This is a genomic window from Pedobacter steynii (genome assembly GCF_001721645.1).
In the GTDB taxonomy this organism is placed as follows: domain Bacteria; phylum Bacteroidota; class Bacteroidia; order Sphingobacteriales; family Sphingobacteriaceae; genus Pedobacter; species Pedobacter steynii_A.
The window spans coordinates 5,017,415-5,075,085 of record NZ_CP017141.1; the positions used below are offsets into that span (position 1 = coordinate 5,017,415).

A 57,671-nucleotide genomic window follows, 5' to 3' on the forward strand; every position below is an offset into this window, starting at 1 on the left:
TCATCGTTAACTGTTGCGCGGATATCCAGAATTGCATCATATTGGCAGGGCAGAATATAACTTTCATTTTTTCTGCTGATGACGCCATGTTTCTTGTCTTTTCGAATAACCAGTATGTCTTTGAAATTTGTTTGCCTGTTGATCTTTTCAAAGCCGCTATCCAACAGCGTTCCATCTTTTTTGTATAGTAGGCTGGAATTAAGTCCTTTATGTGGTTTAATTAATAGCAAGCCCTTATCCAGATTTTCTATGGAGTCAATTGGGAATTCGCCCAGGTATTTAAAAAATTCATTGTAAATCTTTTGGTTTTTCTGTCCACTAATTTGGATGTGATAAAAACCATATCCTGCATCAATTACATCCTGGTGCTCAAAATCAACAACAACCTGGCCGGAGGTGTCGATGAGGCCCCAGAAAGCTTCTTTTTTTGCATTGAAAGCGCTTCCATCTCCAACAACTTCCAGTTCGTCATAAATAAGCGGTGTGATCCGATCGCCTTTTGTGTTGATCAATCCGGATTTTTCCTGCGATATAACTACTGCGACACCTGAATACTCGAAATCATAGGCATCGTCCCAGACCAATGGAATTGCTATCCTTCCGGCGGTGTCTACGTATCCATATTTATTGTTTTGCGATACTACTGCAAGATTATGGGGACCAAAGGCGTAAAATTCATCAAACTGAGGATTTAATAAAACTTGGCCGTCTTTACTCCTTAATCCCCAAAGTTTATTCTCTTCAAATATTTCATAAGAAAGCTGTTCTTCAGCGGATACCCAGATACAGGACCAGCCATAATCATAGTCTTCATAATTTAACAGTTCAGGAAAAGAGCGGAAAGCGGGACTAACATCTTTAAGATTTTTATAATTAAGCAAGCTGATATCTCCAGCGTCCATTGCTGCCGTAATTGCCTGATTGTTGTAAGCAATGTTAGCCAACCACATTCTGGCCTGTTCTGCATGAGGGGTATCGTCCATATTCAAAACATCCCAGATGTCCAGGTGAAAGTAATTTCCTGTAAGCTTATCCAGGTAATTGAAAAGCTTATCGCGGGCATCTTTAAACTTTTCAGTATTTACAATCAGGTCGGGCTGTTCTTCGAGAAATTTATAAAACCGTTTCAGGTTTTCAATTCCAGGTTTGGAGTCATAGAATAAGCCGGAATCGTTAAATTCCACGTGATTGTTGTAATTGTTGCCTGAAATGAAGCCTCCTGCTACTAATAATGGCTGAAGCATAAGTGGCATTTCGTAACCCCATTCCATCATCATCTTATCCGCATTTTCGGCAACTGATGGGGTATTGATATTGTATAAATAGGTACGGTGTGACATTTAGTTTATATTATTATTACAACTTCCGTGCAAATTTGGTTTTTGAACCATATTTCAATCGGGAACTTTTCTAATCTCCAATTACCGGCCTCAATCCCGTAATCAAAACTAGCGAAGCTTTTCGGTAAACCTATCATCTGTTCTATTTCTGCTAAAGAAAGGCCTTTAAAAAGCCTGTTGGTTAAATCCAGATCAATATTCTGCTGATCTGCTTTTAGTGAGGCTGAAAGATCATCCGCCAGTTTATTTGCCTGTAGAATCCTGCTTTCGAATGTGCCCAGGTTATCTAAATATTCTTCTGCAGCTATGTAATTGTTAAAGCATCCGATGCAGGCAGCTTGTTTGTTGTTCAGGTAAATGCCGTAGGGGTTAAGCGGCAGGTTACAAAGTTCACAATCTTTTCCAGCCCATTCCTTCAAATAGGTATGGTAAGTGTACTGCTCTTTTATTAATCTTATCGCCTCAATTTTTTTCAGTAGGAGGGAGAAGTTTATTGCTCTTTTATTTAAAACCATGTTTACTGTCCAAATTTCCCTGCTGATCTGTGAAGACTACCAGTAGCCAAAGTGTATTCCACGGTAGGTATAGATTCTTTTACAATATGTGTCAAATTTTTGGTAAATAAAAAATCAAAGCACAATGATAAATTATTGCGCTTCGATTTTTTTTATAAGAGGAATGAGGTATGCTGTTAAACTTCATTTTATAAGTGGGCTTTAAGTAGGAGTGTGCTCAGTTTTGTTTTTATTTTCCATATATGCCTTTAACTTTTCACGATTTACGGTAACTATAATTCCATTTTTTACTTTGCATTTTTTTAGGGAACACAGAGGGAGAGCGGTAATTATTCCTGCACTCAGCATTTCCTCCAAAGGCTTTAACGAAATATCGAGGCATTTTCGAACGACATGGCTCAATTTAAGATCAAGGTTGAAACTTGATTTCAGTTCAAATTCAATCAGATCTTCTTCCAGGTTACAGATGTCTTCCAGCGTAAGGCCGTTATGGGTTATGTCGTATGTTACCTCGCTGTAATCGAACTCCATTCTATTTCGCCTTATGGTATCTGCGTCGAATACGTATTTCCAGGCTGTTTTTTCATCATTATCACTAAACTTTTGGAATAGGTCTTTATCTATTAATCCGGTTTTGGTACGGGAAAAGATGGTAATATTAGTGGTGTCATCACAGTTCACACATCTATAAATCAACCATACATCAATGTTCTTTTTTTGTGAGTTTAGTCTGAATTTATTGCTACAATAATAGAGTTTACTATTTCTGCATTTACTGCATTTTTTTTTAAATAAGGGGGTATTGACTGGAGTAACTTCCCAGGTAAATTTCTTAACAACTTGCATGTTTCTAATCAAAAAATGATTTGACGATAAGCTGTGGAATACCCTGCAATCAGGGCATCACGAGCCGACCATAAATAAATTAAGGGTATAAAAAACCGATTTAGGCGGAGCGCCTAAATGAATAGAAATAATAACCTGCGGTTATAACGGTTATTATTAAGCTGCTAAGTAAAAAGGGCGTTTTCTCAAAACACAGATATTAATAAGTAATTATACAAATGTATTACTTTTTTTTAAATCTGCCTGAACCAGAATTTAAGCGCTGCTAACTGATGCGCAAACGATTGCGCTTTAAAATGTTTGCAATCGCAGTTATTTGTAATTAGAATTGTCATAGAGAAGTGAAAGCAACTTAAACCAACCAAAATCGTATGAAAGAGAATTTATTAAAGGGAAACAGAAGAAACTTTCTGAAGGGAGGGCTTGTCCTTGGTGGGCTGGCCGTGTTAAAACCTGAGCAGGTGATTTCTAGCCCCCTTAATGATCGTTATGAGGATTTTCGAATTATCACAGGACCTTATTTACAAACAAATTTTGGCAATAGCATCTCCATTTTATGGATTACCAGTAAAGATAGTTCCAGTTGGGTGGAATATGGCGAGTCGCCGGATCAACTGGATAAAAAGGCGTATGGCAAAAGCGATCTGGGACTGAAACCTGCGGGTCGTCTGAACTGTGTTAAACTGGAGCGTTTGAAGACTGGTGTGACCTATCATTATAAGATTGTCTCAAAGGAAATCAAAGATTTTCAACCTTATAAACTGACCTATGGAGATACCATTTCCGGCAATATTGAAAGTTTCTTAAATGCTGACGTGGCAAAGGATGAGGTTTCTTTCGTTATGTTAAACGATATTCATGACAGACCAAAATCTATCGCTCACCTTTTGGACCTCGATAAAGGGAATAAACGTGATTTCATTTTCTTCAATGGTGATATTTTTGATTATCAGACTGATGAAAGGCAAATTATAGAACATATGTTGCAGCCCTGCGTAGACTATTTTGCAAAGAGTACGCCTTTTATATATGTCAGGGGAAATCATGAAACCCGGGGTAAATTTGCGCGGGATTTTGCAGACTATTATGATCATGTCGGGTATACTGCATTTACACTTGGCCCGGTTCGTTTTGTAATTCTGGATTCAGGTGAGGATAAGCTGGATTCACATCCTGTATATGCGGGGATTGTAGATTTTGATCGATATCGAGAAGAACAGGCTGCCTGGCTTGAAAATGAAATTAACCGCAAGGAATTTAAAAAAGCGGCTTTCCGTGTGGTATTGATGCATATACCTCCCCGTTATTCGGGAGATGAACATGGAGCTGTTCATTGTACAGAATTATTTGAACCGATCATGAACCGTGGAAAGGTTGATTTGGTTTTAAGCGGACATACCCATCGGTACAAAATTCATCCGCCGGATAAAAAGTTAAATAACTATCCGATTATTATTGGAGGCGGGCCTCGTGATGGTTCCAGAACCCTGACAAAAATCAACGCAACTAACAAGCAAATACAAGTGAGTATGGTAGATGATTCGGGGAAAGAAGTGGGCAATTATCTGGTGGAAAAGCGTTGAGCAAACTTTGTCTCTTTTACCCCCATAAGTTGTCGTTTATGCGGCCTGTAATATGTTAATAATCTTTAGAAGTTTGTGATCAGCAACATCCTGATTACTATGAGCAAACTAAGTGTATTTAACTTTATAAGCCTGGATGGCTATTATAAGGATCTTAATAATGGTATAGACTGGCACCAACACGGCCAGGAAGAAGCTGGGTTCAGCGCCAAAAGTTTAGGGAGTGATCATATGTTGCTGTTTGGCCGGGTAACTTACCAGATAATGGCTTCATGGTGGCCAATGCAAAATGCTATCGATGCGATGCCCGAAGTGGCCAGGGGGATGAATAATGCCGAAAAGATAGTATGCTCCAATACCCTGCAAACTGTAGACTGGCAAAATACCCGCATAATGAGCGGTGATATATTCACACAGCTGGCGGAGGTAAAAAAAACATCGGCCAGGGATATCACCATTTTAGGTAGTGGTAACCTGACTACGCAACTGGCCCAGGCTGGCTTGATTGATAACTACCAGATCATGATAGACCCAATAGCTATTGGCAATGGTACTGCTATTTTTAAAGGCTTGCAGCGCGTGTTAAAGTTAAAACTAACCGATATCCAATCATTTAAAAGCGGAACGGTATTGCTAAGTTATGAGGCTGTCTAAATTAATCATCAATATACTAAACACCTATTCATTATGAAAGTACAGATATGGGCCAATCTAGGCGTTAAAGATGTAGCGCGAACTGAGGCATTTTACACTAAACTGGGTTTTGAGCAAACCCCAGGACAAAAGAGTGAGGAGTTAACCAGCTTTTTATTTGGCAATGATGGTTTTATGATCCACTTTTTTAAAGAGGAAAGTTTAAAAAACGGAATGAAGGGGGAGTTAGCCGATTTGAGCAAGGGAAACGAAGTTATCTTTTCTATCTCGGCTGAAACAGAGGAAGAGGTTAATGACTGGGCGGTAAAAGTGAAAGATGCGGGAGGTCATGTGTTTAGCCCGCCCGAAGCCTTTCAAGGCATGTATGGTTGTGCTTTTGCCGATCCCGACGGGCATAAGTTTAACATTTTAAAATGGAAATAGGGAGCTATGATTTCACTTCTTTCTTAAGTCAGTCATGATGTAGTTGATCCATTGTTTTGGTGGTATACTTAACTTCCGGTCAGGACTGAAGCCTGTTTCATCAATTGGATGTTTATCAGTCCAACTGGATTTTGAGACTGGTATCATCAAAATGAATTCCTTGAAGGGAAGCGGGGTTGCAACTAAAAACTGATGCTCAGGCTGAAGCTTATAAGGGACTGGGTCAGCTTTATCTAACTGATCCAAGATTTACCGATGAATATGGTTCGTCAGATCAGGATTTTCATTTGTGAAACAATCGTTGCCTACGCGGATAGAAATCTTAGTATATGAACTGTCGTGTCATTTCGTAATGAAATGACACGATTTTTATGGTGTGATTGTAATCACACTTATTTTGTGATTTCCTTCCTTTCTGGTTTTTCTGCGTTAACCCAACTTTGTGTGATCAACACATAAACAATAATAAGCGATGAAATTTTTTTTAACCGGAGCCAATGGATACATCGGGGGTTCAATAGGTAAAGTATTTGTTCATACCTCAGGGTCAAGCGTAGTAGCGGATGATGTTTTGGGTGACATTGAAAATCCCGAGATTTTTGAGGAAGCTACTTCTTTTGTACCCTTGGAGGTACGTGAACGGGGGGGAGCTATCAATCAAATGGTGATAGATGCAGGAGTTCACCGAAACGTGCGGGCTATTGTCATTGTACCCTCTATGATTTACGGTGATAGCCTCGGATTGGATGTGGAGAGTGTTCAATTACCTCCGATATATCGAAAATCAATTGAGGTTGGTAAAGGGGTTTACCTTGGAAAAGGGATCAACCGCTGGTCAAATGTAAATATTTCTGATGTCATCGACCTGTACCTGCTTGCTTTGGAAAATGCACCTGCAGCTAGTTACTTATATATAGAGAGCGGAGAAGAATCCTACAGGGATCTTGCGGGTTACATTAGCCATGCTTTAGGCTTTGGTGGAGAAACAGAGAGTTGGAAAGCGGAAGAGGCTTTAGCAGAAATTGGTGGGCTTGCCCGGTATGGGCTCGGGTCTAACAGTAGGGTAAAAGCGGTAAATGTACGTAAGGTACTGGGCTGGAAACCTAAGGGTGGGAGTATATTTGAATGGATTTCATCAAATAAATATTCCAGATGAAAAAAATACTGTTAGTGATTGTAATCAGCTTGTTTCAAGCCTTAATGTTTTCGCTTTTTGCCCAGTCAAAAGCAGCTCTGGAGGTTGTTTCTTCATTTTCTGTGGAACGTCCCAGTAATATTGCCGTTTCTCCTGAAGGGAGGGTTTTCATCACGATGAGCGCTGAGGGAGAAACCAAACATCTGGTACGAGAAATTTTGTCAGATGGAAAAGTAGTTGGTTTCCCGGATACTTCGTGGATCACGAAACCCCGGGCTGGTTCTATTAAAGGAATTAACTCAGCTATCGGTATTCAGGTTTCTGCTGATCATCTGCTTTGGGTATTGGATATGGGTAATAAGAAGACTGAACCTATACAGGGACCGAAGCTTATTGCCTGGGATATTAAGACCCGTAAACTGGTTCATATATATCCTTTGCCAGACGCGGTACTACGCCCAACATCTTTTCTCCAGGATTTCGTCATTGACGAAAAGCGACAGATAGCTATACTTGCAGATATGACTATGGCTGGGATGGTGTTGCCGGCATTTCCTGCTTTTGTGGTTATTGATCTGAAAACAGGTTATAGTAGAAGAGTACTGGAAAATCATTCCTCCTTTCAGCCGGTTGATGAATCCCTGGTCGTTAACGGCCGGCCTGTCAGCCACCGTTATCCTGATGGAAGAGAATACCATCCGAAATATCCGCTCAATCCGATTTCTATTGATCAGGAAATGAATTGGGTTTATTTCGGCGCTTTAGGAGGGAATAAGATCTACCGCATTTCTGCAGCTGCAATTGCTGACGAAGTGCTGACTCATGAAGAACTGGGGGCAAAAATAGAATATTATGCTGCTAAGCCTAAATCAGATGGTTTTAAGGTCGGGAGCAAAGGAGAAATCTATGTAACAGATGTTGAACACAATTCAATTGGGATTGTAAGTCCGGTCGGGTATAGGGTTCTTATCAAAGACAAAGTACTGCTTTCATGGCCGGATGGCCTGGCGTTAGCGCCAGACGGGTACTTGTATATTGTGGCGGATCAACTGCACAACAAACCCTATTGGAACAATAATCAGAATGTGAGCAAGCCTCCATACTATGTGCTGCGTATTAGAATAAAATAATATGAGCAATAACAGCAACTCAGTTACAATCGACTTAAAGCAGTTTTAAGTTGTCATTTCTGTAATTAGCAAGTAGCGGGCTTTCCGGGGATAATTCCGTAATCAGGTAATTGATGTGATTAGGCTCACAGATTCTTATCCTTTGTGCGGTATTCAATTTTTCGGAAATGCTTAATACTGCAGTTTTTTTTGAAGACCGGATGCAGGCTTTTTTTACCTGAACGATATCCCAATCCATATCCGTCAGGCCTTCCTCAGAAGAAAAAGCATTTGCTCCTAAAAGACATAGGTCCACTTTAATATCTATCAGTTGATTAATTACACTAGCACCAACATGCAGGTTTGCATTTTTATTTAATTTACCTCCGATAGTGATGACTTCAAGATTACTATGGTCGGACAAAGTAATCGCTACCTGTGGGCTTATGGTGAAGAAGGTCACCCTTAGGTTCTCGGGGATCATTTTAGCCAATTCTAATATGGTTGTTCCACCTTCTGTAAGAATAACCATTTCGTTCTTTATGAGCTTCAGCGTTTTTTCTGCAATCTTTTTCTTCTCATTTAACGCATAAACTTCATTTTGCGCATTGAAAGGCGATACAAAGGATTTGCTTGCGGCTCCTCCGTGTACTTTTAATAGCATGCCTGTTTCAGCAAGCTCTTTCAGATCACGCCTCACGGTATCATCGGAAATGTTTAATAACGTACTTAAGTCGGTTGATAAAACCTTATTGTGGAGGTTTATCTCTCTCATTATCAGTTTGTGTCTGTCTTCTTTACGCATATGAGATCGTTTTTGCGGTTTAATGCTTTATTTGGGATGATTAAATGCAGTAAATTTAGCTTATTCCCGCATATTTTATACAATGTTTTTAAATAAAGTTATAACTGTGCATTTTTTATGCGGTTTTGTGAGTCTTGGTTTTTGAGGTCAGTTTTGATGCCTGTTTATGCGAAATTGACTTGTCTAGTGCTTTTAGTGGCTGTTTTTTAATAAATATATTTTTTTTTAAAAAAAGCTTGGATGCTATTATATTGCGGTTATATTTGTGTTATAAAACGCATAAAAATCGCAAATAAGTGTTTTTACACTGATTGTTGGGGTTGTAAGGTGGTTGTGCTGCCTGTTTGCGTTTTTGATTTGCTAACCAATCAACCAAACCATATGTATAAAATTCTACAATTTATGTTTTTGCTGTTATTTATAACAGAAACAAAAGCGAGGGACTTCTCTCTTTATCCAGATGTAAAGAGCGGGGTGATAAAAAGCGATATACTGGTAAGTGGTAAGGTCGTGGATGAAAATAATGATCCATTGCCTGGTGTTTCAGTGAAGATTAAAGGAACAGGAATCGGGGTGGTTACTGGTACTAATGGGGAGTTTTCGATAAAAGTCAGGACTGAAAAAGATTCTATTCAGTTCTTCTTTATTGGTTACAGATCTCAGACCATCAGTGGCAACATTAAAACTTTTACAATCATCCGGCTTTTACCGGACGACAATAAAGATTTGAACGAGGTTGCTATAATTGGTTATGGAACTCAGAAAAAGGTCTCAGTTACCGCCTCATTGTCTACAATTTCTGTGAAAGAGTTAGAGCGGGTTTCTACTCCCTCCTTAACTAATGCTATTGCAGGCAAGTTGCCGGGGATAATTACCAGGCAGGAAAGTGGAGAGCCGGGAGGTGACGCGGCTCAGGTATACATCAGAGGCTTATCTACTTTCGGAAGCAACGGACCTCTGGTGCTTATCGATGGGGTGGAGCGAAATATGAATGTGATCAATGCGCAGGAGATTGAAAGCTTTACGATTTTAAAAGATGCTTCGGCAACTGCCATCTATGGGGTTCGTGGAGCAAATGGTGTAATACTAATCAATACAAAACGAGGTGAGCTTGGAAAACCTCGTGTTACTTACAGATCAGAAGCGGCGGCTTTAAAAGCTTTACGACTTCCGGAGTATATTAATGGTGGTCAGTATGCTTCTTTAATGAATGAAGCATTGGTGAATGCAAATCAGTCGCCAAGGTGGAGTGAGGAGGAGATTAAGAAATTCAATGATGGTTCTGATCCTTATTTATACCCCAATTCTAACTGGACCGATGCCGTGCTGAAGCGGGATACCTGGCAGACCATTAATAACCTTAGTGTAACCGGAGGTACAGAAATCATTAAATATTATACGAACGTGGGCTTCACACTCCAGGACGGACTATACAAGCAGGATGCGGCAAACAAGTTTAATACCAACGCGAATATTAAGCGATATAATTTTCGGAGCAACGTAGATCTTAACCTGTCGAAAAGTCTGACCATGCAACTGAGCCTGGGTGGAATCATTCAGAACGGGAATTATCCGGGTTTTGGGGCGGGAGATATATTTCAATCTTTAAAAGTGGTATCTCCAATAGCTTTTCCTGTAACCAATCCTGATGGTAGCCCTGGCGGGGCGCAGACCTATATCGGCTGGAATCCATGGGGCAGGGTAACGCAATCCGGATATTTAACACAGGATAGAAGTACTTTGCAGGGAACTTTTGGAGCCACCTGGGATTTGTCTTCTTTTACCACCAAGGGCTTGTCGGTCAGGGGGATGTTTTCTTATGACCGTATTGCACAAACCAATAACGGAAGGTCTAAACAATTTGAAGTTAAAAGATATTTGGGCAAAGATCCGGTAACTGGCGAAGATTTATATAGCGCAGCCTTTAGGGAAGAACAACCTTTGGCCTATTCTTTCTCCAATGCGAGCGACCGTGCCATATATAGTGAGCTGCAGCTGAATTACAACCGCAGTTTTGGAAAACACGAGGTGACTTCTATGTTGCTGTTTAATCAGCGGGATTTTGTAAGCCTTACCGCAAGTTCCTCGATATTGAACATTCCTTATCGCAGACAGGGGCTGGCGGGCCGTACTACTTATGGCTTTGACAACCGCTACTTTGCCGAAATTAATTTTGGTTACAATGGTTCCGAAAATTTCCCGGCAGGAAAAAGATATGGATTCTTTCCATCGTTCTCTGCCGGCTGGGTCGTATCTAACGAAGGTTTCTGGAAAGTTCCTGCAATTTCTACTTTAAAATTTCGCGCATCTCATGGAAAGGTTGGGAATGATCAGATCGGACAGCGGTTTTTATTCCTGAGCACTATTAGAACAAATGGTCAGTCTTATGCTTTTGGTCCCGGGCAGGAGGTATTATATGGTATGGAGGAGAATGCAATCGGAAATGAGAATGTAACCTGGGAAACCGCTCAAAAAAGCAATATAGGGCTTGATCTTGGGCTTTTTAAAGATCATTTGACACTTCAGGTAGATGTGTACAGTGAAAGGCGTAAAGATATTTTATTGCAAAGGAATACCGTTCCGGCAATAGCCGGCTTTTTTCCATGGTCTATTCCATTTGCAAACCTTGGTAAGGTAAATAATAAAGGTATTGATGGTTTGCTGGAGGTTAAACACACCACCTCCGGAGGCTTTTTCTATTCTGTAAGAGGGAATTTTACGTATGCCAGAAATAAAGTAATTGAAAATGATGAAGCAGCAAAACGATTCTCTTATCTGAGTGGAAAAGGTTTGCGCCTGGGTCAGTCTTTTGCATTTGTAGCTGATGGATTTTTCCAGAGTGAGGCTGAAATAGAAACAAGTCCCTTGCAAACTTTCTCTAACGTTCGTGTTGGAGACGTAAAATATAAAGACATCAATGGAGACGGGCTGATTGATTCTTTTGACCAGATCCCGGTAGGGTATCCTAGATTGCCTGAAATATCATTTGGTTTTGGAGGAACGGTATCCTTTAAAGGTTTTGATGCCAGTTTGTACTTCACAGGGGCGGCGCATACCAGTGTTTTTTTAAGTGGGTTTTCAATGTGGCCATTTTACGATGGACTGGGTGTGAATAATGTATTAACGGAATATTACAACAATAGGTGGACACCTTCAAATCCTAATGCACTTTATCCTGCTATAGATGTCGGTAATAATCCCAATAACTATGTCAATTCTACATTATGGATGCGTAATGGGAATTACCTGAGGTTAAGGAATGCTGAAGTGGGTTACACATTACCTAAAAGAGTGAGTAACAGGTTTGGCATTAGTAACCTCCGTTTTTTTGTAAACGCAGTTAATCTGGTTACCTGGGATCATATAAAAATCATCGATCCTGAATCTAATGATGGAACAGGTGGCTATCCTTTACAGAGATCTCTGAATGCCGGTTTACAGATTGATTTTAAATAAAACTGAACATGAAAAAAAATATACAATACATCATCTGCAGCATATTAATTTTGCAGTTCTTTATGATTTCTGCCTGCCGCAAAGATTTTTTAGATAAAAGTCCGGATGAGGATATTACCATAGAAGAAGCTTTTAAACAGCGTAAGTATGCCGAAGCCTTTTTGGTAGATATCTATGCCGGCCTTCCTAACGAAATCTATTTTACCGATATGGCTGATGTGAACCCATTTATAGTTGCATCGGATGAAATGAATATTCCCTGGCCGGAGAAGTTTCCTAAGCTGATGAACAAAGGAGCCTGGAACTCTTTTAACGTAACTGGTCAGATCTACAAAAACATGTATGAAGGGATTAGAAAGGCAAATATCTTTTTGAAAAATATAGCGCTTACACCTTTATCGGCTGAATTTACGCAAACTACCAAAGACAGGTGGATTGGGGAAGCCGTTTTTCTTCGTGCATTTTATCATTTTCAGCTGATGAGGATTTATGGACCAGTACCCATAATAGATTATACTATTGGTGTTGCAGATGATTTTACTAAAATCAGACGTAAACCTTTGGACTACTGTGTAAACTTTGTGGTTAGTGAGTGTGACAAAGCCATCACGCTGTTGCCAATGAATGTGGTGGGAAGCCGTGATCTTGGACGACCTACCGCGGCTGCATCACTGGCGCTTAAAGCGAGGGTACTGCTATATAACGCCAGTCCTTTATGGAATGGAAATCCAGATTTCAGATCTTTTGCGGATAATGAAGGAACCAGATTGTTTTCGCAGCAATACGACGAGCGCAGATGGCTTGTTGCTGCACAGGCAGCAAAAGACTGTATACAAAAGTGTGAATCTGCGGGGTACCATCTGTTCAGAAGTTATGCTGATCCAGTAAAAAATTATCAGCAGTTGTTTATTGAGAATAATAACCCCGAAGTGTTGTTTGCAAGAAATTCGGGTAGGGATGCCTGGATGGAAAAATCTGCTTTTCCGGGCAGTTTAGGAGGCTGGAATGGTTGGAATCCTACTCAGGGACAAATAGATGCCTATGAAATGGATAATGGCATTGCGCCGATAACCGGTTATAATATAGACGGTTCACCGGTTATTGATCCTGCATCAGGTTATGTGGAAACAGGTTATGCAACCGGAGATGAACCGAAGGGCAGATGGCTGGATGGTACCAGAAATATGTACGCGCACCGTGACCCAAGGTTTTATGCGACCATTAACTTTAACGGGGCCTTTTTTATAGACAGAAGGGTACAGTTCTGGCAAACCGGTGCAGATGGCCGGGGTAATGCAGGCAGGGATTTTAATACTACCGGCTATCTGCTTAAAAAATTTATCGATCCTGGAGTTAGCCTTACACAGCAACGGTACGCACTTAAAACCTGGATATTCTTTCGTTTAGGAGAAATGTATTTGAATTATGCCGAGGCCCTGAACGAAGCACAGGGGCCTGTGGGGGATGTGCATATCTATGTAAATGCCATTCGTAACAGAGCGGGGATGCCGTCTTTACCAAATTCGCTAAGTAAAGACGATATGCGTAAAAGGATAAGGAATGAACGTCGTGTAGAACTGGCATTTGAAACACATCGCTATTTCGATTGCCATAGGTGGAAGACTGCGGAGCAAACTGATAAGGGAAAGGTGTATGGGATGAATATCTCTGCCGGAACCAATCTTAAGGACGATAATTTCTATAAACGAAGCTTAATAGAAACCAGGTTCTTTCAGGCGCCGAAACATTATTTGTTTCCTATTCCGCAGGATGAAATCGACAAGAATTCCAGTATGGTACAGAATCCTGGATGGTAATTGAATTTCTAATATTAAGAAAACAGATCATGAAAAAAATAGTACAGATTTCATCCCTGATTTTAGGCTTCCTGATTGCAGGATGCAGCAAGGAGGTCGACGTTGATTTAAATGTTAAAGGTGCGGAAACATATTCCATGCTCTATATGCCTCAGGCAAATGGTAACCCGGTTGTAAAAAGCCTCAGTATTTCAGAATCAGTTTATAAGTTTAATTACAGTGCCTTTTTAGGTGGGAGTCTAGACAATGGAAGCACTATAAATGTGAAGTTTGGGGTGGTCAGATCGATGGTAGATAGTTTTAATCTGAAAAATGGAACTGACTATAAGATGATGCCCGAGGGAAGTTATACACTTGATAATTCCGAAGTGAAAATAGCGTCTGGGAGTAAAAGCACCGGAGCGCTTAATCTGAGCATTAAAACCCTGGGATTTATTTTGCCTTTCCAGTCTTACCTGCTTCCCGTGAGTATTATTGATGCAGATGCAAAAGTAAATTCTGCACTAAATACAACTTACTTTTTAGTAACCGGATCCTATGCTCCCGGTGAGGTTCCACGTGAGAAAGCATATGCCCTGGGCGCTGATGCGGGGGGAATGTTTTTTGATTTTAACGGTGATATGATCGGCAAAAGCCCCGGAGGTAATTTACTGCTTTATCCGGCGGGTTCAAATGGAACTTTTAACGCTCCCCGTCAGATTGGGGCAGGCTGGGATATCTTTAATACAGTTTTTTATTATGGTGGCGACCGGTTAATAGGAAGGTATGGATCTGGTGGCGGAGATATTGCCCAATATAAAGTTGATGGAAATGGAAATTTCGGCGCCAGCAGGACCATCGGATTTGGCTGGGGTATTTTTGCCAAAATCATACCATTTAAAGGTTTGTTGCTGGGGATTGACGGTGCAGGAAATATGAATATGTATCCTTTAGATGCCGCCGGCGATTTTGATTTCGGCAGAATAAAAACCATAGGAACCGGGTGGGGAGGGTTTATTCATGTCTTCCCTTATGAAAATTCATTGCTTGCAATTGATGCCAGTGGCGATATGTTTCAGTTTCCATTATCGGATGAGGGCGTATTTGGAACCAAAAACAAGGTTGGCAGTGGTTGGGATATGTACACTTTGGTATTCCCGGCCGGTAAAGACCTGCTAGCATTGGACGGTTCGGGAGATCTGTGGAGATATAAATTTAATCCAGTGGGTTTCTGGCCATTAAAAAAATAGTATAGCTGACAACGGACCTCATATTTTCAAAAAAATGATGCGCAAAAACATATTTCTTTATTTAGCTATCCCTTTTCTGTTTGCAGGATGTGGCAAATCCGGTACTTCTGTTAAGGAAGGGGGAGAGGAACCTACTTTGCCGACAAAAAACCTGGAGTTTATTAATCCGGTTTTTGAGCCCATATTAGCTGATCCTTCCATTGTAAAGGGAGAGGATGGTTGGTTTTATGGGTATGGGACAGAGGACAACTGGGGAGACGGGCAGGGGAACCGGCTGGTGCCGGTTGTCAGGTCTCTGGACTTAATTAAATGGACTGTTATTGGCAATGCGTTTACTGCAAAACCCCAATGGAAATCAGACGGAGGTATCTGGGCTCCGGATGTAGTGCTCATCAATAAAAAGTATTACATGTATTATTCTTACTCTGCCTGGGCTGACCCCAATCCCGGAATAGGACTGGCAGTGGCCAGTAATCCCGGTGGACCATTTATTGACCAGGGGAAACTTTTTTTAAGCAGTGAAATTGGTGTGCCCAATACCATAGATCCTTTTTACTTCTCCGAAAACAATAAAAAGTACCTCTTTTTCGGTAGCTACAGCTCTTCGGTAAATCAAGGGACGTATGTAGTAGAATTAGCTGAAGACGGGTTTTCTGTAAAGAATCTAAATGATAAAGTCAAAATTGCAGCGGGTGATTTTGAGGCGGTAATGATTCATAAAAGAAAGGGTTATTACTATTTCTTTGGATCTAAGGGAAGCTGTTGCAGCGGTTCGTCAAGTACTTACCATGTGAGGGTGGCCAGGTCAGCGGCATTGCTGGGTCCCTATCTGGATAAAGATGGGAAAAGCATAGCTGAACGGGGAAGCGGCACCTTGCTGATCTCTGGTAGCGATAAATATGCAGGGCCGGGGCATAATTCAAGAATCATATCAGATCGGACTGGTACCGACTGGTTATTGTATCACGCGATTAATAAAACCAATCCAATAGTTCCGGGGGGTGCGAGCAGGCGAATGCTAATGCTTGATAAAATTAACTGGGTTGACGACTGGCCGGTTATTGAAAATTCTATACCCGGTAACGCCCTGAAGAAAGGACCTGAATTTTAAAAAAAGAAATTAATAGAAGATAGATATAAATTAAAAATAACACTAATGACACCAATTACAGAACAATCATCCTTGTACGATCAATTAGAAAATAAGTCAGTTGAAGAATTAACAAGGTACATCAATCAGGAAGACGCGAAAGTAGCAAAAGTTATAGAAGGAGTTCTTCCAAGTGTAAATAACCTGATTACAGCGATAGTTGATAAATTAAAAGCCGGAGGCCGGATGTTTTACCTCGGTGCAGGAAGTGGTGGCCGCTTATCTGTATTAGATGTCATTGAACTTCCTACAACTTATGGCCTGCCGAAAGGTATTTACAATACCGTTCTGGCAGGTGGTATTGACCGGTTAGCGGATGCACTTGAAGAAAAGGAAGACGATGTGGATGAAGGTTGGAATGCACTGGTAAATGCAGGAATTAATTCGGGCGATATCGTAGTTGGTATCTCAGCAAGCGGTACTACGCCTTTTGTACTGGAGGGCCTGAAAAAATGCAGGTTACTAAATATCACAACGGGTTGTATCGTCAGTAACCCTTCAACACCTATTTCGGCACAATCAGATTACCCTGTTGAAGTCGTAACCGGCCCTGAATTTATTACCGGCAGTACCAGAATGAAGTGTGGAACTGCGCAGAAAATGTTGTTTGACATGATCTCTACCACAGTAATGATCAGAATTGGCAGGATTGAAGGTAACAACATGATCAATGTTAAACTCATCAATGATAAGATCCTGGACCGTGGTGTGAAAATGCTGATGCAAAAAGCAGAGATTGAAAGCTATGACGAAGCAAAATCAATTCTTCTTGAGCATGGAACAGTTAAAAATGCCCTGGATAAGGTAACAAATAGGCATAATTAATAATTTAATTAAATACAGCAATCTTGAAATATTTACTCATTTGTTTTCTGTTTTATACGGTTACAGCTTATTCTCAGACGGCAACTGCCGATCTGGGTATCATACCAGCGCCTGCTGATGTAACTTTAAAGAAGGGTTTTTTTACAATCGGACCAAAAACTCAAATTGCTTATTCAGACGGTAAGTCGAAGAAAACTGCGATGGTGTTAAAGGATTATCTCCAGAAAAGATATGGACTAAAATTGCCCCTGCTTGCTGAAACTACAAATAAGTCAGCTTCTGTTATTGTTTTTACCCATCAGGAGAAATTAGGGAGGGAGGCTTATCAACTTACTGCAGGTACTTCAGTTTTAAAAATATCAGGCGATGAAGCCGGACTGTTTTATGGATTGCAAACACTAATGCAGGTGATTAAGGCAGAAGGGGCGAAATTACAGCTGCCTTGTGTGGAAATCAATGACAGGCCAAGATATCCTTATCGTGGTATCATGCAGGATGTTGGTTACCATATCTATCCGGTATCTTTTATTAAAAGCCAGATAGAAATGCTGGCCAGGTATAAAATGAATGTTTATCACTGGCACCTTACCGAAGATCATGGCTGGCGTATTGAGATTAAAAAGTATCCTAAGCTGACTGCTGTAGGTGCCTACAGGGCAAGTACACAGATCAGCCATTACGTTGATTCTTTAAACGGGCAAGATCACCTTCCTTACGGTGGCTTTTACACGCAGGAGGAGATTAAAGAAGTTGTTGCTTTTGCTGCAGAAAGACAGGTGACGGTGATTCCCGAGATTGAATTGCCCGGGCATTCTGTTGCCGCACTTGCGGCCTATCCCGAGCTGGCTTGCGGTGATCATCCGGGACCTTTTAAAGTAGCGGAGAATTGGGGCATATTTGAGGACGTATATTGTGCCGGCAAGGAAAATACATTTAAATTTCTAGAGGATGTACTCACAGAAGTAATGGCTTTGTTTCCTTCTCAATACATTCACATTGGTGGAGATGAATGCCCCAAAAAAAGATGGGAGGCTTGTAAATATTGTCAGCAGCGAATTAAACAGGAACACCTAAAGAATGAGTTTGAGCTCCAGAGTTATTTTGTGAAGAGAATTGAAAGATTTGTCAACTCAAAAGGAAGAAAAATCATTGGCTGGGATGAGATACTGGAGGGAGGACTGGCCCCGAATGCAACCGTAATGGCCTGGCGCAATATCGATGAGGGCATAAAAGCAGCGCAGCAAAATCACGATGTAGTGATGTCGCCGATGTCGCACGTTTATTTTGACTTTATTCAGGGTAAAAGGGAGCTGGAACCGCTGGCTATTGGCTGGGGTTATAATACTTTGTCTAGGGTGTATGCCTATGATCCTACGCCAGAAGTACTGACCTCAGATCAAAAGAAACATATTATTGGTGTCGAAGCAGCGATCTGGACAGAACATATGGACACTTACCGTAAGGTAGAATATATGCTTTATCCCCGTTTGATGGCGCTTGCCGAGGTTGCCTGGACATTCCCGGAGAAGAAGGATTCTGTTAGCTTTTTTGAGCGTCGCCTGCCTGAACATTTACTTCAGCTGGATCAGACCGATAAGGTATACCGCGTGCCCGGACCTATTGGGGTTTCCGATACTACCTTGACTGGTTCAACCTTTAAAATCACGCTGAAGGTACCTGTAGAGGGTGCAAAGATCTACTATAATTTTGATGGACAGGACGCCAGGGAAACAGATTACCTCTATGAAAAACCTATTGATATTATCCTTCGTAAAGGTGAAAAAAGACAATTGAAATCTGTTGTAATTACCCCTTCAGGAAAACGCAGTGCAAATACAAGTACCTTATTTATCCATCCTTAATCCCATTAGTGCAGTACTATGAAAATTCAATGTCGGCTCATTTTTATCTTGTTTTGCAGTGCGGTTTTTTTTCTAACTCCGGTTCATGCACAGCAGATTTATCTTTCAGGAACAGCAAAGGCCAGTATCGAACCAAAGTCTTATCCGTTTTCTGTTGCCCTTGCCGGTTATGGTTACCCCAGGGGAGGGCGCTTTAGCCTGGACTGGATCAAAATCGACCAGGTGACTGTCCCGGAATTTAAGCCGTGGCAAAAATGGAAGAATCTGGCAGTTGATGCAGTCGCATTTACGGTATTGGATAAAGTGATGTATGCAGCAGATAAGGACGGAACGGTTACCTATGCTGCATTGAAGGATAAAACCAGGAAATGGCAAAAGCTCGGGGAGCTGGAAGGAATAATTAGTCTGACCAGTTACAAGGGGTGTCTGTTTGCACTTACCGCAAATGATGAACTGATGCGATTCGAGCTCAAAAGCAAAAACGGAGACTGGATTAAAATTGCAAAGTTCAATGGGTTATCGTATGATATACATTTAAAAGCGATTGCCATACACGGGGGTAAGCTGTACGGAATGGATAAAAATAATTTTGTTTTTGAAGGCAGGCACAAAACAGATGGTAACCTGTCTGTGAGGGCTGTGGCCATCTCAGCTGAAAAACAAACCGTTCTGATTATAGGTGCTGACGTTTGTGGATTTAACCATGATTTCATCACTTCTGTGAAAGATGAGCTGTCTAAAAAGCATAAAATTAAGCCATCAGCCATATTGATCAATGCTTCACATACCCATTTCGCACCTTCGACGCAGGACTGGAGCACCTGGGGAACCCATCAGTTAGCAGATTCCATTTATTTAAACACGATTGTTAAACCTGCTTTGATTGATGCTGCCGAAAGGGCTATTAAAAACAGGAAACCTTCTGTTTTATCTTTTGGGAGAGGGAAAACCGCAATAGGTAAAAACAGGAGTCTCGAGGGGGCAGCGGTTCCCTATGACAATGATGTGGATGTGCTGCAGATTGAGCGGGAAAAAGACCATCATAAGACTGTTGTCTTTTTAACAGGATGCCATCCTGTGTTTAAAAACGAAGGTATAGAAGGTTTTACCATCAGCCCCAATTATCCTGGAGTCACCAAAAGTCTGCTTGAAAAGGAACCGGGTATCACGGATGCGGTATTTATTCAAGGCTGTGGCGGAGATATCAACCCTGTAGCTTTAGATCACAAGCAAACTGGAAATGATCTTGCTGTGGATGTGAAGAGCATTCTGAACGGCCCCCTGGAACAATTGAACGGTAAGATTACCTTTTATGTGGACTCGCTGAACTTTCCGGTAAACCCATGGAGTACTGAACGTCTTCTTGCCTTTAGAAAGGAGAACGATAATGGTAAAGGAGATGTAAATGCTGAAAAGGATGTGCGTTGGGCAGATCTGATGCTTGGACTGAATAAAGATCACAGCATGCCGGCCAGTATGCCAGTTTACATACAGACCATTAACATTGGCAACTGGAAATTAGTGGGGCTTTCCAGAGAGGCGGTAACTGATTACAGCATTGGTATTAAGAAATTATGGCCGGGGAAACTGGTTAGCGTAGCCGGATACTGCAATGATGTATCCAGTTACCTGCCAACATCCAGACATATACAGGCAGGCAACTATGAAGGACTGGGCTCATTTTTCTGGTACGGACAGCCCTCTGTATTCCCTGTGGATGTCTATGAAAAGATCATAGACAAAATAAAAACTCAAAATCATTAAATCGTATGACCAATAAAGCGGTGTTGAATCCCCTGATTATTATAGGGATATTGTTTTTTGTTTTTGGCTTTGTAACCTGGCTGAGTGCAGTTTTGATCCCTTATTTGCAACTTGCCTGCGAACTGAACAATTTTCAGTCCTACCTGGTCGCTTTTGCCTTTTATATCTCTTATTTTCTGATGGGTATCCCTTCAGGCTGGCTGTTGAAGCGTACCGGTTTTAAAAATGGGCTGTCGGCGGGCCTGATACTGGTTGCTGTTGGTTCTTTATTATTTGTTCCGGCAGCAGTGAACAGATTTTACCCGCTCTTTTTACTGGGTTTGTTCGTACAGGGGGCAGGTCTTACTGTTTTGCAAACGGCATCAAACCCTTATGTCACTATACTTGGGCCAAAAGAAAGTGCCGCCCGGAGAATCAGTTTTATGGGAATCTGCAATGGCATTGCCGGAGCTTTGGCACCGGTTATACTTGGTGCAGCTATTTTAAATGATGCCGATGCGGTAAAGAATAAACTAGGCTTGCTGAACTCTTCTCAAAAGATAATAGAATTGAATGCACTGGCAGCTAAAGTGATTGTGCCTTACCTGATCATTACTGGCATATTGATAATCCTGGCTATTGTGATTCGTTTTTCTGCGCTCCCGGAAGTTAAGGAAGAGAATCTGGATGAAGAAGCGGAACTTTCCGGACAGCAGGCTAAAACTTCCATTTTACAGTTCCCTCATCTGTTGCTTGGTGTGCTGATCTTGTTTTTGTATACCGGTGTTGAGGTCATTGCTGGAAACAGCATTATTGGTTATGGTGCATTTCAGGGAATTCCATTGTCTGTTTCAAAGTTTTTTACCTCGTTTACATTGATGAGCATGTTGGCTGGCTATCTTATCGGAATAGTCTGCATACCGCGGTTCTTTAGCCAGGAAACGGCCTTAAAAAGTTCATCACTACTCGGTATTTTGTTTGCGGTTGCAGCAATCTTCAGTACGGGTTTAATTTCCGTGGTATTTGTAGCCTTGCTTGGGCTGGCTAATTCATTGATGTGGCCTTCTATATGGCCATTGGCGATCAGCGGATTGGGGAGGTTTACAAAAACAGGATCGTCATTGCTGGTGATGGCCATTTCCGGCGCAGCATTGCTCCCCTTGTTATATGGCTATATCACCGATCATATCAATCCGCAACAGGCATACTGGATCGTGGTTCCCTGTTATGTTACCATAGGATACTACGCCGTTTCCGGTCATAAATTGAGAAAAAAATAATTAATAAAGACTGATGATTTTAATTGCAGATAGTGGCTCGACTAAAACCGATTGGTGTCTTCTTCATCCTGAAGGGAAAAGGAGTTATTTTGTAACCGAAGGTTATAATCCTCATTTTTCTGATGAACAACAGATCATCCAATCCATTAAAAATAACCTTTCGGCTGAAATAGACCCGCTGAGGATTAAAGAGATTTATTTTTACGGTGCCGGTTGTCAGGATGACAAAATTGGACTGATGCAAGGCACCCTCCGTTCTATATTTCCTAATTGCCGGCAAGTCACCGCGGAAGTGGACCTTTTAGCTGCAGCAAGAGGCTTGTTGGGTAATAAACCTGGTTTTGCTGCCATTCTTGGTACCGGCACCAATACCTGTATTTACGACGGAAACAGGATCGTTAACAATATTGACTCTTTAGGATTTATTCTGGGTGACGAGGGAAGCGGAGCGGCTATTGGGAAAAAAATACTGAGCGACTATGTGCGCAATAAAATGCCTGAATCTGTAAAGCAGGTGTTTTACCACATTTATCAGCTTAGTCCTGCAGAAATCATAAATCAGATCTACGGGGCGCCAATGGCAAACAGATTTTGTGCAAGTTTTACCAAATTTTTAAAACATCAGGAAGTTGATCCGGATTATAGCCATCAGTTGGTGAGGACTTCGTTTACCGAGTTTTTTAGTCATCTCGTATCCTGCTATCCTGCATATAACAGCTATACGTTTAATTGTATCGGTTCTGTAGGTTATCACTTTAAAGCTATTCTGGAGGAAGTTTTAAATGAATTTGATATGCTGCCAGGCCGGATTTTACCTTCGCTCATCACTGAACTTGCCGGATATCACACCGGTCATGAAAATATTTACAGCTCAAACACATAAAAGAAAATATATGAAATACACACAAAGATTATTAAGTTATAGCCTGGGGATGGTATTGCTATTTACTACAGCCATTTCCAGCGCAAAGGAGGTGGAGCGGAATGCCTCTACGGTCCTAAATAAGGAGGCTAGCTACGCTTTGATCAAACGTATCCTTCCTAAATTTCACGATCGGTTTTTAATAGAATTTGTAGAGAAGGAAAATGATAAAGATGTTTTTGAACTGGAAAGTAAAGGACAGAAGATCATATTAAGAGGGAACCATGGGATTTCCGTGGCAAGTGCATTAAACCATTATCTGAAAAACTACGCACATTGCGATATCAGCTGGAACGGAAATAACCTGAATCTGCTGAATGAGTTACCAGTGGTCCCAGTAAAGGTACATCAGGCTACGCCTTATCAATACAGGCATTATTTCAATTACTGCACCTTCAATTATACCGCTGCCTGGTGGGATTGGGAACGCTGGGAGCAGGAAATTGACTTTATGGCTTTGAATGGGATCAATATGCCGCTGGCGATGACAGGTCAGAATGCCCTTTGGCATAGGGTTTATAAAAGCATGGGTTTTACGGATAAGGATATGGATGCCTTTTTCTCCGGACCGGCATATTTCATGTGGTTCTGGGCTGGAAACCTGGATGGCTGGGGAGGGCCACTACCACAATCCTGGATGAAAAGTCATGAGGGACTGCAAAAAAAGATTCTTGCCCGTGAACGCGAACTCGGAATGACACCAATTTTGCCAGCTTTTACTGGTCATGTACCTCCAGCGTTTAAAGACCGGTTTCCGGAGGCTAAACTGCAAAAAACGAATTGGGAAGGAAGATTTGCAGATACTTATATTCTTGATCCGAAAGACCCGATGTTCCAGATTATTGGTCGCAAATTTATTGAAGAACAGACAAAAACCTTTGGAACAGACCATTTGTATGGTGCTGATACTTTTAATGAGATGTATCCCCCAAGTAATGATGCCTCATATCTGGCTGAGTCCAGTAATGCGGTATACAAATCGATGGCAGCGGCAGATCCTCAGGCAGTATGGGTAATGCAGGGCTGGACCTTCTGGGATAAAAGAGATTTCTGGAAACCTGAGCAGCTGAAAAGCTATCTGAATGCGGTACCAACGGAGAAACTGATCATACTGGATCTGTGGAGTGAGGTACAGCCGATATGGGATAAAACCGATGCCTATTACGGGAAGCAGTGGATATGGTGTATGCTTCACAATTTCGGAGGGAAGATCAACATGTTCGGCCATATGGATAAAATTTCACTGGAGCCTGCCGAAACCCTTCATAATCCTAAAGCAGGGAACATGATTGGGATCGGGGTGGTTCCAGAAGGAATTGAACAGAATCCAGCTATATATTCACTGATGTTGGATAACGTATGGAGAGATAAAGTAATTGATGCCGATGACTGGGTTAAAGATTACGTACACCGCAGGTACGGAAAAAAAAATGAAGATGTAGAAAAGGCCTGGAACATATTGCATTATACCGTTTACAATGTGGATGGCGGACACGAAAGTATCGTTACCGGCAGACCAACTTTCAAAAAGAGCACCGACTGGACGGATACTGAAACGTCTTATCAGCTAATTGATCTGATCCCTGCATGGGATCACCTGATTAAGGCCTCGGGTAACTTTAAAAATGTCGATGGGTTTCAGTACGATCTGGTTGATTTAAGCAGACAGATCATGGCTGATTATGCAAGTATCCTGCAACAGGAGATCGCTGTGGCCTATAAAAATAAAAATCTCAAATCGTTTCAATTAAATAGCAACAGGTTTCTGGAGTTGATCAGAGATATGGACAAGCTGCTTGCTACCAGGAAAGACTTCTTGTTGGGTAAGTGGTTAAACGATGCGAAAAGATGGGGCACGAATGATGCAGAGCGGTCGCTTTATGAAAAAAATGCGAGGAACCTGATTACACTTTGGGGAGATAAGGATGCCTCTTTGCATGAGTATGCTAATAAACAATGGTCGGGCTTGTTAACCGGTTTTTATTTGCCAAGGTGGCAGCAGTTTTTTAAAGATGTAACCACAAAAATGAGCCGCAAACAGAAGTTCAGTCAGGAAGCTTTTGATGAGAAGATCAAAGCATGGGAGTGGGGATGGGTGAATGGCCGGGAGTTATATCGCGAAGAACCGCAGGGAGATCCGGTGATTGTTTCCAAAATGATGCATCAGAAATATGCCGGGGCAATTAAAGAAGCCGGCAAAAAACAATAAGCAGAAGTTTGAGGCTAACCATTTTATTTGCAGTATATTAATGGATTTTTAGAATGAGAATGATCAATACTAAAGAGCGCAGCAACAGCAGGCTTATTGCCTGCTGCCTGGTATTTTTTTCAATTTATAGTTTTAGCGTTTGCCTGGCGCAGGTGAAAAAGAACCTGGTGGAATTTACAAATCCTATTGGAAAGGGGGCGGATCCCTGGGTGATCCGGCATAATGGTTATTATTATGTTTGCCAAAGTAACGGAGATATCAATAGTAAGGGTATTTCTATCAGGAAGTCTGATAAACTGAGCCAGTTGGGAAAGCCGGTAACCGTTTGGAATGCACCAGATGAAGGTTGGAACAGCAGTCAGATCTGGGCGCCGGAGTTACATTATTTTAATAAAAAATGGTATATCTATTATGCAGCCGGGAAAGCGGGCCCTCCCTATATTCACCAGCGATCTGGCGTTCTTGAATCTGTTACCGACGACCCGCAAGGGGAATATGTAGACAAAGGCATTTTAAATACAGGAACTGATACAGTAAATGAAACCGGCACGATCTGGGCTATAGATGTGAATGTTGGGTACATTGGTGGAAAGCTGTATGCCGTATGGTCCGGATGGGAGCAGAATGCTACAACCGATAAAACATCCCAGCATCTCTATATCGCCGAGATGAGTAATCCATGGACGATCAGCTCAGCTCGTGTAAAAATATCAAGTCCTGATCAACCATGGGAGCAGGGCGGTCCACTGGATTTGAATGAGGGCCCTCAGTTTTTAATGAGAGAGGGAAAGGTTTTCATTATTTATTCGACGCGTGAATCTTGGACTCCGGAATACCGGTTGGCCCAATTAAAGCTAAAAGATCCTTCTAAAACGCCTCTTGACGCCGGAAATTGGGAAAAGAGCGGTCCGGTGTTTCAAGGTACAGCCAAGGTGCTAGGCACCGGGCACGCCAGTTTCACCCAGTCGCCAGACGGTAAAGAGTGGTGGATATTTTATCATACCAAAAAAAGCAAAACTCCGGGTTGGGACAGGGATTTACGTTTACAGAAGTTTAACTGGAGGGCCGATGGAAGTCCTGATTTTGGTTTGCCTATTCCCGCAGGGATTTTAATACCAGTTCCCTCAGGAGAGTATTAGCAGTAACTTTAACATTTGATCATCATAGAAATGAACATCAAGAAGATTTTAATATTTCTTTTAGTCCTTATTACAGGCGTTGGAAAGAGTGCCGGACAGCAATCCAAAAAAAGGGAAGTTCAAAGTGCGAAATGGACAATTGAAAAGGTCAATGCCTGGTATAAGCAGCAGCAATGGATAGTTGGGGCCAATTTCCTTCCCAGTACCGCTATTAATCAGCTGGAAATGTGGCAGGCAGAATCATTTGATCCTCAGACGATAGAGCGGGAGCTGGGATGGGCCGCAAAAATTGGCTTAAATACCATGAGGGTGTATCTACATAGTGTGGCATGGAAGCAGGATCCTGATGGGCTAAAAAAGCGTATGGATCAGTATCTGGGGATTGCTGATCAACATGGTATAAAAACAATATTTGTTTTTTTTGACGATTGCTGGAATAAAGAAGCAAAACCGGGTAAACAAGCTGCGCCTAAACCGGGGATCCACAATTCAGGTTGGGTACAGGATCCCGGGCAGCCTGGGTCTGGTGATCCTAAAAATTTTCCGGATCTTGAAAAGTATGTGAAAGATGTGCTGGGCCATTTTGGTAAAGATAAACGCATATTACTATGGGATCTTTATAATGAACCGGGCAATTCTGATAAAGGAAATGAGTCACTTCCCCTTTTAAAGAAAGTGTTTTCCTGGGCCAGATCATCAGGTCCGGAACAGCCGATCACTTCCGGGATTTGGAAGTGGGATCTGGAAGAGCTGAATGCTTTCCAGATCCAAAATTCTGATGTGATTACCTATCATGACTACGAAGAACCGGAATGGCATCTTAGGGTTATACAAATGCTAAAAACCCATGGGCGTCCTTTGATCTGTACGGAATATATGGCAAGAACCCGAAATAGCCGGTTTTCGAATACTTTACCGATGTTAAAGAAGGAAAATATCGGCGCCATCAATTGGGGGTTGGTTGCGGGAAAATCAAATACGATTTATGCATGGGATACTCCATTGCCACAGGGCAATCAGCCGGTAGAGTGGTTTCATGATGTTTTTAAGAATGATGGAACTCCGTATCGTCAGGATGAAACTGACTTAATCAGAAATTTAACAAATCGTGATGGCGGCAAGCAAACTAAAACTTATACCATTAGAAATAATGGTATGGAAGCCCGGTTTTCTGATTGCGGGGCGCGTCTGATGAGTTTATTGGTGCCCGGGAAAAATGGAAAACAAGTGGATGTGGTAATGGGATTTGATGATCCCGCGGCTTATAATAGTTCCACAGAGCCTTATTTCGGCGCTACCATTGGCCGGTATGGAAACCGAATCGCCAGGGGGAAGTTCTCTTTGGAAGGAAAACAGTATCAACTTACCATCAACAATGGTTTGAATACACTTCATGGGGGAATTACCGGTTTTCAGTATAAGGACTGGACTTTGGTAAAACCTGCGGATTCAGTTTTAATCTGTACACTCTTGTCGCCTGATGGGGATAATGGTTTTCCGGGAAATTTATCGGTAACCGTAGTTTATACGCTGACACATAAGCATGAATTACAAATCCAGTATACTGCGGTTTGTGACCAGCCTACAGTAGTGAATTTAACGAACCATGCTTTTTTTAATTTAAATGGGAAAGGTAGCATATTGAACCATTGGATGACCATCAATGCTGATAAATATACTCCGGTTGATAGCGGTCTTATTCCGACGGGTAAGTTGGTTGATGTCAGGGGAACTCCCTTTGATTTTCGCAGCATGAAAACTATCGGCTCGCGGATTGACATGCAGGATGAACAGTTGCGTTTTGGAAAGGGCTATGATCATAACTTCGTTTTGAATAAAAACAAGGGCGCTGTTGCTGAGGTTTATGGTGATTTGTCGCATATTGTGATGAAAATTTACACTTCAGAGCCAGGGCTGCAATTTTACTCAGGAAATTTTATGGAAGGAAAAAATAAGCTGCGTACAGGACCCGATCATTTCAGGACAGCCTTTGCGTTGGAAACCCAGCATTTTCCAGATAGCCCGAATCAGCCCTCATTTCCTTCTACGTTATTAAGGCCATCTGAAACTTATAAGAGCAGTACAACTTATTCTTTTTCAGTAAGAAGGTAAATTTTCAGGTTAGTCGTTGTGCCTTAAGCATGAACTGATGCCATCCGCTTTACATTTGCAGCATGTTGACCATAACCGTAGTTAAAAGAAAAGAAGAATAATAGAAGGAGTTTTTTATTGCGTTAATTTTCAACCAACATCTTGTACCTTTTTGTATCCTCAAACCAGTTTAGATAACCACTAATCCATAAACCCTGACCTTCCAGAAATTTTTTAACTACCGGTGTATATACACCAAAATCCGGGATGTCATGATATAGCGCCATAAAATCCTCTACACGTGAGTTATACATTTGCACTGCTTCATCAAAAGCATCTTCCATTGAGCATTTCCATTCATTTTGAATCACGAGAACCAGATTCAGGCCTTCGTCATCCTGCATTTCCTTTTCTAAGGAAATCAGATCATTACTCCATGCAAATAAGTCTCCTCCCAGGATTCTGGCTTGCTGAACAAAGGGATGAACGACAATATAATCAGGCAAAATACCGGTTACCAGCTCTATTTTATCGTTTACAGTGGCCATGGCTACATTCTTTCTGCGGATTGGGATATACTCCTTAATGGAAGGATAATTAATGTCTTTGCGGTAACTGATGGAGGAATCTATTTCTATGCCTTCAAGATATTGAGATACATCGTATATATATCTTTTCATCCACTCTTCTGTGGCAATAGCCTCGAATTCCCTCATAAAGATTGAAAACTGATGAATAATCGGATTTTCTTCCGGTCCGGGTATTGTACCCCTTGCTACCTCCATCATACGGTGGGTCACCTTTGACAATTCATCTGCCTGGAAGGGGGCATAATAATCATCCTGTGCAATTCCCCAAAGCAGCGCTCTGGTAAACGAGGTTAATAAAGGAAGGGGAGCGTCCGGCCAGGAATGTGCAGCCCAGGAAGCGCCGTCAAGTTTTTTCATCATTTTGATAAAAGGCTGGGGCAGCGTACTGTATTCTTCATCGATCCATTTCTCGCTCTTTTCTCTGAGTAAGGCTTTGTGTGGGCTTACCCGTGGTGGGAATGGATTAAAAAGTATAGTTTTAAGATCTTGTACGGTTATTTTTTTCATTGGTGACTGCGTATAATTTAAGAATATTTTTCCGGCTGATTGGAGGTCTACCGCCTTGCAGACATTGCTATCCAAAGATAATGGAATCATGCAGATTTACTAATCAGCATTCTTCTTGTTTAAGAGGTTATCATATTTACTCAGATTTTCAGGATGAAATAAGTAAGTCTGTTATTGGGTATTTATTGATAATAAAATATTAATTATTGTTTTTCAATAAATATATATTATATTAGCATTGTCATTTAATAAAATAATAACTATGGAAATTAAAATTAGCACTCAGCAAATGCTGAAATTGTTGTACATCATTTCATGGATAATATTTATTGGAGTGTGTATAGAAACCGGAAGCTTTATCTTCAGCACCGTTCTAACTATGGTGCTTAACCCTGAGGATGCAAAACATTTATGGCAGCAAGTTGATTTGTCAAATCTTTATAGATACGACGCCGGCCATTTTTTTGTAGAAGGACTGTATTTGATTATTGTAGGATTAATGAAGGCGTGTCTGTTTTATCTGATTGTAGAAATATTGCATGATAAAAAGCTGAATATGTCTCAACCTTTCAATACAGAAGTAGGTCAATTTATTTCTAAATTATCTTATTTAGCTTTAGGGATTGGGCTATTCTCCCGGGCGGGAATAGAATATGCAGAATGGTTAATTAAACAAGGTGTGGAAATGCCTGACGCAGAATCTTTAAGTATAGGTGGGCCCGATGTATGGCTGTTTATGGGGGTTACTCTTTTAGTGATCGCACAGATTTTTAAAAGAGGAATCGAAATTCAGAGAGAAAACGAACTAACTATTTAAGCTATGGCAATTATTGTAAATCTTGATGTGATGATGGCAAGACGAAAAATGTCATTGAATGAGCTTTCAGAAAAAGTTGATCTGACGCTATCGAATCTTTCCATATTGAAAACAGGTAAAGCAAAAGCCGTTCGTTTTACTACCTTAGAAGCGATTTGTAAAGCCTTAGACTGTCAGCCAGGTGACATTCTGGAATATGTTGAAGAAGGTAAAAAATAAAAAAACAAATAACAGCTATTGTATGGGAGCAAAGTCAGGTATTCCAGTTGATGTAGTTCATCTTTTACCCGTTCTTGATGGAAAATTCATTGATTTAATGAAATCCCTTACAATTGAGGAGTGGCAAAAGCAGACGATTGCAAAGAAATGGGTGGTAAAGGACGTGGTGGCTCATTTACTTGATGGTAACATGCGCATACTTTCTATTCTTCGCGACAATTATCACGGTGAACAATCGAGCATTAATTCGTATCAGGACCTGGTTGGTTTTCTTAACGGACTTAATGCCGATTGGGTAAAAGCAATGAAGCGGGTAAGCCCTGAAATGCTCATTCTTCTTCATCAAATAACCGGGCCACTTTTTTGCGACTATTTTAAATCACTGGATCCCTTTGATCCTGCGCTCTTTGCTGTGAGCTGGGCTGGAGAAGAAGTAAGTCAAAACTGGATGGCAATTGCCCGTGAGTACACTGAGAAATGGTTGCACCAACAGCAAATTAGGGATGCCATAGATAAACCTGGCTTGATGACTTTTGAGCTTTTTTATCCCTTCATAGATATTTTTATGTGCGCATTGCCACATACTTACCGGGAAATTTCAGCCGAAAATGGAACTGTTGTGAAACTTACGGTAACTACAGCCATTGGGGGCTCCTGGTTTCTTATACGGACTGGTGGCATATGGGAGTTGAACAAAGAATATTCGGGCTATCCAACAACAGAAATCATCATTGATCCGGATACCTCCTGGAAATTATTTTCAAAAAGCTTGCGACCTGAACAAATCAAAAGCGAGGTTACAATTACAGGTGACCAGATACTCGGTGAGACCGCGCTAACAATGGTTTCGGTTATGGCCTGATATTTTTTTATCGTATAAATTCCGGCTTTCTGCGAATATTAAATCAAAGCCTGCGAATTATAAACGAGGATTGAACAGTGGCTGTTATGATGTTATATTTGAAAATAAATATCTATGGATAATATGAATAAATACATGCCACATTTAATCTTATCTGTTGTAATTTCTTGTCAGACATTTATGAGTTCCTGCCAAAATCTGAACAAGTCTGATTACCCATATTCGGAAGAGCAGACCAAACAATTTCTCGCCGAAATCACTAAAAACGTCAGTGCCTCTATTACCGATGCGACTGAGATAAAAAAGCAACCGACTAATAAATTCAGCATATGGACAAGCTATCCGCTCTCAAAAGATCAACTTAAGGAGTACCGGCAAAATAACGGAAACCTCAGCAATAAGGATAATGACATTTCAGACTTTGCGACATATACCATTAAAGAGTCTGATTTCACAAATGAAAAAAACGAAAAACTTAATTTTACAGATAATGGTCAGGCCATTTATTTACAGGAGTATAGTTTATGGGAGTATGAGCACATTTTACATCAGAATGTAGGCATTGAACTCGCATTAGATAAAAAATTCGAAAAACTGAAAGGGCATCTGAACATAGAATTTGAAATGCCTGGGAAAATAAAAAAGGAAGTCAAGATTCCGGTAAATCTTTCAATTTATGATAAAATTGAAGAAGATAGTGCGAAAGCTGATCAGTAATGGACTTTATGAAGCTGGCGGGGTTAAGTTAAACGTATTAAAACACCTTTTCTTTTTACCACGTTTTTATAATCCCACTGTATCACTTTTGATTTTTCAATCCAGCGGGCCAGATCATCCAGGTTAATCTGCTCAATTGCAGTATAGGTAATGGAAGCGTCCTTAAATTTACCGGTGTTTATCTTCAGGTCTGCTTCATCAAAATCAGCACCGCTCCAGAACATCAAACGGATGCCAGCTTTAAGTTTGCTATAGCCCACAATTGGGTTCCCGTTTAAAAACCAAACCGGATGTGCATGCCAGATCTTACTTTCCGCCTCTTTCAGGTTAAGGTCAATTCCGGAAGATAAAAGATGACAAATTTCACGATCTGTAGCCGACTGTGAATCATTATAATGTGGTATGTCCTTATTCATAATCATTCGTATAAACATCAAAATATCAATGACCCAGGTCATCTTTTTTATATCTTCAACTAAAATATGAATAAAAAGTATCATTTAATTTTTGTCTTCTTGTTATTACTGAACATGGTTACCTCGGTCTTTGCCGGCGGGATGTCCGCCTGGCAGGAAGAAACACCCTACGGACACGATATAGAACATGATGGTACTGCAGGTGGCTGGATTTGTATGCAGATACACACCAGCTCAGTTTGCTTTCAGCATTTTTATTTTTATAAAGGCCATACCATCGCCGAGAGTAAATCTGAGTTTTTTATCATCAATGAGAAAACCGAGCGAATACAGAAATTTACAAATCAGGAACAATGGCGGAAGGCCATCACCGTACAAAAGCTTGTGCCACTTTGGAAAAGAGAATACAACGATAACTACGGCATAGATAAATTTGCCGGTGCTATTTTATTAATTTTAGTGCCCATCCCTTTGTTTCTGCCTCTGCTCTGGTTATTTTGTGCAATCAGCCTGCTGTTTCCATGGGCTGTAGCAGGAGGCTTTCGAAAGCATTTTGCCTGGGTCTACCCGGTGTTGATCCTGGCTGTATTTTTATACTACAACATTCCTCAGAGTTTGTAAAATGAAGAAGCTATTATTCATACCCGTTGTTCTTATGGTCGTTTCTGCCTGCAGAGAAAGTAATGGAAATAAGGTAGCAAGTAAGCTACAGCCAAAAGTTAAAAAAATTGAAACAGTTGAAAGAAATGACTCTTCAGAAATAGAAAAAAGTGGGCGCTCGTTCTACGATTGGTATTTTAAGCATCATTTTCAATATATAGATATTATAAAGGGCAAAAATGAGAAATGTCTGCTCGACACGGCATCTTATTTCAGAAACCTGAGAAAGCTCAATACCATTTCTGAAAAATTCATTACCCATGAAAAAAACAGACTGCAGGCTTGTTTTTCATTTATTGCTACTAGATATTATTCAGCATACGAAAGTGCTGATGCCTATGAATATGATGAGTATTGTCCCGAGCTATATTACATGTATTGGATCAATAGTCAGGAAGAGCCAAATCGTTTCTCTATTAAAAACCTAAAGCTCATTTCTGAAAGTAAAGCCAGACTTGAGGTTTATCTAAACTATGGTGAAAAAGATGAACCATTATCCCGAATACAATTGGAGAAAGAAAATGGCTTATGGAAAATTGTAAAAATTGATTTTTTAAATAAAGAACAACAGAAAACGGCAACCGAAACAACTTCCGGCAGATGGCAAAACGCCATGGTGACGCTGAATATTGGTGAAAACTCGCTGGCTTTTGAGTACCATGGGCAATGCGTATATTTTTATCCCGTTCGTAAAATCAGTGATACAGAATTCGAAATGATCTGGGCAAGAGATATGGATTGCAAATTTGACAACGGAACCAGCCAGTCTTTTGGATTATCAAAAGAGAAAGAGGTGCCCGAAATTGGCAGGCCTTTTGCCAGATTCACGCTTAAAAACAACATCCTGAACGCGGATTTCTATTACAAAACATGGGTAAGAAGATATACAGAACAGGTGCAGGATGACGTTTTTACAGAAGCCTACTTCAGGAAGAATGAAAATGAATAAATACTGGAGTGGCGATATATCCAATATATTTGGAGATATTAGAATTTTCTACTCATAAGAACCGAAATATGCAGGAATCCATCCTTCCCAAATTAGAAGCATCGAGAAAAGAACTGTTGGATTTGGGTATGCGCAATACCTTAATTAATTACAAGATACCTAAAGCGAGGGGCATCCATGTGGTGCAGGAAAAGTCATCCTCAATTTTTGATATTATTGTTCGGCAGAACAAAGCAATGACCTTTCTAAGCAGACCGGGAACAGATGGTGATGATACCAGTGAGATGCCAGAACTCAGCGAAGAGGAACTGGAAGATGCTTACAATGATACCCGACTGCAAACCAGCGAACCTGAGCAGAAACTTCAAACTAAGATTCTCAATACCTATTACTTTGCCCGTACCAGTATAGAGGAGCAAGGTGTTAATATTTTATACCTGTCGCTGGGCATGCTGAACTGGTATGAGCAGGGCAATACGACTGAGCCACGTCAGGCACCATTGGTTTTGCTACCGGTATCCCTTGAAAGATCGAGCGCAAGCGAGCGTTTCAGATTGAGGTATACCGGCGGAGACATCGGGGCTAATCTGTCCCTGCAAGCCAAGATGATGGTGGATTTCAACATCACCGTTCCGGATTTAGAGGACATGGAAGATTTTGATATTAAGGCTTACATGGATGATATTGCCAAACGGGTGAAACACCATGCTGCCTGGAGTGTAGACCAGGATGCAATTGAACTTGGTTTTTTCTCTTTTGGTAAGTTCATGATCTATCATGATCTGGATAGCAGTAAATGGCCCGAAGATGGTAAACCTTATGACCATTCCATTCTTACTTCATTATTTGGGGCAGGCTTTACGGATGCCGAGCCAACGGCTAATTCCGAACATAACCTGGATAAGGAGACAAAAGCCCATGAGCTTTTTCATGTGGTAGATGCAGACAGCTCACAGGTGTTGGCCATGCTGGCTGTTCATGAGGGAAGAAACCTGGTTATTCAGGGTCCTCCGGGCACAGGGAAATCTCAAACCATTACTAACCTGATTGCCAATGCCGTTGGTCATGGTAAAAAAGTATTGTTTGTGGCAGAGAAAATGGCGGCTCTGGAAGTCGTAAAACGACGGCTGGATTCCATTCATCTGGGAGAAGCCTGTTTGGAACTTCACAGTCATAAGGCGAATAAGAGAGAGTTGCATACGGAATTGAAACGCGTGCTGGATCTGGGGAAACCTACTTTGACACATTTGGAGAATGAGTTGGTTGAATTGGATGGTTATCGCGGCAGGCTGAATGGTTATTGCAATTCAATCAATAAGGAGATTGGTAAGAGTGGATTATCCGGACAAAAAGTAATCGGTTATCTGCAACAGATTGCCGATCAATATAAGAACATAAAACTGGTTAATGTGCCGATTGCCGATATCGGGGATTGGGACATGATCCGGATGAGCAGCGCAGAGAAGAGGGCGGAGGAGATCGAAGCCCGATTAAAAGAAATCGGTGTGCCGGCCAATTTATTGTTTTATGGTACTAAGCTTAAACTCTTACTGACACATGAGCAGGAGGGGTATCAGACTTTGATAAACACGGCGCTGAAAGATACCAAAGACTTAGAAAATGCGGCAAAGGAAGTGGCTGCGTGGTTGCTTATGCCCGAACCGGGAAACGCTATCGAAATTGCAGGATTGATGGCTGCTGCGAAAATTGTGGCCGAAAGTCCCGATTTAAGAGAAATCGCTGTAACAGATATTGCCTGGACTGCCAATTATGAGGACCTGCGGGAACTGTTGGAGACCGGAGATCGTTTGAGCATATTAAAGCATTCTTACGATCAGATTCTTTTACCGGAAGCCTGGAATCAAAACGTTTTGCATATCCGTCAAAACCTCATCACGCATGGGCAAAAATGGTATAAGTTCCTTATTGGCGATTATAAGAGAAGTATAAAAGAACTGGCTTCCTTTGCCCGGGTACCATTGCCCGATGATTTGGCATCTAAAATCAGGTATACGGACGATATATTGGAGGCCGGCAGATTGGCTGCAACTTTGGCCGAACATGAGGCTTTGGCTATAAAGGTATTCGGAACCCGCTGGCAAAAATTCAAAACCCGCTGGCAGGAATTGTATCAGATACTTCAATTCATTTCCAAAGTACATCAGGATATCGCCAATGCAGTGTATCCTGCAAGTTTATTGGAGGTGCTGAGCAAAAATGAGAAGCCTGCACGTGCCTCTGAATTGGCCGGTAAATTAAATGAGGCATCGTCCAGGCAAATAGAAAGTGTGGATGCTTTACTTGGAAAATTGCTTTTCGACAGCAGTATGGTGGCCGAAGACAGACGTCTGGCAGGACTGAATTTCGCATCCCAGCTGGATTTGCTGCAGCGCTGGTCTGATCGTTTTATAGAAGTCCAGCATGCTGTACAGTGGAACAATCTGGTAGAGATGGCTCAACAGGATGGCTTTGCCCAGCTGACTATCCTTGCTGCAGAATGGGAGGGGGCCGCCTCTTACTTAAAGATTTCACTGCAAAAAACCTGGTATGAATACTTGATTACCGAGGTCATGACCGAGCGTCCGCCTTTACGTAGTTTTGAGCGTACGAGTCATGAAGAAACGATAGAGAAATTTAAAAAGCTTGACCTGCTCAATCTTGTTTATAACAGGGCGCGCGTTGCGCTGAAGCATTATGAATCTTTGCCGAAGCCAGAAGGCGGTGGACAAATGAGTGTATTACGTACAGAGTTTAACCGAAAGGCCAGACATATGCCGATCCGTAAGCTGATGCAGGAAGCAGGATTAGCCATTCAGGCAATTAAACCGGTTTTTATGATGAGCCCGATGTCAATTGCCAGTTTTCTTCCTCCGGGAGATATTGAGTTTGATCTGGTGATTTTTGATGAGGCCAGTCAGGTTCGTCCTGTTGAGGCCCTGGGTGCAGTGTTGCGCGGAAAACAACTGGTTGTAGTTGGTGATACCAAACAATTGCCGCCGACGAGCTTCTTTGATAAGCTGAATACCGACATTGAAGATGAGGATAATGTGACTGCTGATATGCAAAGCATTCTTGGAATGGCTGATAGTCAGGGGGCGCCACAACGCATGTTACGCTGGCATTACAGAAGTCGCCATGAATCATTAATCAGCCTGTCTAACCAGGAATTTTACGAAAACAAACTGGTCATTTTTCCTAGTCCGGGTTCAAAATACCAGATGGGACTCGCCTTTCATTACCTGCCGGATGCGGTATACGACCGTGGGAATACCAGAAGTAATCCTATAGAAGCCGAAACCGTGGCAGACGCAGTGATTCAGCATGCTCTGCACAATCCAAAGCAAAGTCTTGGGGTGGTTGCTTTCAGTACTTCGCAAATGCAGGCGATACAAAATGCCCTGGAGATTAAAAGGAGAAAGAACCCGGAAGTGGAGAGCTTTTTCAGGAGTCATGCTGAGGAGCCTTTCTTTGTGAAAAACCTGGAGAATGTACAGGGTGATGAGCGGGATGTGATTTTCATCAGTATTGGCTACGGCAAAATTGAGGACGGAAAGGTGCCGATGAGCTTTGGCCCGCTAAATAATGAAGGTGGAGAACGGCGGTTGAATGTATTGATCACCAGGGCAAAATACCGTTGTGAGGTTTTCGCTAACATTACTTCGGATGATATCAATACGACTGCAACAACCAAGTTCGGCATCAGGGCTTTAAAGAGCTTCCTGTATTTTGCACAGCATGGTAAATTTGCGGTAGACCAGGACGTACCTTTGCTTACTGAACGTCCGTTTGAGCAAATGGTGGCCGACCGTTTAACCGCTGCAGGTTATACGGTTAGGAATAAAGTAGGATCTGAAGGTTTTTATCTTGACCTGGGTGTAGTGGATCCTGAACATCCCGGAAGGTATTTGTTGGGGATTGATTGTGATGGGGAATCCTACGGGCAGTCTAAGTCGGCCCGCGACCGTGACCGCTTGCGTAAACAGGTTCTGCAGGGGATCGGCTGGAAGATGTATCAGATCTGGAGTACCGAATGGTATCGCAATCCTGAACGGGAGTTTAAACGCCTGCTGGATTTTCTGGAAAAGGTAAAGGCACAGACATCGCTCGATGATCAGATGGAGGAAGAGGTGCGTTCGGAGATGATTACACTGGTAAGAGAGGAAAGGGAAGAGGTTGATCTGAGTGTTCCGGTATATGAACAAGCCAGACTTTCCCTTGATCAGAATGCGGAAGAGTTACACCTTGTGCCTTTTGGTAAATTGGGCAATTGGATTGCTGAAGTGGTGGAAAAAGAAAGTCCCGTGCATTTCGATGAAATGGCGAGGAGAATTGCTGAGGCTGCAGGGATTTCGAAAATTGGTTCCAGAATACGCTATACATTGGAAGCAGCAGCGAATTATGCGGTAAGTTCCGGTTTGATAACCAGGAAAGAAGATTTTCTTTGGCATCCTGAAATGGAGGCTGCGATTATTCGCAGCAGGGTAGGTTTAAGTGCTACTTCCAAAAAGCTGGCTTACATTGCCCCGGAAGAAATGAGCGAGGCGATTGTTAAGGTGGTGGGAGAATCTATTGCGATTCAGCCTGAGGTAGCCGTTCCTTTGATTGCAAAATTATTTGGCTTTAGCAGGGTTACGGAAGAAATGAAGAAGGAATTACTGACGGTATTGGAGCAAAATGTAAATACAGGTAAAATCAGGAAAGACGGAGAGTTGCTCAAGGAGATTTAAAATGCTAGGAAGAAAAATTATATTTACTTTTTTAGTGTTCATGGCTGGGGCTGTGACACCAGCTGCTTTCGCACAAAGGTCTGTTTTTGAGCAGCACGTTTCGGATATCAATAAAAACATCAACCTTTTGCTGAAGGACCCTAAAACAGGTCTGTATTTTGAAACGACAGATTCTATACAGAAGGAAAATCCCCATTCCTGGTTATGGCCGCTCTGTGCATTGGTACAGGCAGCCAATGAAATGGATGTTTTATATCCTAAACAGGAACACCTGAAACCTGTAGTGAAAGCCATTGATCAGTATTATAGTGAAAAAGTGCCGGTGGCCTACCAGGATTATGTGACGGCTGAACGGTTAAGTTCCCGTTTTTATGACGATAACCAATGGGTCGCTATTGCTTATCTGGATGCCTATAACCGGACTAAGGAGAAACACTATCTTAAGAAAGCCATTATGGTATATGAATATATGATTACCGGAATGGATGATAAGGTAGGTGGAGGTTTGTATTGGAAGGAGGGAGACTTTAGTACCAAGAATACCTGTTCCAATGCGCCGGCGGTATTGGTTGCTTTGCAGTTGTATAAAGTTACAGAAGAAAAGAAGTATCTGGAAACTGCTATAGCGGTGTATGACTGGACCAATAAAAAACTTCGTTCTCCGGAAGGCCTGTTCTATGACAATGTGAAAATACCTGGTGGTGAGATCGACCGTAAGTTTTATACTTACAATGCTGGTGCGATGCTTCAGGCCAATGCTTTATTGTATACGATCACCAATCATAAAAAGTATTTACAGGAAGCACAACAGATTGCCAAAGCATCGAAAAGCTACTTTTTTAAGGACAATCGCTTACCCGGACATTATTGGTTTAATGCGGTTTTGTTTAGAGGCTGTATCGAATTGTACAAAATCGATAGGAATAAGGATTGGATTGATATCTTCCGAAATGAGGCACAAAGAATCTGGACTGAAGAGCGGGATGAATCGAATCTGATTGGAAAGAACAAACAGAAATCTTTAATTGATCAGGCTGCAATGATGGAGATTTATGCCAGGTTGATATCGCTGGAAAAATAAAAGCTAATAGTTTTTAACTATTTGATATAGATTTAATCGATCATGATTATTGAATTCAATATCTTAAATTTATAATGCTTTGCAATTATCGAGGCATAAATAATATTCAGTTTATAAATATAAGATATGGAAAGAGAATCAAATGACATCAGTAAATGCCCCTTTCATAACGGAAGCATGAAACACAACGTTGGTGGTGGCGGTACCCGGAACAACGATTGGTGGCCCAATCAGTTAAAGCTGAGTATTTTGCGTCAGCACTCCTCTTTGTCGAGCCCGATGGGCGAAGATTTTGATTATGCAGAAGCTTTTAAAAGCCTCGATCTTGCAGCGGTAAAAAATGACCTTCATGCACTCATGACCGATTCACAGGATTGGTGGCCGGCAGATTTTGGCCATTATGGTGGCTTGTTTATACGCATGGCATGGCATAGTGCCGGAACCTATCGTGTAGGGGATGGCCGTGGAGGTGCTGGTGCTGGTTTACAGCGTTTTGCGCCGCTGAACAGTTGGCCAGATAACGTAAGCCTGGATAAAGCGCGCAGATTACTTTGGCCGATTAAGCAAAAATATGGTCACAGTATTTCCTGGGCGGATCTGATGATCCTTGCAGGTAACGTGGCGTTGGAGTCAATGGGTTTTAAAACTTTTGGCTTTGCCGGCGGACGTGAAGATGTATGGGAAGCAGACGAATCTGTGTATTGGGGTTCTGAAACCACCTGGCTGGGTGGCGATTTGCGTTATGCACATGGATCGCCCGGGGTAGAAGGTGATGGGGTATTGGTTACAGACGACAAGGCCGACGGTGATGTTCATTCCCGAAATCTGGAAAAACCGCTTGCTGCTGTACAAATGGGCCTGATTTACGTAAACCCGGAAGGTCCGGACGGAAATCCTGATCCCATTGCTGCTGCTAAAGATATCCGTGATACATTTGGCCGTATGGCGATGGACGATGAAGAAACGGTTGCTTTAATAGCCGGTGGTCACAGCTTCGGCAAAACGCATGGTGCTGCCTCTGCCGATCATGTAGGCAAAGAGCCTGAAGCGGTAGATCTGGAATTGCAGGGCTTAGGCTGGAGCAACAGTTATGGTTCTGGTAAAGGTGCTGATGCAATTACCAGCGGATTGGAAGTGATATGGACAAAAACACCAACACAATGGAGCAATAATTTCTTCGAAAATCTCTTTGGTTTTGAGTGGGAATTGTCGAAAAGCCCTGCCGGTGCACACCAATGGGTAGCCAAAGATGCAGAAGCCTTTATCCCTGATGCCTTTGATGCCTCAAAAAAGCATCTTCCGACCATGCTGACTACCGATCTTTCCTTAAGATTTGATCCTGCTTACGAAAAAATATCACGTCGCTTTCTGGAAAACCCTGATGCATTTGCAGATGCTTTTGCACGCGCCTGGTTTAAATTAACCCACCGGGATATGGGACCACGTGAACGTTACCTGGGACCTGAAGTGCCACAGGAAGAGTTGCTATGGCAGGATCCTATTCCGGCGGTTAATCATGTACTGATCGATGAAAATGACATTGTGGCATTGAAAGCAAAAATATCGGATGCTGGTTTAAGTGTATCTGAACTGGTTTCTACTGCATGGGCTTCAGCTTCTACCTTCCGGGGCTCTGACAAACGTGGTGGTGCCAATGGTGCACGCATTCGTCTTGCTCCGCAAAAATACTGGCAGGTGAATAATAATGCGCAATTGCAAAAAGTGTTGAACATACTGGAAAGCATTCAAAGAGAGTTTAATGTTGCACAGGCAAATGGCAAAAAAGTTTCGCTGGCGGATTTGATTGTACTCGCTGGTTCCGCCGGTGTGGAAAAAGCAGCTAAAGATGCAGGTCAGGCTATCACGGTTCCTTTTACACCTGGTCGTATGGATGCTTCACAGGAACAAACTGATGTGGAATCATTCGGTTATCTGGAGCCTGCTGCCGATGGTTTCCGTAACTACCGTAAAACAAAAGTCCCTGTCTCAACTGAAGAATTACTGATAGATAAAGCTCATTTGCTTACACTTACTGCACCTGAATTAACCGTGTTATTGGGAGGTATGCGTGCTTTGAATACTAATTTTGATGGATCTAAACATGGGGTTTTCACTTCACGCCCTGGTCAGCTAACCAACGATTTCTTTGTAAACCTGCTCGATATGAATACCGTATGGAAAGCAGTGTCTCCGGATAGAGAAGTTTATGAAGGTCGCGACCGGAATACGAATGAAGTAAAATGGACCGGTACCCGTGCAGACCTGGTTTTTGGCTCCAATTCAGAATTGAGAGCTATTGCAGAAGTTTATGGGATTGCAGGTGCTCATGGCAAATTTACAAAAGATTTTGTGGCAGCCTGGACTAAAGTAATGAACCTGGACAGATATGATTTAAAGTAAATTTTTGAATCGAAATTTGCGCCCTCGCAGGAGGGACTATCTATAACCGAACCCTAATAAGTTCGGTTTTTTTTGGTTATATTTAATTCTGTCTACTATATTGAAAAAAAACACCTGGAATGCGATTAAACTATAAAAAAATCCTGTCAATTCTACTGTTGACTACCTTTTGCACTGTGGCATTTGCGCAAAAGGAAAAAAGACGTTTGGCCCAGGTCTGGGTAAATGATAAATGTGGGTTTATCGATTCTTCCGGTTCTGAGGTAATTCCGTCTATTTATGATGACGCTGGCCCCTGGGGCAATAACCTTGTGCCGGTAAATATTGGGAAATATACTCCCGGACCTGTATCCGTGTTAATGGCGCCAATTGATCCTGGAAGAACAAGTCCCACAGATTCTATCAATCGCAAGGAGAAATACATAGACATCACTGTGAAAAAAGAAGAAAATGGCAAATGGGGCTATTGTAATGCTTCAGGGGTATTGGTAATTCCAGTTCAGTTCACCAACACCACTTTTTTTTATGAAGGAATGGCAGGGGTAGAAATTAATGGTAAATGGGGCTTTATTGATACAAAAGGAAAAACAGTAGTTCAACCGGTATATGATACTGTTGGATATTTTTCTCAAGGACTTGCCGCAGTAGCAAAAAACGGAAGTTATGGCTATATCAATTTGAAAGGAGAGGAAGTTATCAAACTTCAGTATACTCATGCTGATGCCTTTGAAAAAGGGTATGCAAAGGTACTTGAAAAATATACTTCCGGCAACAATGGTAAAAAAAGCATTGGAAGGATGATCGACCTTAAAGGAAAGGCCGTAACCGATGCTAAATATGACGTCGAAACCAATTTTTCAAATGGCCTGATCAGTTTTTCATTGGCCGCATCGAAACCTGAAGATAGTTTTATTTACGGATTGATCAATATAACGGGGCAGGTCATAACTCCACCTGTTTACAGGGAGATTTTAAACTTTAGCGATGGTCTGGCCAGGGTTATGGTTTATAAAAGACATGAGTTTTATGATGAGTTTGTTCCACATTATGGCTATATCGATACCAGGGGAAGGGAAGTTGTTAAACCTAATCTTGCCAAAGCAGAAAGCTTTAATTATGGTATGGCAGTTGTCGCAAGATTTGACAAAAAAGATGATGGAGAATCAGAGCATGCTCTGATTAATGCCAAAGGAGAGCAGGTACTTGGCTTCAACTGGAAAAGTTTAATTATTTTGGATAGCAGGCACCTGTTGGCAAATTCAATTAAGAACCCTTATGAAAATGTAATTATCGATCCCAATGGCAAGAAGTTACTGTCTCTTGGAGGTAATGGCTTTAGGGGCTTGGGGAATGGCTTATTTACTGTCGTTAATGTAGAGGAGGAATCAACTGCTTTTATTGGTCTGAATAAAAGGCCAGCCATAGATTTCAGCAAAAACAAAAAGAGAAAATTCATATCGTACCAATTTGGTTTAATCCGTTATACGGATCTGGATGGCAACTACGAAGAATCAGGCAAGATCAAGCTCGGTCTTATGGATTTAAAAGGCAATATACTGGTTAAACCTAAGTATAACGAAATCATGGATTTTGAGCCAACAGACTATCCTTTATAAGTGCTGAAATGCAATCAGGTAATGAGTATTGAAGGATTGATAAAGCCATTATTAAACTTTATCAATCCTTTAACATCTTTTAATGCACTACCAGAAAATGCTGTAAAGAGCAATCAGTACCCCGGAGATGATCAAAGCTCCCGCAGCAAAACCAGCATTGGTTTTAAACATGCTGCGATCTACTTCCAATCCTTTAGGATTTACTCCATTTCTGTTTTCAAATAAACTGATGATAACCATGCTGACCACGCAGATGATAAATACAAAGCCCATCCTGTCCAGGAAAGGGATTTCATAAAGCATGCTGCCATCTTTTTGTTCCGCCAGTTTTGCGAATCCAAAATTGCTTAGCCATTCCAGATTACAGAAATTAGGTAAGGCTTTAAATCCTACAGAAAGCAAAAATCCACCAATGGTTGCGAAAAGTGCAGCGTTGGAAGTGGTTCTTTTCCAGAAAAAGCCCAGTATAAACATCGCAAAGATGCCCGGAGACACAAATCCGGTATACTCCTGAATAAATTGAAAACCTCCTTTTTTGTCAATTCCAAGCTGAGGGGCAATGATGATGGCCAGTAACATGGCTACAATCACGGTAATTCTGCCCACTATAACCTGCCTGTGTTCATTCGCTTCTTTGTTGATGACCTTATTGTAGATGTCCAGTGTGAAAATGGTAGCAATGCTATTCGCTTTACCGGCTAATGAAGCTACAATCGCTGCGGTTAATGCTGCAAAAGAAAGGCCTTTTAGTCCTGAAGGAAGTAGGTTTAATAATACCGGATAGGCCGAATCCGGGTTTAAAGATCCGTCTTTGATCATAGCGGTATTAAAATCTCCGTAACCTTCTTTGTACAATACATAGGCGGCAATCCCAGGGAGGACCACAATTACGGGCATGAGCAACTTCAGTCCGGCAGCAAAAAGTAAACCCGATCTGGCTGTCTTTAAATCTGCGCCTAAAGCTCTTTGCGTGATGTATTGGTTGCAGCCCCAATAATTCAGGTTTACAATCCACATCCCACCAATCAGTACGGTTAAACCGGGAAGGTCCATGTAGTGGGGATCTTCCTGACGGAAGATCATATGGAAATGATCAGCGGCTTTCTCTTTGACCATTGCCAATCCGTTCAATACACCCGAACTGCCGAAATGAGTCGCTACCAGCTCCAGTGCAAGGTAGGTGGTAGCCAATCCACCCAGGATCAGAAAGAAAACCTGAATAACATCGGTATAGCCAATCACTTTCATTCCACCAAGGGTGATGATGATCGCGAATACCGCTAAAACGTACATGCAGGCTGTAGTATTGATACCCGAAATGCTGTTGATAGCCAAGGCGCCGAGGTACAGGATAGAGGTGAGGTTTACCACCACATATAACAATAACCAGAAAACAGCCATAATCATGGCTACGGTGTTATTATACCGCTGTCCCAGGAATTGAGGCATGGTGTAAATCTTATTTTTCAGATATACCGGAATGAAGAATATAGCCACAATGATCAGTGTGGCAGCAGCCATCCATTCGTAGGTAGCAATGGCAAGGCCCATTGTGAAACCGGAGCCACTCATACCGATAAATTGTTCAGCTGAGATGTTTGAAGCGATCAGAGAGGCTCCAATAGCCCACCAGGTCAAAGAATCTTTCGCAAGAAAGAAGTCTTTTGAATTCTCTTTGTGCGCTTGTTTTTTACGGTAAACAGCCCAGCCATAGATCGCCACAATCAGAAAATAAACCAGGAAAACGACATAGTCGTATGTACTCAATGAGTTCATGTAATTGGATTTAGGAGATTTTAAATGAATCTGTTAATGATGTTTTCCAGGAGTTCCTGCTGACCGCTGATGCTTTGTGGTTCTCCTTTTTCAACCGCATAATTGCGTAAAGCTTCCAGGTCCATCAGGCCATTCTCAAAATCCTGACCTGCACCCTGATCAAATGAGGCATAGCGTTGGGTTCTGATTTTTTTGTAGTCGGATTGCTGAAGGATTTGATCTGCAGTGATCAACGCCCTGGCAAAGGTGTCCATTCCGCCAATATGTGCGTGAAACAGATCAGCAGGGTGGGTAGAATTTCTTCTGATTTTCGCATCAAAGTTGATTCCGCCGCCTTGAAGGCCATTGGTTTCCAATACAATCAGCATGGCTTCAGTCAGTTCATTGATGTTGTTTGGAAACTGATCTGTGTCCCATCCGTTCTGATAATCGCCTCTGTTGGCATCCATAGAACCCAATAAGCCTGCATCAGCAGCCACCTGCAACTCATGTTGGAAGGTATGGCCCGCAAGCGTAGCATGGTTCACTTCAATATTTAATTTGAAATCTTCCAATAAACCGTATTGACGAAGGAAGTTGCTCACTGTTGCAGAATCGTAATCGTATTGGTGCTTAGAAGGCTCACATGGTTTAGGTTCGATGAAGAAAGTCCCTTTGAAACCCTGTTTGCGCGCATAGTCTTTTGCGGTATGTAAGAATTTAGCAAGATGTTCCTGTTCGCGTTTCATGTTGGTATTCAGGAGGCTCATATAGCCCTCTCGACCTCCCCAGAAAACATAATTTTCGCCATTCAGTGCAATGGTTGCATCTAACGCAGATTTCACCTGTGCTGCTCCATGTGCCAGAACATGAAAATCCGGATTTGTTGCTGCACCATTCATGTAACGGCGGTGAGAAAACAAGTTCGCGGTTCCCCAAAGTAATTTCACTCCGCTTGCAGCTTGTTTTTGCTGTGCATAATCCACAATTGCCTGTAGCCGTCTTTCATTCTCGGAAATGTCGTTCGTATAATCCACCAGGTCCACATCATGAAAACAATAATAGGGAAGGTTCATCTTGGTGATGAATTCAAAGGCTGCATCCATTTTATCTTTTGCACGGGCTACGGCATCTGATTTTTCATTCCATGGATGAATGATGGTTGCTTCGCCGAAGGGATCTCCACCGGTAGCCACAAAAGAATGCCAGTAGGCGCAGGCAAAACGCAAATGTTCCTTCATCGTCTTTCCTGCAATGATTCTGTTTTCCTCATACCAGCGAAATGCCAGTGGGTTATCCGAAGCCAGACCTTCAAATTTTATTTGTTCTATTCCTTTGAAAAATTCCTTTTCTCCTGTCGTTACTGTGATCATTTTGGTTCTTGGTTTTGGTTATTTTAATTTGTTTTTTAATCTTGCTTTAAATTTGATTTTATGTTTATATAAAATGCTTGTATTTAGTTTGTTGTTTATTGTTGTGTGATCTTTGCCTCTAAGTTGATGAGCCAGTCCTGATAGATCTGTTCATAGTTGGAAGTTAAGCTGGGCTCCGTGAATTGAATGGGCTTCATCCGACTAAAAGCTTCGGCCGGCCGGGCATAGATTTTCGCACCGATACCGGCACCTAATGCCGCACCTATGCTGCCATCATTTTCATACAACTCCACAGGTACTCCGGTGCTGTTGACGAAAGCTTCCAGAAAGAGTTCACTCAGAAACAGGTTGGCTTTTCCGCAGCGGATCACATTCGGACGAAGGCCATTGCTGCACATGATGTCCAGCCCATAACGGAAAGCAAAGGCTATTCCTTCCTGTACGCCCCTAAAGATATGGGCGTTGGTATGCAGGTTGAAATCAATGTTGTGAAAATGGCCTCCAATTAACCTGTTGTTCAGCATGCGTTCTGCGCCGTTTCCAAAAGGTAAAACCCGAAGTCCATCGGCACCGATAGCTACTTTTTTTGCTGTTTCATTCATCTCTGCATAGGAAATGCCAGATGTCAGCAGGTTTTTAGTCCACCGGTTCATACTTCCTGTGCCATTGATGCAGAGCAGGGTGCCCAACCGTTTTTGTTCCGGTGTATAATTGACATGGGCAAAAGTATTGACCCTGGATTGCGGATCATAAGCCAGTTGATCACTCAGTCCATAAATTACTCCGGATGTCCCTGCGGTTGCGGCTATTTCTCCCGGCTCCAGGACATTGAGAGAGAGTGCATTATTGGGTTGATCCCCTGATTTATAGGCGACAGGAATGCCTGATTTCAGACCGAGAAGTTCGGCAGCACTTAAGCTCACCGTCCCGTGTTCTGAAAAAACAGGTCTGATCTCCGGAATCATTTCCGGATCGAAGCCATAGTGATCCATCAAGCTGGCGGATATCGTATCGGTTTTGAAATCCCAGAATATTCCTTCCGATAGGGCAGAGATACTGGTTGTAATGCTGGAACTCAGCTTCATGGCAATAAAATCACCAGGAAGCATAATTTTATGGATCTTTGCATAAACCTCTGGTTCGTTCTGCTTTACCCAGGCCAGTTTTGAAGCTGTGAAGTTGCCAGGGGAATTGAGCAGGTGACTCAAGCAATATTCATGGCCCAATTCATCAAAAGCTTCATTTCCCAATGCTACGGCTCTGCTGTCGCACCAGATAATGCTATTCCTCAAGAGCTGCTGTTCCTTATCTACCAGCACTAAACCATGCATCTGGTAGGCAATCCCGATTGCTGAAATGTCCAGCGGATTAAAAACGCCTTTCTTTTTGCAAATAGCAAAAGCATGTTGGGTGTGTTCCCACCACATTTCCGGGCTTTGCTCTGCCCATCCCGGCTTTAAGGCCTGAATTGCGCTCTCTTCTTCCGGATACTGTGCAGTTATGATGGTCTTTTGCGAGGCTGAGTCTACTATCGCAAGCTTGACTGAAGAAGTGCCGATGTCTATTCCTAGTAATAACATATGATATGGTGCTATGTCTTTTAATGGATGAATATTTGGTTATCAGAAAACGAATTTAGGAGAATGTTTTAGAATTGCAATCGATTGCCTAAAATATTTTTGTATTTTTACTGAACGTATGAAACGTCAGAAAAGAACAACGATATATGATATCGCCCAAAAACTCAATTTAGCAGCCTCTTCAGTGTCAAGAGCATTGAGTGATAGCAATAAGATCAACGCAGAAACCAAAGCCCTGGTACTGAAAACAGCTGCAGAGATGAATTATCAGCAAAATGCGATGGCATCTAATCTCAGAAAGGGGAATAACCCGACAATTGGTGTGGTTGTGCCCCGAATCAATCAGTACTTCTTTTCCAATGTTATTGCGGGCTTAGAGGAAATTACTTTTAAAAAAGGATACAACCTGGTGATCTGTCAGTCTAACGAGCTCCATGCCCGGGAGGTGGAAGGAGTAAATGCGCTGGTGAACCAGAATGTCAGCTGCATTGTCATTTCTATTGCTGCAGAAAAAGGTAGTTCTGATCACCTTCAACAGGTATTAGACCGGAATATCCAGCTCATTCAGTTTGACCGGGTATTGGCCGAGCTGGAAACCTTGAAGGTGTTGAATGATAACAAACAGGCAGCTTATGAAGCCGTGGTACACCTGATCGAACAGGGGTATCGTCGGATTGCTTTGTTAGAGGGGCCTCAGGAACTTCATATTTTTAGAGAACGTAAGGAAGGTTATATTGCAGCACTGGAGGATCATGGTTTTCCGATCCTTTCCGAGTTAATGTATGCAAATGCCTGGACAAAAGAACTAGGAGCAGCCGCTACGGCCAGCTTATTGGACATGTCAGATCCACCTGATGCAATTTTTGCCTCTACCTCTGATTTTGCCGCTTTAGGCGTGCTGGAAGTGGCCAATAATAAAGGAATCCGTATTCCAGAGGAACTGGGTATCTGCGGATATTCGAACGAACCCTTCACCGAAATTACCAGCCCATCTATCACCACCATAGATCAGTTCAGTGTGGAGATGGGCAGAACAATAGGAGATCTGCACTTCCAGGAAATAGGGAATTTCAGTCCGGAAGATAAAGTGAAAACGGTAAATGTAAGACCAAAGCTCATCGTGAGGAATTCTACCAGGCGGAAATTGCAATAAAACATAGCTAATATAAATTTTAATGGGGCAGAGAGGATTATTGATTATACTGATTTTGTTGTTCAATTTCATGAAAACTGCCGCTCAGCCCGGATCGGTTCAGTTTTCCCGCATGGATTTGTCTAATGGCTTATCACACAATCAGGTAAATGCCATCCTTAAAGACAGTAAAGGTTTTATGTGGTTTGGGACACTTAGCGGGCTTAACCGTTATGATGGGCAGGTCATGAAGGTCTTTAAGCATAATCCAAGAGATACCACTTCCATTATCGATAATTTTATCACCAATATCTATGAGTTACCCGGCAATAAATTGTATCTGGAAACCAGGAGCGGGGCGAATATCTATGACCCGGAAACGGAGTGTTTTATCAGAAATGTTGGTGCCTGGTTTAAATCGCTGAATATTCCGGCAAGTACCGTTTCTGAGGTATTCAAAGATAAAGACGGTAATTTTTGGTTCAATGCAAAGGAGCGGGGGGTATTTAAGTATGAGGTATCCGCTGCCAGGACCCTTTCCGTTCCTGTTTCATTCGTTACTACAATCCGGGAGGACAAGCAGGGAAACATCTGGATGGCCCACCGCGATAAGACCATTACAAAGCTGGATCGGAAAACCACCGGAATAAAGCAGCGTATTCTGGTGTTTAAAAAAATGAATCCGACAGATTTTCAGGATTTTAATCTGTTTGTAGATCAGGATTCGGACTTGTGGGTATATACCTTGAACAGTCAGAGAGGAATCGATTATTATAGCCCTGTCAGCGGCCGGCAACGCTTTCTGGATAAGGGACCTGAAGCATTGAACAGTAACCTGATCAATGGAATGATAGCAGATGAACATGGACAAATCTGGATTGCAACGGATCATGGTGGGATAAACCTGCTTGATAAAAAGAGTTTTAAAATGAAGTATCTCCTTCATAAAGAAGATGACCCAAAAAGCATCGGGCAAAACAGTATTCTGCATATTTATAAAGACGATTCGGGGATTATATGGGTTGGAACCTTCAAAAAAGGACTTAGCTTCTATCATGAGAAAATTCTTAAATTTCCTCTTTTCAATCATCAGGTAAGTAATCCGAATGGACTGACCTATGATGATGTGAATCGTTTTGCAGAAGATGATCAGGGAAACATATGGATTGGTACCAATGGCGGCGGATTGTTCTATTTCAACCGTAAAACTGGGCAGTTTAAACGATATCAGCACCAGCCTGATAATCCCAACAGTCTTAGTAATGACATCATTGTGAGCCTTTATATCGACCGGACTAAGCGATTATGGATAGGAACATACTTTGGTGGCCTGAATAGTTTTGATGGAAAGGTTTTTACGCACTATAAACACCAGCCTGCAAATCCGAATAGTCTTGCCGATGACCGGGTGTGGGATATTCTGGAAGACCGTAAAGGAAATTTATGGGTGGCAACTTTGAGTGGTGGTTTAGACCGTCTCGACCGGAACACGGGAACCTTTTACCATAAGCGTGCCGGGGAGAAAAATGGTCTTCATTCCAACTCCCTTTCCTGTCTGATAGAAGATAGGAAGGGAAACCTCTGGATCGGAAGTTCTGATGGCGTGGATCAGTTGAAAACAGATGGAAATTTTGTTCATTATAAATATGAGGAAGGTAACGTTAATAGCTTAATTAATAATGTAGTATATGATTTGATGGAAGATAGTTATGGTTTCATCTGGATTGCTACCAGGGATGGTTTAAGCAGACTGAATCCGGCTACAAAGCAATTCCGGAACTTCGATATCAAAGACGGATTAGCAGAAAAAGCGACTTTAAAAATTGTCGAAGACCATCAGAGAAATCTTTGGCTGAGCACCGCCAACGGACTGTTTAATGTTATTGTGAAACCGCAGCGTCATCATGATTTTTCTTATACTTTCCATAAATATGATGAACATGATGGCCTCCAGGGAACTGCGTTTAACGCAAATGCCGGATATAAAACGCGGACAGGGGATTTGCTGTTTGGGGGAGCCAATGGTTTCAACCTTTTTCAGCCCGGTCACATCAAAACAGACCACAGCAAGCCAGGTATTACCTTTACAGACTTACAGATCGAGAATAAGAGTGTAGGCATAGGGGAAGATATTGGCGGGCGTGTGATTTTGGATAAATCAATTACTGCTACCTCGGCTATTGAGTTGAAATACAGTCAGAATGGCTTTGCGCTTGAATTTGCAGCACTCAATTATTTCAATCCTCAGAAAATCCGTTATCGATATAAACTGGAAGGTTTTGATGTGGATTGGCAGGAAGCGCAGCCTGATAGTCGCCGGGCAACCTATACAAATATTGACCCGGGTACTTACTTCTTCAAAGTGATGTCTACCGATGCCACGGGAAATTGGGTGAATAATGAGGCTACGCTGGAGATCATTATCCTTCCTCCGTTCTGGAGAACATGGCTGGCCTATGTTGGATATGTATTGCTCATAGGAGGGACTTTGTTCTATATCCGGCACCGTGGAATTGAACGTTTAAAGAAAGAATTCCTGCTCAGACAGGAACGTCAGCAGGCACATCGGATGCATGAACTGGATTTAATGAAGATTAAGTTTTTTACTAATGTAAGCCATGAGTTCAGGACGCCATTGTCTTTGATTATTACGCCTTTAGAAAAATTGATCGGACACAATGTCATACCAAAAAAACAGGAATTACAACTCATACACCGCAATGCAAAGCGACTGCTGAACCTGGTTAACCAGTTACTCGACTTTCGGAAAATGGAAGTACAGGAACTCCGGCTTCAGCTTAAAGCCGGCAATGTGATTTCCTTTATTCAGGAGCTTTGTCTTGCCTTTAATGATATTGCTGAGCAGAAACAAATTGCTTTTATCTTTCATACAGAGGCAAAGCAATTGATGGTGGCTTTTGATCACGATAAGGTAGAAAGGGTGGTTTTCAATCTGTTGTCCAATGCCTTTAAGTTTACACCTGAAGGTGGAAAGGTAACCGTAGAACTGATGGTCACTGAGCAGGACCAGGAAAAGAGCACCCTTATTCTTAGGGTTACAGATACAGGAATTGGTATGGAGGCCGATAAAACCGAACAGATATTTGAACGTTTTTTTCAGAACGATATGCCCGATTCTATTGTCAACCAGGGTAGTGGGATCGGTTTGTCTATTACTAAAGAATTTGTAAAGTTACATGATGGTATTATTCATGTTAATAGTGTTTTAAATGAAGGGTCAGTCTTTGAAGTCTCGCTGCTTTTAGCAACTGTATCTGAGTCTGAGTCAGCATTTGAAGCCAGCTCACAGGAGAAGCCTTCCGCTGGGGGAAATGACGAGCCGGACTCCTCTGCTGATCAGTCAAGGTTACCTGAGGAACCAGGGGAAGAACAGGGCTCCATAAAAGAACAGGCCTTTACCTGGAAAAGCAAGAAACAAATTATTGTACTGGTAGAAGATAACGACGATTTCAGGTTTTACCTGAAAGACAACCTGACTGCCCATTACCAGGTATTGGAAGCATCGAATGGGAAAGAAGGATGGCAAAAGATCCTGTCCGCTCATCCGGATCTGGTAGTCAGTGATGTGACTATGCCGGGGATGAATGGGACGGAGCTTTGTCAGAAAATCAGGTCTGATAAACGTACCGCTCATCTACCAGTGGTACTGCTTACTGCTTTAACTAACGAAGATCAACAATTGATTGGATTAGAGACTGGCGCTAATGATTACATTACTAAACCCTTTAACTTTGAAATCTTATTGTCCCGTATTAAAAACATCCTCATGCAACAGGCACTGGCAAAAAAAACCTTTCTTAAACAGGTCGAATTTAAGCCTGCTGAGACCGGGATAGAATCTCAGGATGATAAGTTTATGAGACAGCTGGCCACGCAACTGGAAAAGAATTTATCCAATGCCGCTTACTCGGTGGATCAGCTCAGTTCAGACCTGAATATGAGCAGGGTGGGCTTGTATAAAAAGATCCTGCCCTTAACAGGAAAATCTCCCATCGCCTATATCCGTTTTTACCGGCTTCAGAAATCAAAAGCGCTTTTGTTGAAATCCCAGCTCAGCATCTCGGAAATTGCCTATGAATCTGGCTTCAGTAATCCCAAACATTTTAGTCGGTATTTCAAACAGGAATTCGGAGTCTTGCCTTCAGTTTATGCACAGCAGAAGTCTGGAGAAGGTGCTGTTTGATAAAATAAAAGCCATTTTGTTAACATTTTGACACCTATTTGTTATCATTTGAATCCCTTTGATTGATTTCGTTTCGTATACTTTTAATCCCAATTAACCAAGTATAAAACGTAAATCTTTCTAATGTATAAAATTAGGGTCATCGCCGTAATCTTTATCGGCACAGCCTTGTTGCAACTCACTGTTAAAGGGCAGGAAACTGCAAGCTATGTCAAGACCAATTCTGGAATTGAAGTCTACCTCCCCAACTCTTTAACCGGAATTAAAAAAATCCGGTTGGAACCGGTATCAGATCAGGTAATTCATGTGATCGCTACTGAAAAGGCTGAGTTCAGTCCGCAAAGGAGCCTGATGGCCATAGCCCCTGCAAATGGTAGTGTGGCTTTTACCACGGTCGCAGATCAGAACCGGATCATCCTAAAAACAAAGGCTTTAAGTGTAGAAGTCGCCATGACTACCGGTCTGTTGACCTATCGAGATGCAGGTAATAAGATTTTGCTTAAACAAAGCGCAGTTGCTGAAGCAGCATTGGTGCCTCAGGTTTTTGGCGGATCGCCATCTTACCGGGTGGCACAGGTGTTTGATGCTCAGGAAGAAGAAGCTTACTACGGCCTGGGACAACACCAGCAGGGAATCATGAATTACAGGGGACGCAGGGTAGACCTCATTCAATACAATACAGAAATTGGGGTACCATTTGTCATCTCTAACAAAGGATACGGGATCCTGTGGGACAACAACTCCATTACACGGGCCGGTGATATCCGGGATTATCAGCCCCTATCTGCTTTAAAACTCTATTCCAAAGAAAATAAGGAGGGATGGATTACGGCCAGTTACGCCAAAATAACATCCCCTAAAAAGACATTGTTTACCGGAGCGGTATCTGAGCTTTCCATAAATTGGCTTACAGATCAACATAAATTCCCTGACAGCATTAAAATGCAGGAAGCGGTAGTTAGTTATGACGGTTATCTGGAAAGCGGCTTAGAAGGCTTGTATCAGCTTCAACTGAAATATGCCGGCTATGTTAAAGTTTGGTTTGATGATGAGTTGGTGGCTGATTACTGGCGCCAGGCCTGGAATCCTGGATCTGCAATCCTGGATCTCAGGCTTCAAAAAAACAAAAAAGTTAAATTCAGGATGGAATGGATACCGGACGGTGGAGAATCCTATATTGGCTTAACCTGCTTACCGCCAATTCCTGAAACATTAAAAAACACTTTCGCTTTGCAGTCTGAATCCGGGGCAGGCGTAGATTATTATTTTATCGGGGGCGAAAATGCAGATCAGGTCATCTCCGGATACCGTACCATTACCGGAAAGGCAGTCCTTTTACCAAAATGGGCAATGGGGTTCTGGCAAAGCAGGGAACGTTACAAAACACAGGAAGAGCTCCTTTCGGCAGTGAAAGCATTTCGTGACCGTAAAATTCCACTGGACAATATTGTTTTGGACTGGTCTTACTGGAAAGAGCCTGAATGGGGTAGTCAGCAGTTTGATCCGGCACGATTCGCTAATCCTGAGCAGATGATCAAAACTTTGCATGATCAACATGTAAAGCTGATGATCTCCGTCTGGCCAAAATTCAACAAGGGCTTTGATATTTACCATGATTTTGATAAAAAAGGATTCCTATATCAGCGAAACATTGAAGATGGACGTCGTGATTGGATCGGAAAAGGATATTCCAATACCTTTTATGATGCTTTTAATCCAAAAGCAAGAGCTGCTTTCTGGGACCTGATGAACAAAAGGCTCTACAGCAAAGGGATTGATGCCTGGTGGATGGACGCCACAGAACCGGATATGCACTCTAACCTACCGGTTGAGATCAGAAAAGAACTGATGAATCCCACTTATGAAGGCTCAGCTACCACTTACTTCAATGCTTTTCCATTGGTCAACGCAAAAGGCGTATATGAAGGACAGCGGGAACAGAATAAAACCGACCGGGTATTTATCTTAACCCGATCTGCTTTTGCCGGTTTACAGCGTTATGCAGCTGCAGCCTGGAGTGGCGACATCGCTTCCAGATGGGAAGATATGAAAAGCCAGATCAGTGCCGGTGTTAATTTCTCGCTCTCAGGAATGCCTTACTGGACGATGGATATTGGTGGTTTTTCTGTAGAAAAACGCTACGAAACTGCAAAAGGAGCCGATCTTGAAGAATGGAGGGAACTGAATACCCGGTGGTTTCAGTTTGGTGCTTTTGTACCATTATTTCGTGCACATGGCCAGTATCCCTTCCGGGAGATTTATAACATCGCTCCTGAAAATCATCCTGCCTATAAAAGCATGCTTTACTACAACCAGTTGAGGTACCGCCTGATGCCTTATATCTACGCATTGGCAGGAAACAGTTTTCAACAGGATTATACCATTATGCGTGGTTTGATGATGGATTTCCCTAAAGACTTAAAGGCCTCCAACCTGAATGATGCCTATCTCTTTGGTCCTTCATTACTGATCAATCCGGTTTACAAGTATAAAGAAGAGCACAGGAAAGTATACCTGCCTCAAGGTCAGGGCTGGTATGATTTGTACACGGGTAAATACTTTAAAGGCGGACAGGAACTGAAGGTTGTGACTAGCTATGAAAGGATGCCTGTATTCGTAAAAGAAGGCAGTATCCTGCCTACAGGACCAGCTTTGCAATACACCGATGAGAAACCTGCAGATACGCTGACTTTATTTGTTTACACAGGAAAGGACGCGATATTTTCTCTTTATGAAGATGAAGGCGGGAATTACAATTACGAAAAAGGCGCCTTTTCTACCATCAGTCTGAAATACACAGAAAGCACAAAAACCTTGGAATTGTCTGATCGCAAAGGGAGTTTTCAAGGCATGTTGCCAAAGCGCAACTTCAGAATCGTAGTGATCAGTGCTAAAAAAGGAAAGGGGCTCGACTTTAGTCAGAAGGCAGATTACAACCTCATCTATACCGGAAAACAACTGTCTGTTCAACTTAAATAAAAACATCCCGCTGGCTAAGCACTTTGCCTGGCTGGCGGAAAATGAACAAAAACTAATATTAACCAAATATAAAATGAATCAATTATTTACTAAATCTTAATGAACGGCATGGAAAAGAAATTCACTTTCAAAAGGAAGAGCATCTTTTTGCTGATGCTGTTCTCTGTGCTGACTTTCGGTCAGCGGGCACTGGCACAACAGCGCCAGATCAATGGAAAGGTAAACGGAGCAGCCAATGGGTTGCCTATTCCGGGAGCTGTCGTGAAAGTTAAGGGTAAAACCGGGGGTGTAAGCACAGATAGCCAGGGGCTTTACCGGATCAGTGCTGAAACCGGCGATATTCTGCAATTCAGCTCTATTGGATTTGTGGCTAAAGAAATCAAGGTCGGGGCAGCCAATGTCATCGATATAAATCTTGAAGATGACCTGCAAAATCTATCGGAGGTCGTTGTGGTGGGCTATGGTGTACAACAGAAAAAACTGATTACCGGGGCTACGGTCCAGGTAAAAGGGGAAACCTTGCAAAAACAAAGCAGTACAAATGCTTTACAGGGATTACAGGGCCTGACTCCCGGTGTACAGATTGCTTCTACTTCCGGACAACCCGGCGAAGGAATGAAGGTCACCATTCGTGGACTAGGGACGGTGGGCAATTCAGGCCCCTTGTATGTTGTGGATGGAGTGCTTACCGGAGACATCACTTACCTGAATCCTGCAGATATCGAATCTATTGACATCCTGAAAGATGCTGCTTCGGCGGCGATCTACGGTTCTCAGGCTGCCAATGGCGTAGTTTTAGTGACCACCAGGCAGGGAAAACGCGGACAGAGCGCTCAGATTACTTTTGATATGTATGCCGGTATTCAGGATGTGGCCAAAAAAGCAGAGCTGCTCAACTCCGCTCAATATGCTTCCATGATGAATGAGGCGGCAATAAACGGAGGAAAACAACCA

General features: G+C 42.1%; 41 protein-coding genes (2 of these 41 running past the window's edge). 32 read left to right on the forward strand and 9 right to left on the reverse strand.

Going from position 1 to position 57,671, the window contains the following annotated elements:
- From BFS30_RS20780 to BFS30_RS20790, 3 genes are all read right to left on the reverse strand, one after another.
- Nucleotides 1-1,340: the 5' portion of an SEL1-like repeat protein gene (locus BFS30_RS20780; protein WP_069381051.1), read on the reverse strand. 1,204 nt of this gene lie to the left of the window's left edge; only the first 1,340 of its 2,544 coding nucleotides appear in the window; its start codon is at nucleotides 1,338-1,340; the stop codon falls past the left edge of the window.
- Between the two features lie 5 nt (nucleotides 1,341-1,345).
- Nucleotides 1,346-1,855, reverse strand: a complete 510-nt coding sequence (locus tag BFS30_RS20785; RefSeq protein ID WP_069381052.1) for a hypothetical protein — start codon at nucleotides 1,853-1,855, stop codon at nucleotides 1,346-1,348.
- Between the two features lie 201 nt (nucleotides 1,856-2,056).
- Entirely contained in the window at nucleotides 2,057-2,701 is a 645-nt protein-coding gene (locus tag BFS30_RS20790) for a DUF1062 domain-containing protein (RefSeq protein WP_069381053.1), read from the reverse strand.
- A 371-nt stretch (nucleotides 2,702-3,072) separates the two neighbouring features.
- On the opposite strand from BFS30_RS20790, the gene BFS30_RS20795 reads away from it, so the two are divergent.
- The 6 genes from BFS30_RS20795 to BFS30_RS20820 all read left to right on the forward strand — a co-directional run bounded on the left by BFS30_RS20795 (nucleotide 3,073) and on the right by BFS30_RS20820 (nucleotide 7,626).
- Nucleotides 3,073-4,284 (forward strand): metallophosphoesterase family protein, encoded by a 1,212-nt coding sequence (locus BFS30_RS20795; protein ID WP_069381054.1) that lies wholly within the window; start codon nucleotides 3,073-3,075, stop codon nucleotides 4,282-4,284.
- A 99-nt stretch (nucleotides 4,285-4,383) separates the two neighbouring features.
- The gene (locus BFS30_RS20800) at nucleotides 4,384-4,938 is read left to right on the forward strand and encodes a dihydrofolate reductase family protein (protein ID WP_069381055.1); all 555 of its coding nucleotides are present in this window, start codon (nucleotides 4,384-4,386) and stop codon (nucleotides 4,936-4,938) included.
- A gap of 33 nt (nucleotides 4,939-4,971) precedes the next feature.
- Complete coding sequence (locus tag BFS30_RS20805; RefSeq protein ID WP_069381056.1) at nucleotides 4,972-5,361, forward strand: VOC family protein; 390 nt, start codon at nucleotides 4,972-4,974, stop codon at nucleotides 5,359-5,361.
- Between the two features lie 176 nt (nucleotides 5,362-5,537).
- Nucleotides 5,538-5,654: a TipAS antibiotic-recognition domain-containing protein gene (locus tag BFS30_RS28230; RefSeq protein ID WP_157262991.1), complete on the forward strand. Its 117-nt coding sequence runs from the start codon at nucleotides 5,538-5,540 to the stop codon at nucleotides 5,652-5,654.
- Nucleotides 5,655-5,833: 179 nt separating this feature from the next.
- A complete protein-coding gene (locus BFS30_RS20815; protein WP_083252151.1) occupies nucleotides 5,834-6,517 on the forward strand; it encodes a nucleoside-diphosphate sugar epimerase in 684 nt (227 codons plus the stop codon).
- A complete protein-coding gene (locus BFS30_RS20820) occupies nucleotides 6,514-7,626 on the forward strand; it encodes an L-dopachrome tautomerase-related protein (RefSeq protein ID WP_083252152.1) in 1,113 nt (370 codons plus the stop codon). The genes BFS30_RS20815 and BFS30_RS20820 overlap by 4 nt, the downstream gene beginning before the upstream one ends.
- Nucleotides 7,627-7,660: 34 nt before the next feature.
- On the opposite strand, the gene BFS30_RS20825 is transcribed toward BFS30_RS20820, so the two are convergent.
- Nucleotides 7,661-8,410, reverse strand: a complete 750-nt coding sequence (locus tag BFS30_RS20825) for a DeoR/GlpR family DNA-binding transcription regulator (RefSeq protein WP_069381058.1) — start codon at nucleotides 8,408-8,410, stop codon at nucleotides 7,661-7,663.
- Between the two features lie 402 nt (nucleotides 8,411-8,812).
- On the opposite strand from BFS30_RS20825, the gene BFS30_RS20830 reads away from it, so the two are divergent.
- The 12 genes from BFS30_RS20830 to BFS30_RS28085 are packed head-to-tail and all read left to right on the forward strand — an operon-like array spanning nucleotide 8,813 to nucleotide 28,154.
- Entirely contained in the window at nucleotides 8,813-11,866 is a 3,054-nt protein-coding gene (locus BFS30_RS20830; protein WP_069382571.1) for a SusC/RagA family TonB-linked outer membrane protein, read from the forward strand.
- A gap of 8 nt (nucleotides 11,867-11,874) precedes the next feature.
- A complete protein-coding gene (locus tag BFS30_RS20835) occupies nucleotides 11,875-13,683 on the forward strand; it encodes a RagB/SusD family nutrient uptake outer membrane protein (RefSeq protein ID WP_069381059.1) in 1,809 nt (602 codons plus the stop codon).
- A 29-nt stretch (nucleotides 13,684-13,712) separates the two neighbouring features.
- Complete coding sequence (locus BFS30_RS20840) at nucleotides 13,713-14,912, forward strand: BT_3987 domain-containing protein (protein WP_069381060.1); 1,200 nt, start codon at nucleotides 13,713-13,715, stop codon at nucleotides 14,910-14,912.
- 34 nt (nucleotides 14,913-14,946) lie between these two features.
- Entirely contained in the window at nucleotides 14,947-16,023 is a 1,077-nt protein-coding gene (locus BFS30_RS20845) for a family 43 glycosylhydrolase (RefSeq protein ID WP_069381061.1), read from the forward strand.
- A gap of 45 nt (nucleotides 16,024-16,068) precedes the next feature.
- On the forward strand, nucleotides 16,069-16,887 hold the full coding sequence (locus BFS30_RS20850; protein WP_069381062.1) for an N-acetylmuramic acid 6-phosphate etherase: 819 nt from the start codon (nucleotides 16,069-16,071) through the stop codon (nucleotides 16,885-16,887).
- A gap of 23 nt (nucleotides 16,888-16,910) precedes the next feature.
- The gene (locus tag BFS30_RS20855) at nucleotides 16,911-18,749 is read left to right on the forward strand and encodes a beta-N-acetylhexosaminidase (protein WP_237028625.1); all 1,839 of its coding nucleotides are present in this window, start codon (nucleotides 16,911-16,913) and stop codon (nucleotides 18,747-18,749) included.
- An 18-nt stretch (nucleotides 18,750-18,767) separates the two neighbouring features.
- On the forward strand, nucleotides 18,768-20,513 hold the full coding sequence (locus BFS30_RS20860; RefSeq protein ID WP_069381064.1) for a hypothetical protein: 1,746 nt from the start codon (nucleotides 18,768-18,770) through the stop codon (nucleotides 20,511-20,513).
- Between the two features lie 5 nt (nucleotides 20,514-20,518).
- The gene (locus BFS30_RS20865; protein WP_069381065.1) at nucleotides 20,519-21,772 is read left to right on the forward strand and encodes a sugar MFS transporter; all 1,254 of its coding nucleotides are present in this window, start codon (nucleotides 20,519-20,521) and stop codon (nucleotides 21,770-21,772) included.
- Nucleotides 21,773-21,785: 13 nt separating this feature from the next.
- Nucleotides 21,786-22,655 carry an N-acetylglucosamine kinase gene (locus tag BFS30_RS20870; protein ID WP_069381066.1) on the forward strand — a complete coding sequence of 290 codons (870 nt, stop codon included), beginning with the start codon at nucleotides 21,786-21,788 and terminating at the stop codon, nucleotides 22,653-22,655.
- Nucleotides 22,656-22,665: 10 nt separating this feature from the next.
- Nucleotides 22,666-24,903 (forward strand): alpha-N-acetylglucosaminidase, encoded by a 2,238-nt coding sequence (locus tag BFS30_RS20875; protein WP_083252334.1) that lies wholly within the window; start codon nucleotides 22,666-22,668, stop codon nucleotides 24,901-24,903.
- 53 nt (nucleotides 24,904-24,956) lie between these two features.
- Entirely contained in the window at nucleotides 24,957-26,042 is a 1,086-nt protein-coding gene (locus tag BFS30_RS20880; RefSeq protein ID WP_237028626.1) for a family 43 glycosylhydrolase, read from the forward strand.
- Nucleotides 26,043-26,072: 30 nt separating this feature from the next.
- Complete coding sequence (locus BFS30_RS28085) at nucleotides 26,073-28,154, forward strand: aldose epimerase family protein (RefSeq protein ID WP_083252154.1); 2,082 nt, start codon at nucleotides 26,073-26,075, stop codon at nucleotides 28,152-28,154.
- Between the two features lie 122 nt (nucleotides 28,155-28,276).
- Here BFS30_RS28085 and BFS30_RS20890 read toward each other — a convergent pair whose 3' ends face one another.
- Complete coding sequence (locus BFS30_RS20890) at nucleotides 28,277-29,230, reverse strand: terpene synthase family protein (protein ID WP_157262992.1); 954 nt, start codon at nucleotides 29,228-29,230, stop codon at nucleotides 28,277-28,279.
- A gap of 262 nt (nucleotides 29,231-29,492) precedes the next feature.
- On the opposite strand from BFS30_RS20890, the gene BFS30_RS20895 reads away from it, so the two are divergent.
- From BFS30_RS20895 to BFS30_RS20910, 4 genes are all read left to right on the forward strand, one after another.
- On the forward strand, nucleotides 29,493-30,047 hold the full coding sequence (locus tag BFS30_RS20895) for a DUF2975 domain-containing protein (RefSeq protein WP_069381068.1): 555 nt from the start codon (nucleotides 29,493-29,495) through the stop codon (nucleotides 30,045-30,047).
- A 3-nt stretch (nucleotides 30,048-30,050) separates the two neighbouring features.
- Nucleotides 30,051-30,266 (forward strand): helix-turn-helix domain-containing protein, encoded by a 216-nt coding sequence (locus tag BFS30_RS20900; protein ID WP_069381069.1) that lies wholly within the window; start codon nucleotides 30,051-30,053, stop codon nucleotides 30,264-30,266.
- Nucleotides 30,267-30,288: 22 nt separating this feature from the next.
- Entirely contained in the window at nucleotides 30,289-31,128 is an 840-nt protein-coding gene (locus BFS30_RS20905; protein WP_069382574.1) for a maleylpyruvate isomerase N-terminal domain-containing protein, read from the forward strand.
- A 114-nt stretch (nucleotides 31,129-31,242) separates the two neighbouring features.
- Nucleotides 31,243-31,845 carry a hypothetical protein gene (locus tag BFS30_RS20910; RefSeq protein WP_083252155.1) on the forward strand — a complete coding sequence of 201 codons (603 nt, stop codon included), beginning with the start codon at nucleotides 31,243-31,245 and terminating at the stop codon, nucleotides 31,843-31,845.
- A 23-nt stretch (nucleotides 31,846-31,868) separates the two neighbouring features.
- Here BFS30_RS20910 and BFS30_RS20915 read toward each other — a convergent pair whose 3' ends face one another.
- A complete protein-coding gene (locus BFS30_RS20915) occupies nucleotides 31,869-32,261 on the reverse strand; it encodes a DUF1801 domain-containing protein (RefSeq protein WP_069382576.1) in 393 nt (130 codons plus the stop codon).
- A gap of 66 nt (nucleotides 32,262-32,327) precedes the next feature.
- Here BFS30_RS20915 and BFS30_RS20920 point away from each other — a divergent pair, with 66 nt between their 5' ends.
- The 6 genes from BFS30_RS20920 to BFS30_RS20945 all read left to right on the forward strand — a co-directional run bounded on the left by BFS30_RS20920 (nucleotide 32,328) and on the right by BFS30_RS20945 (nucleotide 43,694).
- Nucleotides 32,328-32,882: a hypothetical protein gene (locus tag BFS30_RS20920; protein WP_069381070.1), complete on the forward strand. Its 555-nt coding sequence runs from the start codon at nucleotides 32,328-32,330 to the stop codon at nucleotides 32,880-32,882.
- A 1-nt stretch (nucleotide 32,883) separates the two neighbouring features.
- Complete coding sequence (locus BFS30_RS20925; protein WP_069381071.1) at nucleotides 32,884-33,870, forward strand: hypothetical protein; 987 nt, start codon at nucleotides 32,884-32,886, stop codon at nucleotides 33,868-33,870.
- A 68-nt stretch (nucleotides 33,871-33,938) separates the two neighbouring features.
- Nucleotides 33,939-38,597, forward strand: coding sequence for a DUF3320 domain-containing protein (locus tag BFS30_RS20930; RefSeq protein WP_069381072.1), 4,659 nt, complete (start codon nucleotides 33,939-33,941; stop codon nucleotides 38,595-38,597).
- A gap of 1 nt (nucleotide 38,598) precedes the next feature.
- The gene (locus tag BFS30_RS20935; RefSeq protein ID WP_237028627.1) at nucleotides 38,599-39,678 is read left to right on the forward strand and encodes a glycoside hydrolase family 76 protein; all 1,080 of its coding nucleotides are present in this window, start codon (nucleotides 38,599-38,601) and stop codon (nucleotides 39,676-39,678) included.
- Between the two features lie 126 nt (nucleotides 39,679-39,804).
- The gene (katG, locus tag BFS30_RS20940) at nucleotides 39,805-42,078 is read left to right on the forward strand and encodes a catalase/peroxidase HPI (RefSeq protein WP_069381073.1); all 2,274 of its coding nucleotides are present in this window, start codon (nucleotides 39,805-39,807) and stop codon (nucleotides 42,076-42,078) included.
- A 119-nt stretch (nucleotides 42,079-42,197) separates the two neighbouring features.
- Nucleotides 42,198-43,694 carry a WG repeat-containing protein gene (locus tag BFS30_RS20945; RefSeq protein ID WP_083252156.1) on the forward strand — a complete coding sequence of 499 codons (1,497 nt, stop codon included), beginning with the start codon at nucleotides 42,198-42,200 and terminating at the stop codon, nucleotides 43,692-43,694.
- Between the two features lie 87 nt (nucleotides 43,695-43,781).
- Here BFS30_RS20945 and BFS30_RS20950 read toward each other — a convergent pair whose 3' ends face one another.
- The 3 genes from BFS30_RS20950 to BFS30_RS20960 form a co-directional block, all read right to left on the reverse strand.
- Entirely contained in the window at nucleotides 43,782-45,470 is a 1,689-nt protein-coding gene (locus BFS30_RS20950) for a sodium/sugar symporter (RefSeq protein ID WP_069381075.1), read from the reverse strand.
- Between the two features lie 20 nt (nucleotides 45,471-45,490).
- Complete coding sequence (gene xylA / locus BFS30_RS20955) at nucleotides 45,491-46,822, reverse strand: xylose isomerase (RefSeq protein WP_069381076.1); 1,332 nt, start codon at nucleotides 46,820-46,822, stop codon at nucleotides 45,491-45,493.
- A 95-nt stretch (nucleotides 46,823-46,917) separates the two neighbouring features.
- A complete protein-coding gene (locus tag BFS30_RS20960) occupies nucleotides 46,918-48,402 on the reverse strand; it encodes a xylulokinase (RefSeq protein ID WP_069381077.1) in 1,485 nt (494 codons plus the stop codon).
- 118 nt (nucleotides 48,403-48,520) lie between these two features.
- Between BFS30_RS20960 and BFS30_RS20965 the strand changes: the two genes are divergently transcribed.
- The 4 genes from BFS30_RS20965 to BFS30_RS20980 all read left to right on the forward strand — a co-directional run.
- Nucleotides 48,521-49,555 (forward strand): LacI family DNA-binding transcriptional regulator, encoded by a 1,035-nt coding sequence (locus BFS30_RS20965; RefSeq protein WP_069381078.1) that lies wholly within the window; start codon nucleotides 48,521-48,523, stop codon nucleotides 49,553-49,555.
- A gap of 70 nt (nucleotides 49,556-49,625) precedes the next feature.
- Nucleotides 49,626-53,738, forward strand: a complete 4,113-nt coding sequence (locus BFS30_RS20970; RefSeq protein WP_237028628.1) for a hybrid sensor histidine kinase/response regulator transcription factor — start codon at nucleotides 49,626-49,628, stop codon at nucleotides 53,736-53,738.
- Nucleotides 53,739-53,861: 123 nt separating this feature from the next.
- Nucleotides 53,862-56,717, forward strand: coding sequence for a TIM-barrel domain-containing protein (locus tag BFS30_RS20975; protein ID WP_069381080.1), 2,856 nt, complete (start codon nucleotides 53,862-53,864; stop codon nucleotides 56,715-56,717).
- 108 nt (nucleotides 56,718-56,825) lie between these two features.
- On the forward strand, nucleotides 56,826-57,671 hold the 5' end (the start) of the coding sequence (locus BFS30_RS20980) for a SusC/RagA family TonB-linked outer membrane protein (protein WP_069382578.1). The gene runs 2,259 nt beyond the window's last position; 846 of the gene's 3,105 nt are visible here — the first part of the coding sequence; it begins with the start codon at nucleotides 56,826-56,828; the stop codon falls past the right edge of the window.

What these genes read in the sequence shown, in the direction of transcription:
- BFS30_RS20915 (WP_069382576.1), bottom strand. Translation starts at nt 32,261, where the DNA reads ATGAATAAGGACATACCACATTATAATGATTCACAGTCGGCTACAGAT.
- BFS30_RS20790 (WP_069381053.1), bottom strand. Translation starts at nt 2,701, where the DNA reads ATGCAAGTTGTTAAGAAATTTACCTGGGAAGTTACTCCAGTCAATACC.
- BFS30_RS20820 (WP_083252152.1), top strand. Translation starts at nt 6,514, where the DNA reads ATGAAAAAAATACTGTTAGTGATTGTAATCAGCTTGTTTCAAGCCTTA.
- BFS30_RS20825 (WP_069381058.1), bottom strand. Translation starts at nt 8,410, where the DNA reads ATGCGTAAAGAAGACAGACACAAACTGATAATGAGAGAGATAAACCTC.
- BFS30_RS20805 (WP_069381056.1), top strand. Translation starts at nt 4,972, where the DNA reads ATGAAAGTACAGATATGGGCCAATCTAGGCGTTAAAGATGTAGCGCGA.
- BFS30_RS20910 (WP_083252155.1), top strand. Translation starts at nt 31,243, where the DNA reads ATGGATAATATGAATAAATACATGCCACATTTAATCTTATCTGTTGTA.
- BFS30_RS20925 (WP_069381071.1), top strand. Translation starts at nt 32,884, where the DNA reads ATGAAGAAGCTATTATTCATACCCGTTGTTCTTATGGTCGTTTCTGCC.
- BFS30_RS20865 (WP_069381065.1), top strand. Translation starts at nt 20,519, where the DNA reads ATGACCAATAAAGCGGTGTTGAATCCCCTGATTATTATAGGGATATTG.
- BFS30_RS20920 (WP_069381070.1), top strand. Translation starts at nt 32,328, where the DNA reads ATGAATAAAAAGTATCATTTAATTTTTGTCTTCTTGTTATTACTGAAC.
- BFS30_RS20845 (WP_069381061.1), top strand. Translation starts at nt 14,947, where the DNA reads ATGATGCGCAAAAACATATTTCTTTATTTAGCTATCCCTTTTCTGTTT.
- BFS30_RS20800 (WP_069381055.1), top strand. Translation starts at nt 4,384, where the DNA reads ATGAGCAAACTAAGTGTATTTAACTTTATAAGCCTGGATGGCTATTAT.
- BFS30_RS20890 (WP_157262992.1), bottom strand. Translation starts at nt 29,230, where the DNA reads ATGAAAAAAATAACCGTACAAGATCTTAAAACTATACTTTTTAATCCA.
- BFS30_RS20840 (WP_069381060.1), top strand. Translation starts at nt 13,713, where the DNA reads ATGAAAAAAATAGTACAGATTTCATCCCTGATTTTAGGCTTCCTGATT.
- BFS30_RS20905 (WP_069382574.1), top strand. Translation starts at nt 30,289, where the DNA reads ATGGGAGCAAAGTCAGGTATTCCAGTTGATGTAGTTCATCTTTTACCC.
- BFS30_RS28085 (WP_083252154.1), top strand. Translation starts at nt 26,073, where the DNA reads ATGAACATCAAGAAGATTTTAATATTTCTTTTAGTCCTTATTACAGGC.
- BFS30_RS20870 (WP_069381066.1), top strand. Translation starts at nt 21,786, where the DNA reads ATGATTTTAATTGCAGATAGTGGCTCGACTAAAACCGATTGGTGTCTT.
- BFS30_RS20835 (WP_069381059.1), top strand. Translation starts at nt 11,875, where the DNA reads ATGAAAAAAAATATACAATACATCATCTGCAGCATATTAATTTTGCAG.
- BFS30_RS20895 (WP_069381068.1), top strand. Translation starts at nt 29,493, where the DNA reads ATGGAAATTAAAATTAGCACTCAGCAAATGCTGAAATTGTTGTACATC.
- BFS30_RS20935 (WP_237028627.1), top strand. Translation starts at nt 38,599, where the DNA reads ATGCTAGGAAGAAAAATTATATTTACTTTTTTAGTGTTCATGGCTGGG.
- BFS30_RS20785 (WP_069381052.1), bottom strand. Translation starts at nt 1,855, where the DNA reads ATGGTTTTAAATAAAAGAGCAATAAACTTCTCCCTCCTACTGAAAAAA.
- BFS30_RS20860 (WP_069381064.1), top strand. Translation starts at nt 18,768, where the DNA reads ATGAAAATTCAATGTCGGCTCATTTTTATCTTGTTTTGCAGTGCGGTT.
- BFS30_RS20930 (WP_069381072.1), top strand. Translation starts at nt 33,939, where the DNA reads ATGCAGGAATCCATCCTTCCCAAATTAGAAGCATCGAGAAAAGAACTG.
- BFS30_RS20875 (WP_083252334.1), top strand. Translation starts at nt 22,666, where the DNA reads ATGAAATACACACAAAGATTATTAAGTTATAGCCTGGGGATGGTATTG.
- BFS30_RS20975 (WP_069381080.1), top strand. Translation starts at nt 53,862, where the DNA reads ATGTATAAAATTAGGGTCATCGCCGTAATCTTTATCGGCACAGCCTTG.
- BFS30_RS20950 (WP_069381075.1), bottom strand. Translation starts at nt 45,470, where the DNA reads ATGAACTCATTGAGTACATACGACTATGTCGTTTTCCTGGTTTATTTT.
- BFS30_RS20960 (WP_069381077.1), bottom strand. Translation starts at nt 48,402, where the DNA reads ATGTTATTACTAGGAATAGACATCGGCACTTCTTCAGTCAAGCTTGCG.
- BFS30_RS20945 (WP_083252156.1), top strand. Translation starts at nt 42,198, where the DNA reads ATGCGATTAAACTATAAAAAAATCCTGTCAATTCTACTGTTGACTACC.
- BFS30_RS20970 (WP_237028628.1), top strand. Translation starts at nt 49,626, where the DNA reads ATGAAAACTGCCGCTCAGCCCGGATCGGTTCAGTTTTCCCGCATGGAT.
- BFS30_RS20795 (WP_069381054.1), top strand. Translation starts at nt 3,073, where the DNA reads ATGAAAGAGAATTTATTAAAGGGAAACAGAAGAAACTTTCTGAAGGGA.
- BFS30_RS20880 (WP_237028626.1), top strand. Translation starts at nt 24,957, where the DNA reads ATGAGAATGATCAATACTAAAGAGCGCAGCAACAGCAGGCTTATTGCC.
- katG (WP_069381073.1), top strand. Translation starts at nt 39,805, where the DNA reads ATGGAAAGAGAATCAAATGACATCAGTAAATGCCCCTTTCATAACGGA.
- BFS30_RS20900 (WP_069381069.1), top strand. Translation starts at nt 30,051, where the DNA reads ATGGCAATTATTGTAAATCTTGATGTGATGATGGCAAGACGAAAAATG.
- xylA (WP_069381076.1), bottom strand. Translation starts at nt 46,822, where the DNA reads ATGATCACAGTAACGACAGGAGAAAAGGAATTTTTCAAAGGAATAGAA.
- BFS30_RS20965 (WP_069381078.1), top strand. Translation starts at nt 48,521, where the DNA reads ATGAAACGTCAGAAAAGAACAACGATATATGATATCGCCCAAAAACTC.
- BFS30_RS20850 (WP_069381062.1), top strand. Translation starts at nt 16,069, where the DNA reads ATGACACCAATTACAGAACAATCATCCTTGTACGATCAATTAGAAAAT.
- BFS30_RS20815 (WP_083252151.1), top strand. Translation starts at nt 5,834, where the DNA reads ATGAAATTTTTTTTAACCGGAGCCAATGGATACATCGGGGGTTCAATA.
- BFS30_RS20830 (WP_069382571.1), top strand. Translation starts at nt 8,813, where the DNA reads ATGTTTTTGCTGTTATTTATAACAGAAACAAAAGCGAGGGACTTCTCT.